The organism is Comamonas sp. MYb396, from assembly GCF_037479555.1.
In the GTDB taxonomy this organism is placed as follows: domain Bacteria; phylum Pseudomonadota; class Gammaproteobacteria; order Burkholderiales; family Burkholderiaceae_C; genus Comamonas.
The window spans coordinates 353,573-410,839 of record NZ_JBBGYU010000001.1 but is presented as its reverse complement, the minus strand read 5'-3'; the positions used below and the strand labels follow the sequence as shown (position 1 = coordinate 410,839).

General features: G+C 65.2%; 47 protein-coding genes (2 of these 47 only partly in view). 10 read left to right on the top strand and 37 right to left on the bottom strand.

The features are described from left to right. Positions 1-195, top strand: partial view of a LysR family transcriptional regulator gene (locus WH265_RS01970; protein WP_339557161.1) — the 3' end only. The gene continues 696 nt to the left of window position 1, outside the view; the window shows 195 of its 891 coding nt (coding positions 697-891); its start codon lies beyond the left edge, outside the window; the stop codon is at positions 193-195. Positions 196-348: 153 nt separating this feature from the next. On the opposite strand, the gene fusA is transcribed toward WH265_RS01970, so the two are convergent. After that, a complete protein-coding gene (fusA, locus tag WH265_RS01965) occupies positions 349-2,460 on the bottom strand; it encodes an elongation factor G (protein ID WP_021027231.1) in 2,112 nt (703 codons plus the stop codon). Positions 2,461-2,747: 287 nt separating this feature from the next. On the opposite strand from fusA, the gene WH265_RS01960 reads away from it, so the two are divergent. Continuing rightward, entirely contained in the window at positions 2,748-3,092 is a 345-nt protein-coding gene (locus WH265_RS01960; protein WP_133858464.1) for an ArsR/SmtB family transcription factor, read from the top strand. 61 nt (positions 3,093-3,153) lie between these two features. Further along, positions 3,154-3,855, top strand: a complete 702-nt coding sequence (gene queC / locus WH265_RS01955) for a 7-cyano-7-deazaguanine synthase QueC (RefSeq protein WP_339536457.1) — start codon at positions 3,154-3,156, stop codon at positions 3,853-3,855. 15 nt (positions 3,856-3,870) lie between these two features. Here the strand turns inward: queC and WH265_RS01950 are convergent, their stop codons facing one another. From WH265_RS01950 to WH265_RS01850, 21 genes are all read right to left on the bottom strand, one after another. After that, on the bottom strand, positions 3,871-5,139 hold the full coding sequence (locus tag WH265_RS01950; RefSeq protein WP_339557160.1) for a glycosyltransferase: 1,269 nt from the start codon (positions 5,137-5,139) through the stop codon (positions 3,871-3,873). Between the two features lie 26 nt (positions 5,140-5,165). Then, complete coding sequence (locus WH265_RS01945; protein ID WP_339557159.1) at positions 5,166-6,596, bottom strand: sigma-54 dependent transcriptional regulator; 1,431 nt, start codon at positions 6,594-6,596, stop codon at positions 5,166-5,168. Between the two features lie 45 nt (positions 6,597-6,641). Beyond that, the gene (locus tag WH265_RS01940; RefSeq protein WP_339557158.1) at positions 6,642-8,480 is read right to left on the bottom strand and encodes a TadE/TadG family type IV pilus assembly protein; all 1,839 of its coding nucleotides are present in this window, start codon (positions 8,478-8,480) and stop codon (positions 6,642-6,644) included. A 14-nt stretch (positions 8,481-8,494) separates the two neighbouring features. Then, entirely contained in the window at positions 8,495-8,998 is a 504-nt protein-coding gene (locus WH265_RS01935) for a TadE/TadG family type IV pilus assembly protein (RefSeq protein WP_339557157.1), read from the bottom strand. Beyond that, the gene (locus WH265_RS01930; RefSeq protein WP_339557156.1) at positions 8,995-9,546 is read right to left on the bottom strand and encodes a TadE/TadG family type IV pilus assembly protein; all 552 of its coding nucleotides are present in this window, start codon (positions 9,544-9,546) and stop codon (positions 8,995-8,997) included. The genes WH265_RS01935 and WH265_RS01930 overlap by 4 nt, the downstream gene beginning before the upstream one ends. A 24-nt stretch (positions 9,547-9,570) precedes the next feature. Then, positions 9,571-10,029, bottom strand: a complete 459-nt coding sequence (locus tag WH265_RS01925) for a DUF3613 domain-containing protein (RefSeq protein WP_339557155.1) — start codon at positions 10,027-10,029, stop codon at positions 9,571-9,573. A gap of 24 nt (positions 10,030-10,053) precedes the next feature. Beyond that, entirely contained in the window at positions 10,054-11,052 is a 999-nt protein-coding gene (locus WH265_RS01920) for a tetratricopeptide repeat protein (RefSeq protein WP_339557154.1), read from the bottom strand. Between the two features lie 2 nt (positions 11,053-11,054). After that, positions 11,055-12,044 (bottom strand): type II secretion system F family protein, encoded by a 990-nt coding sequence (locus tag WH265_RS01915; protein ID WP_116924058.1) that lies wholly within the window; start codon positions 12,042-12,044, stop codon positions 11,055-11,057. An 89-nt stretch (positions 12,045-12,133) separates the two neighbouring features. After that, positions 12,134-13,114, bottom strand: coding sequence for a type II secretion system F family protein (locus WH265_RS01910; RefSeq protein WP_339557153.1), 981 nt, complete (start codon positions 13,112-13,114; stop codon positions 12,134-12,136). After that, entirely contained in the window at positions 13,111-14,436 is a 1,326-nt protein-coding gene (locus tag WH265_RS01905; RefSeq protein ID WP_339518568.1) for a CpaF family protein, read from the bottom strand. The genes WH265_RS01910 and WH265_RS01905 overlap by 4 nt, the downstream gene beginning before the upstream one ends. 8 nt (positions 14,437-14,444) lie before the next feature. Next, positions 14,445-15,896 (bottom strand): AAA family ATPase, encoded by a 1,452-nt coding sequence (locus WH265_RS01900; RefSeq protein ID WP_339557152.1) that lies wholly within the window; start codon positions 15,894-15,896, stop codon positions 14,445-14,447. A 4-nt stretch (positions 15,897-15,900) separates the two neighbouring features. Beyond that, on the bottom strand, positions 15,901-17,298 hold the full coding sequence (locus WH265_RS01895) for a type II and III secretion system protein family protein (RefSeq protein WP_339557151.1): 1,398 nt from the start codon (positions 17,296-17,298) through the stop codon (positions 15,901-15,903). A gap of 99 nt (positions 17,299-17,397) precedes the next feature. Beyond that, the gene (cpaB, locus tag WH265_RS01890; protein ID WP_339557150.1) at positions 17,398-18,435 is read right to left on the bottom strand and encodes a Flp pilus assembly protein CpaB; all 1,038 of its coding nucleotides are present in this window, start codon (positions 18,433-18,435) and stop codon (positions 17,398-17,400) included. A gap of 125 nt (positions 18,436-18,560) precedes the next feature. Then, positions 18,561-19,115, bottom strand: a complete 555-nt coding sequence (locus tag WH265_RS01885; protein ID WP_339557149.1) for an A24 family peptidase — start codon at positions 19,113-19,115, stop codon at positions 18,561-18,563. A 10-nt stretch (positions 19,116-19,125) separates the two neighbouring features. Next, on the bottom strand, positions 19,126-19,311 hold the full coding sequence (locus tag WH265_RS01880) for a Flp family type IVb pilin (protein WP_339557148.1): 186 nt from the start codon (positions 19,309-19,311) through the stop codon (positions 19,126-19,128). Positions 19,312-19,392: 81 nt separating this feature from the next. Continuing rightward, positions 19,393-21,306 carry a TolC family protein gene (locus WH265_RS01875; protein ID WP_339557147.1) on the bottom strand — a complete coding sequence of 638 codons (1,914 nt, stop codon included), beginning with the start codon at positions 21,304-21,306 and terminating at the stop codon, positions 19,393-19,395. A 3-nt stretch (positions 21,307-21,309) separates the two neighbouring features. Further along, complete coding sequence (locus WH265_RS01870) at positions 21,310-22,638, bottom strand: HlyD family type I secretion periplasmic adaptor subunit (protein WP_339557146.1); 1,329 nt, start codon at positions 22,636-22,638, stop codon at positions 21,310-21,312. Continuing rightward, positions 22,635-24,512, bottom strand: a complete 1,878-nt coding sequence (locus tag WH265_RS01865; RefSeq protein ID WP_339557145.1) for a peptidase domain-containing ABC transporter — start codon at positions 24,510-24,512, stop codon at positions 22,635-22,637. The genes WH265_RS01870 and WH265_RS01865 overlap by 4 nt, the downstream gene beginning before the upstream one ends. A 299-nt stretch (positions 24,513-24,811) precedes the next feature. After that, entirely contained in the window at positions 24,812-26,347 is a 1,536-nt protein-coding gene (locus WH265_RS01860) for a hypothetical protein (RefSeq protein WP_339557144.1), read from the bottom strand. A gap of 78 nt (positions 26,348-26,425) precedes the next feature. Beyond that, entirely contained in the window at positions 26,426-26,944 is a 519-nt protein-coding gene (locus tag WH265_RS01855) for an OmpA family protein (protein ID WP_021028371.1), read from the bottom strand. Positions 26,945-27,047: 103 nt separating this feature from the next. Beyond that, entirely contained in the window at positions 27,048-32,468 is a 5,421-nt protein-coding gene (locus WH265_RS01850) for a hypothetical protein (RefSeq protein ID WP_339557143.1), read from the bottom strand. Positions 32,469-33,020: 552 nt separating this feature from the next. Here WH265_RS01850 and WH265_RS01845 point away from each other — a divergent pair. Then, positions 33,021-34,151, top strand: coding sequence for a L,D-transpeptidase Cds6 family protein (locus tag WH265_RS01845; RefSeq protein WP_339557142.1), 1,131 nt, complete (start codon positions 33,021-33,023; stop codon positions 34,149-34,151). A 111-nt stretch (positions 34,152-34,262) separates the two neighbouring features. On the opposite strand, the gene WH265_RS01840 is transcribed toward WH265_RS01845, so the two are convergent. Next, positions 34,263-35,729, bottom strand: coding sequence for a hypothetical protein (locus WH265_RS01840; RefSeq protein ID WP_339518546.1), 1,467 nt, complete (start codon positions 35,727-35,729; stop codon positions 34,263-34,265). A 404-nt stretch (positions 35,730-36,133) separates the two neighbouring features. Here WH265_RS01840 and WH265_RS01835 point away from each other — a divergent pair, with 404 nt between their 5' ends. Both WH265_RS01835 and WH265_RS01830 read left to right on the top strand, forming a co-directional pair. Beyond that, positions 36,134-37,510, top strand: coding sequence for a L,D-transpeptidase Cds6 family protein (locus WH265_RS01835; RefSeq protein WP_339557141.1), 1,377 nt, complete (start codon positions 36,134-36,136; stop codon positions 37,508-37,510). Positions 37,511-37,579: 69 nt separating this feature from the next. Next, positions 37,580-38,914 (top strand): L,D-transpeptidase family protein, encoded by a 1,335-nt coding sequence (locus WH265_RS01830; protein ID WP_339557140.1) that lies wholly within the window; start codon positions 37,580-37,582, stop codon positions 38,912-38,914. Positions 38,915-39,012: 98 nt separating this feature from the next. On the opposite strand, the gene cydX is transcribed toward WH265_RS01830, so the two are convergent. From cydX to WH265_RS01785, 9 genes are all read right to left on the bottom strand, one after another. Further along, a complete protein-coding gene (gene cydX / locus WH265_RS01825; RefSeq protein ID WP_021025677.1) occupies positions 39,013-39,147 on the bottom strand; it encodes a cytochrome bd-I oxidase subunit CydX in 135 nt (44 codons plus the stop codon). Between the two features lie 29 nt (positions 39,148-39,176). Further along, complete coding sequence (gene cydB / locus WH265_RS01820; RefSeq protein ID WP_021025678.1) at positions 39,177-40,331, bottom strand: cytochrome d ubiquinol oxidase subunit II; 1,155 nt, start codon at positions 40,329-40,331, stop codon at positions 39,177-39,179. Between the two features lie 4 nt (positions 40,332-40,335). Further along, a complete protein-coding gene (locus WH265_RS01815) occupies positions 40,336-41,937 on the bottom strand; it encodes a cytochrome ubiquinol oxidase subunit I (protein ID WP_312989266.1) in 1,602 nt (533 codons plus the stop codon). Positions 41,938-42,031: 94 nt separating this feature from the next. After that, positions 42,032-43,753: an amino acid ABC transporter ATP-binding/permease protein gene (locus WH265_RS01810; RefSeq protein WP_339557139.1), complete on the bottom strand. Its 1,722-nt coding sequence runs from the start codon at positions 43,751-43,753 to the stop codon at positions 42,032-42,034. Beyond that, positions 43,750-45,480: a thiol reductant ABC exporter subunit CydD gene (cydD, locus tag WH265_RS01805; protein ID WP_339557138.1), complete on the bottom strand. Its 1,731-nt coding sequence runs from the start codon at positions 45,478-45,480 to the stop codon at positions 43,750-43,752. The genes WH265_RS01810 and cydD overlap by 4 nt, the downstream gene beginning before the upstream one ends. 472 nt (positions 45,481-45,952) lie before the next feature. Continuing rightward, entirely contained in the window at positions 45,953-46,420 is a 468-nt protein-coding gene (locus tag WH265_RS01800) for a DUF3592 domain-containing protein (RefSeq protein WP_339557137.1), read from the bottom strand. Positions 46,421-46,457: 37 nt separating this feature from the next. Beyond that, complete coding sequence (locus WH265_RS01795; RefSeq protein WP_339557136.1) at positions 46,458-47,855, bottom strand: TAXI family TRAP transporter solute-binding subunit; 1,398 nt, start codon at positions 47,853-47,855, stop codon at positions 46,458-46,460. A gap of 42 nt (positions 47,856-47,897) precedes the next feature. After that, entirely contained in the window at positions 47,898-48,920 is a 1,023-nt protein-coding gene (locus WH265_RS01790; RefSeq protein WP_339557135.1) for a P1 family peptidase, read from the bottom strand. 114 nt (positions 48,921-49,034) lie between these two features. Further along, positions 49,035-49,340, bottom strand: a complete 306-nt coding sequence (locus WH265_RS01785) for a hypothetical protein (protein ID WP_133858436.1) — start codon at positions 49,338-49,340, stop codon at positions 49,035-49,037. On the opposite strand from WH265_RS01785, the gene WH265_RS01780 reads away from it, so the two are divergent. Continuing rightward, positions 49,339-49,539, top strand: coding sequence for a hypothetical protein (locus WH265_RS01780; RefSeq protein ID WP_148293081.1), 201 nt, complete (start codon positions 49,339-49,341; stop codon positions 49,537-49,539). The two genes, WH265_RS01785 and WH265_RS01780, sit on opposite strands and share 2 nt — an antisense overlap. On the opposite strand, the gene WH265_RS01775 is transcribed toward WH265_RS01780, so the two are convergent. From WH265_RS01775 to kdgT, 3 genes are all read right to left on the bottom strand, one after another. Then, positions 49,529-50,374, bottom strand: coding sequence for an ureidoglycolate lyase (locus WH265_RS01775; RefSeq protein ID WP_339557134.1), 846 nt, complete (start codon positions 50,372-50,374; stop codon positions 49,529-49,531). The two genes, WH265_RS01780 and WH265_RS01775, sit on opposite strands and share 11 nt — an antisense overlap. 97 nt (positions 50,375-50,471) lie before the next feature. After that, positions 50,472-51,233, bottom strand: coding sequence for an SDR family oxidoreductase (locus WH265_RS01770; protein ID WP_339557133.1), 762 nt, complete (start codon positions 51,231-51,233; stop codon positions 50,472-50,474). Between the two features lie 75 nt (positions 51,234-51,308). After that, complete coding sequence (gene kdgT / locus WH265_RS01765) at positions 51,309-52,340, bottom strand: 2-keto-3-deoxygluconate transporter (RefSeq protein ID WP_116924035.1); 1,032 nt, start codon at positions 52,338-52,340, stop codon at positions 51,309-51,311. A 256-nt stretch (positions 52,341-52,596) separates the two neighbouring features. Here kdgT and kduD point away from each other — a divergent pair, with 256 nt between their 5' ends. Both kduD and kdgR read left to right on the top strand, forming a co-directional pair. After that, complete coding sequence (kduD, locus tag WH265_RS01760; protein ID WP_339557132.1) at positions 52,597-53,424, top strand: 2-dehydro-3-deoxy-D-gluconate 5-dehydrogenase KduD; 828 nt, start codon at positions 52,597-52,599, stop codon at positions 53,422-53,424. Positions 53,425-53,465: 41 nt separating this feature from the next. Then, complete coding sequence (gene kdgR, locus WH265_RS01755) at positions 53,466-54,317, top strand: DNA-binding transcriptional regulator KdgR (protein WP_339557131.1); 852 nt, start codon at positions 53,466-53,468, stop codon at positions 54,315-54,317. A gap of 65 nt (positions 54,318-54,382) precedes the next feature. On the opposite strand, the gene WH265_RS01750 is transcribed toward kdgR, so the two are convergent. Then, positions 54,383-55,057 carry a phytanoyl-CoA dioxygenase family protein gene (locus WH265_RS01750; RefSeq protein ID WP_339557130.1) on the bottom strand — a complete coding sequence of 225 codons (675 nt, stop codon included), beginning with the start codon at positions 55,055-55,057 and terminating at the stop codon, positions 54,383-54,385. A 274-nt stretch (positions 55,058-55,331) separates the two neighbouring features. Between WH265_RS01750 and WH265_RS01745 the strand changes: the two genes are divergently transcribed. Then, a complete protein-coding gene (locus tag WH265_RS01745; protein ID WP_339557129.1) occupies positions 55,332-56,555 on the top strand; it encodes an MFS transporter in 1,224 nt (407 codons plus the stop codon). Positions 56,556-56,625: 70 nt separating this feature from the next. On the opposite strand, the gene WH265_RS01740 is transcribed toward WH265_RS01745, so the two are convergent. Further along, positions 56,626-57,267, bottom strand: the 3' end of a protein-coding gene (locus WH265_RS01740; protein WP_339557128.1) for a TonB-dependent receptor domain-containing protein. 1,494 nt of this gene lie beyond the right edge of the window; the window shows 642 of its 2,136 coding nt (coding positions 1,495-2,136); its start codon lies off the right edge, out of view; the stop codon is at positions 56,626-56,628.

The window sequence follows — 57,267 nt, the reverse complement described above, 5'->3', positions numbered from 1 at the left end:
GGCTTGGGGATGGTGCAGGTGCCGCGCTACCGCATTGCGCAGGCGCTGCAAGAGGGCGAACTGCTGGAGGTTCTGCCTGATGTACCCCCGCCGTCGATGCCGGTGTCGGTGCTGCACCCCTACAGCCGCCAGCCTTCGGCACGGCTGCGGGTGTTTATCGATTGGCTCGCAGAGCGCTTTGTAGATGTGAATTAGTGGCTCATTGGGTGGAGCCGAAAGGTAAGGCAGCCCAGCCATTGGGCCGGGCACTTGCACGAGCGGATGCGGACAGCGGACAAAAAAACAGGCCCACAGCCTGGAGGGCGGTGGGCCTGGGTTCAGCCAGCAGTGGCTGGCATCTGCGGTCGCTTAGCGGTTGGAGCGGGTTGCAATGCCGGCCACCACATGGGCAGGCGCTTCGGTGTAGCGCTTGAACTCCATCGTGTAGGTGGCGCGGCCCTGCGTCATCGAGCGCAGCTGCGTCGCATAGCCAAACATCTCGGACAAGGGGACCTCGGCCTTGATGCTCTTGCCGCCACCGGCGATGTCGTCCATGCCCTGCACCATGCCCCGGCGCGATGACAGGTCGCCCATCACCGTGCCGGCATAGTCCTCGGGCGTTTCAACCTCGACGGCCATCATCGGCTCCAGGATGACCGGGTTGGCCTTCTTCATGCCTTCCTTGAAGCCGAAGATGGCCGCCATCTTGAAGGCCTGCTCGGACGAGTCCACATCGTGGTACGAACCAAAAGTGAGGCGCACGCGCACATCCACCACCGGGTAGCCGGCCAGAACGCCGCTCGCCAGCGCCTCGCGCACACCTTTCTCCACGGCCGGGATGTACTCGCGTGGCACCACGCCGCCCTTGATCTCGTCAACAAACGCAAAGCCTTCGCCGGACGCCATCGGCTCCAGCGTGAAGACCACATGGCCATACTGGCCCTTGCCGCCCGACTGGCGCACAAACTTGCCGTCCACATCCTTGACCGTGTTGCGGATGGTCTCGCGGTAGGCCACCTGGGGCTTGCCCACATTGGCCTCCACATTGAACTCCCGCTTCATGCGGTCCACGATGATCTCCAGATGCAGCTCGCCCATGCCGGCGATGATGGTCTGGCCCGATTCCTCATCGGTGCGCACGCGGAACGACGGATCCTCGGCGGCCAGGCGCGACAGCGCAATGCCCATCTTTTCCTGGTCGGCCTTGGTCTTGGGCTCGATCGCTTGCGCAATGACGGGCTCAGGAAAGGACATGCGCTCCAGGATGATGGGCGCGCTCGGGTCGCTCAAGGTCTCACCGGTGGTCACCTCCTTGAGGCCCACGCAGGCGGCAATGTCGCCGGCGCGGATCTCGTCGATTTCCTGGCGCTCATTGGCATGCATCTGCACGATGCGGCCAATGCGCTCCTTGCGGCCCCGGATCGGGTTGTAGACCAGGTCGCCCTTGCTGAGCACGCCCGAGTAGACACGCACAAAGGTCAGTTGGCCCACAAAGGGATCGGTCATCAGCTTGAAGGCGAGGGCAGAGAACTTCTCGCTGTCGTCCGCGCGGCGCGTGAGCACCGTGCTGTCGTTCTCGTCTTCGCTGTGGCCAGTCACCGCAGGCACATCCAGCGGCGAAGGCATGAGCTCGACCACGGCGTCCAGCAAACGCTGCACACCCTTGTTCTTGAAGGCCGAGCCGCACAGCATGGGCTGGATCTCGGTGGCAATCGTGCGCAGGCGCAAGCCGGCAATGATGTCGGCCTCGGGCAGGTCACCATCGCTCAGGTACTTGTCGGTCAGCGCTTCGCTCGCTTCGGCAGCCGCTTCCACCATCTTGGTGCGCCACTCCTGCGCCGTGGCCTGCAGCTCGGCGGGAATCTCCCGGTACTCGAACTGCATGCCCTGCGAGGCCTCGTCCCAGATGATGGCCTTCATCTTGATCAGGTCGATCACGCCAGAGAACTCGGCCTCGGCGCCAATCGGAATCACGATGGGCACGGGGTTGGCTTTCAAGCGATCCACCATCATCTGGCGCACGCGGAAGAAGTCCGCACCGATGCGGTCCATCTTGTTGACAAAGGCCAGGCGTGGCACCTTGTACTTGTTGGCCTGGCGCCAGACGGTTTCGGACTGCGGCTGCACGCCGCCCACCGAGTCATAGACCATGACGGCGCCGTCGAGCACACGCATGGAGCGCTCGACCTCGATCGTGAAGTCCACGTGACCGGGGGTGTCGATGATGTTGATGCGGTGGGCCGCAAAGTTGCGTTCCATGCCCGACCAGAAGGCCGTTGTTGCGGCCGAGGTGATCGTGATGCCGCGCTCTTGCTCCTGGGCCATCCAGTCCATCGTGGCGGCGCCATCATGCACCTCGCCCAGCTTGTGGCTCACCCCGGTATAGAACAGGATGCGCTCGGTCGTCGTGGTTTTTCCGGCATCGATGTGCGCAGAGATGCCGATGTTGCGATAGCGTTCTATGGGGGTATGGCGGGCCATGTTGACCTCCTTGGGTCGGTTTTTTCAGCTGGATTCAGCTGCTTGTTACAGCCCTGCGCGCTCCCACTTTGCGACATCCGGCGCCTTCAAGACAGCACCGGCACAGGGCCAGAAAAGAGTGATGGTAATAGTACGAAGACAATCGTACTGTCGTCATGGGTATTGCCCGATTGGGGACAATACTGGCTATCGTGCTGCCAATGCTGCAGACCCAGGCAGAATGGCGCCCTTTGGCAATGACCCGGCTGTTGCAGCCGATGCGCGCCCCTTTGGCGCATGGACCCCGGATGATTCCTCACCACCCTGAAGCTGCGCAGATCCATTTGGAAAATGTGCTCACCGCCCTGGGCAACCCCACGCGCCTGGCGGTAGTGCGTGTGCTGGCCGATGGCCAGGAGCGCAGCTGCACGGCGCTTTTGCGCGACCAGACCAAGTCGACGATGACGCACCACTGGCGCGTGCTGCGCAGCAGCGGCGTGATCTGGCAGCGCCCTGCCGGGCGCGAGAACCTGCTGTCGCTGCGGCGCGAGGACCTCGATGCCCGCTTTCCCGGCCTGCTCGACGCGATACTCTCGGCCACGCGCAGCGATGCGCTGACCGATGCCAGCACGGCCTGGGGTGAGCGCAGCTAGGCCAGCGGTCATTGCCTATATAGGCCTGGTTTTTGATTTTTGATGGATGGAGAAGCGCAGCATGCAAGACGCCAAGGCGCTGGTACTTTTTTCGGGTGGACAGGATTCCACCGTCTGCCTGGCTTGGGCTTTGAGCCGCTATGCCCAGGTCGAAACGATTGGCTTTGACTACGGCCAGAACCACCGGGTGGAGCTGGAATGCCGCAGCACCGTGCTGGCTCACTTGCGCGCGCAGTTTCCGCAGTGGGCGGCAAAGCTGGGGGAGGACCATCTGCTGAACATCGATGTGCTCGGCCAGATCAGCGATACGGCGCTGACCCGTGATGCCGCACTGGCCTACCAGGCCGATGGCCTGCCCAATACCTTTGTGCCAGCGCGCAACCTGGTGTTCTTGACCCTCGCCTCTGCGGTGGCTTACCGCCGCCAGTGCACGGTGCTGGTGGGCGGCATGTGCGAGACCGATTTCTCCGGCTATCCCGACTGCCGCGACAACACGATGAAGGCCATGCAGGTGGCGCTGAGCCTGGGCCTGGGCCGGCAGCTGGTGGTGGAGACCCCCCTGATGTGGATCGACAAGGCTGCGACCTGGCAGCTGGCGCAGGACCTGGGCGGCGACGCCTTGACCGCGCTGGTGCAGGAAGACACCCACACCTGCTACCAGGGCGACCGCAGCGAGCGCCATGACTGGGGCTATGGCTGCGGCGAATGCCCGGCCTGTGCGTTGCGCGCGCAGGGCTTCGCGCGTTGGAAGCAAGCGGCCTAAACAACAGCGCTGGTATCAGCGCGGCGCCACCAGCTGCGCCTTGCGGTTGGCCATTGCCCGCTCAAACAGCGCCATAAAGCGGGGCGCCACCTTGGCGATATGGTAGGCCTTGCCGGTCTCCAGCGCAGCCTGGGCATAGCGCTGGCGCCGGGCCGGGTCCTTGCGCAGCTGCCGTATCGCCTCGATCCAGTCGTCGTCGTTGTCGGGCAGCAAAAGGCCGTTGACGTTGTGGGCAATCAGCTCGGGCGCAAAGCCCCAGTTGGAGCCAATCACGCAGCCCCCGCGCGCCAGGATCTCCATCAGCCCCCAGTTGGCCACGCCATAGCGCAGCGGGTAGAGGAAGAGATCGACCTCGGCCAGCAGCGCCGAGAACTGGTCATAGGGCAGGTGGCCGGGGAACTCGATCACATCGGCGGCGGGGTAGACCTTGAGCAGGTGGTCGCGAAAGCTTTCCACCTTGCCGCCATAGCGCCGCTCCACCCACTGCTGCTCATAGCCGTAGGTGGAGGCCTTGGCATCACCGATGGCGATAAAGCGGGTGTTGTGGCCATCGCCTTCGCGCACCATGCGGTCCACCAGCCGGATATAGGTCTCAAAACCCTTGGCGCTCGAGAGATCGCGCGCCGAGAACGCGATGGTGAAAGGCTTTTGGGTATCGTCCGCTGCATCGCCGGTAGCACCAAAATCCCGCAGCGGCGGCTGGATATCAAAGCCCTCGAACTGCACCGCAATCCGGTCCTGCAGCAGCGGCGGGAACATCGAGCGCGCATAGGCGCTGGGCACGATGGTCAGGTCGCTGCACAGCACCTGGTGGAAGCTCAGCATCTCGGTGTTGCGGTCACCCAGGCGCTGGGCCTGGTCCGGCGGGTAGGCGGCATCCCAGCCATGGGCCAGGTAGCTGGGGAACTCGATATAGCTGATGATGGCGGCTTGCAGCTCGCCATAGAGCCAGTTGGGCGCGCCCCAGAGCGAATGGGCCACCACCACATCGATCTTGCGGCCCTGGGCGGCTTCAAAGTCTTCCAGCGCCTTGAGCACGCCCCGGCAGATGCGGGCCGAGCGCTCGACCTTGTCCGAGTAGTAGTAGCTCTGGGGGCCGACGATCAGGCCATCGGGCTGGAAGGACAGCAGGTGGTCGCAGTGCTTTTCATGGTTGGCCTTGTGGCCGGGCGTGGTCATGAACCAGGCATCTGCGATGCCCTGGGCACGCAGGTGGCTGCACAGCAGGCTGTACTGGCTCGGGTAGACCGCGCCTACAAAAACGATCAGGGGTTTGTCTGTCATGGTCGGCAAGGGCTCGGCGTCAAGGGTCACAGGGGCAGGTGGTCATTGGGCTGCGCGGCGGCCGGTGCCAGGGGCACGAGTGGCTCGCCGTCCGAGATCTGGTATTTGCGCATCTTCTCCCACAGCACCTTGCGGCTGATGCCCATCTGCTGGGCGGTGTTCTGGCGTTTCCAGCTGTTGGCATGCAGCGCTTCGATGATGCGGTTGCGCTCTTCCTGGTCCCAGTTGCCGCGCTCGGCCAGCAGCGGTCCGGCCGCATGGGATTCCAGCGGAAAGGTCGCCGCCGACAGGCTCTGGGCCTGCACCAGCAGGCGATCGGTGGCGCCGCCGGCATGCCAGTCCTGGGTCTGGCGGGCGGCCACGCCAATGCGCTCTGCCAGGTTGCGCAGCTCGCGCACATTGCCGGGGAAGTACATCTGCGCAATCGCGTCGAGAATGAACATCGGCGGCCCGCCCAGGCGCTCCATCATCTCCTCGCCCACCACCTTGCGCAGGATGCTGTTGAAGATGGCCAGCTTGTCGGCCTCGCCCCGCTCTTCGAGGCTCGGCATCTGCAGCTCGATCACCGCCAGGCGAAAGAACAGATCGGCGCGGAAGCGCCCGGCATGCACCAGCTCGCGCAGCGATTTGTTGGTGGCCGCCACCAGGCGGAAATCCAACGCCACCGGCGATGTGGCGCCCAGCCGGGTGACCGTGCGCTCTTCGAGCACGCGCAGCAGCTTGACCTGCTGGTAGAGCGGCAGATCGGCGATCTCGTCGAGAAACAGGGTGCCGCCGTTGGCCTGCTCGAAAAAGCCCTTGTGCGCCGTCACCGCACCGGTGAACGAGCCTTTGGCATGGCCAAAGAACAGCGATTCAAAGAGGCCGTCGGGGATCGCGCCGCAGTTGACCACGACAAAGGGCCCCTGGCCGTAGTGCGTGTTGCGTTCATGCAGGCGTTCGGCCACGCGTTCCTTGCCGGTGCCCGTCTCGCCAAAGATCAGCACGCTGTGCTCGCAGTCGGCAAAGGTGTCCACATCGCGCAGCAGGGCCAGCATGCACTCGGCCTCGGCGATGATGTCGTCGCCCCGCGGCTGCTTGTGCTTGGTACTTTGCAGGCGCCGCACAATGCGCACCAGCATCGCGCGCAGCTCTGCGCCGGTAAAGTCAAAGGGCAGCACATGGGAGTACTCGGTGGCATAGGTGCCCGGCCCTTCACCACGCGGCTTGGCGCTGACCCACAGCACCGGCATGCCGCCAAAATTGCCCTCGATCCCCTGGCGCGTAAAGCGCGCACCTTCCAGCACCGACACACTCACCACGGCAATGGCGTTGCCCCCCTGCGCCACCACGGGCGACAGGTTCAGGCCATCGGCGCGCACCACGTCCACATCCAAGTTGACCATGCAGCGCTCCACGCGCTCTGCAATGTCCGCTTGGCCTTCCCAGACGTAGATGACCAAATCGTTCTGATTCACGTTCTATTCCCTCGGTTCTTCATGTCGCTGCGCTCACTCCTGTCTTCATTGCACGATCTGGGCGGTATCGCACTGGATTTTGAGTACTTCAACGGTTGCGCGTCCCAGTTCAATACCTAGTCCCTGCAGCAGCAGGTCCAGCGCGCTTCCAATGGTGTTGAGCAACGGTGCTAGCAAGGCCGTGACCACAGTGACGATCACATTGAGTAGGGCATTAAGTCCTCCCAAAAGCCCACCGACCAAGCCTCCAAGCAGGCCTCCCAGAACGCCGTAGTACTCTGCATTTTTCGCATCACCTACCAGCGCTGGCACTTGCTTGAGCAGGTTGGCGACTGTCGTGCCTAGCTGTAGATTGTTGGGACTACTCTTGACGTCTTTTTCATTGACGTGAATCCCGACTAGACACTCATCCAGCTTGGTGTTGTTGTAGGGGCAAGCCTGGGCATTGTGCCGATCCGGAACGCCCTCCAGCAGCGAGGTGGACAGCTTGCCTTGCACCCGCAGGCCTCCCAACAGGTTGAGCAGATTCAGATCGACCAGCTCAGTCTTTTGGCAGACACCGTTGGCATCCAGCTCGCCAATGCAGACATCGCCGACAGCAGAGCGCACTGAGATGTTGGCGGTGCGTTCGTTCTGGTCAGGGGTGCACTGAATGGCTTCCAAGGTGCCGGTGCTGCGAACCAGATCGACCTGGATGGGAATGTGGACGCGGATGCCCAGCAGCCCGCCCAACAATGCACTCAGCAAGCTGGGGGTGCTGACATTCTTTTGTTCGCCAATATCAATAGACAGGCGCACCTGCGCACTTCGCGCTTTCGTCTTCCCAGTTGCTGCGCCAATCGCGTAACTAGGAGGCTCCACGACAGTCATTTTGGCACCCAAGACACCTGGCAGCCCAAGACCTAGGACGACGCTATTGGTTCCATTGGCCAGCAGCAACTGCGTGCGCACCAGGTCGCTCAGCTCCACTGCTACATCTAAGCTGGCACCGATAGGCGAGGCATTGCCACCAGCGGAGATCAGTGCCAGCAAGCCCTTGTCGCCACCCAGCGGTACCTTGACATTGGCGAGCTGAAAGGCCGACAGGTAGGCGCGCAGGTCGATCAGTGCGGCAATATCGACCCCCGCATTGAGCAGGCTGCTCCCACCGGCATTGATCGCTGCATCAATGAGGTCGAGCACCGAAGCGTTGACATTGGCCAGGTCATTGGGCGTGAGCAAGGACAAGTCACTGACACCAACGGGCAAACCTATCAGCTTCAACAGACCTGCCGGCGTGATCTTGGCGTTGGCAATGCCATCCTTGTCGAGGATGGTCAGGCGCTCAATGTCGAGGCCCACCGCCGCAGTGATACGACCAAGCAAGCCGTTCTTGTTAAAACGCATCAGTTGAGAGCCAATAGAAAAGGCGGCTAGCGGCTCACTGTCCTTAGCGGAGATAGCGGAGGCGGTTATAACGCGTGAACCTAAAAATGGGAGCAACTGCAACACCTCGCCTCGTAGTTGCACACGCATTGCATTAAGCAGAGATCCACCACCGGAGGGAACAAAACGCATCGCGTCGCCCTTGCTTCCGTCCCAGTGTCCGCACTCAGGCTCGGGTTCATCGAGGTTGATGGACATACGCAACTGACCTGATACGCTTCGTCTGCCTGCTAACTTACCGTCGTTGCAGGTTCCATCGATTCCATACGTAATCGCATTAACCGCTTCGATCGCAGCAATATCTGCCATGCGCTGCAGATCGCGCTTGGCATAGTACATATAGCCAATCTGCACAACACCCAGCAGCGTAACAATCACGGCGGCTAGCAGCGCAAACTGCACAAGCACAGAACCACGCTCGGATCGGCGGAAAGGCGCTTGGGGGAGATGGGGGGACATGATGACAATCCTCCTCACAACATGGATGCAAAGTGCACCACGGTTTTTTCGTACAGCTGGCTGGGCTCGGCGATCCATGGGTTCAGCGTGCCGAACATAGGTGCTAGCCGATAGCGCAGCTCAAAGCTAGCGCTCCCTATGCCACTGCTGGGGCATGCACCTTGCCACTGGATGGCAGTGACGGTGAGCTGGTTTGCGACGGTACCAGGGATGTCACTGCGTTCCAGGCTGGCGCGCACCGATTGCTCTACCCGCAGCTGGATGGTGGAACGGTTGGCTATGGCCTGTAGTGGGTGGCAAGGGTCGCCCACCCCTGCGGCCAGCACACTGAGAATGGCCCGCCCACCATCGCCAGCAGCCCGGGTCAGCGATTGCTGGGCCTGGAAAGCGCGCCAGTACACCGTCAGGCCTAGCAGCATGATGATCATGAAAACGGCAATCAGCGCAAACTCGATGGCAGCTACGCCGCTTTGCCGTCGAGTGCTTCCAATCTGTAAATTCAGGGCGGGGCGTTTCACAGCATCCTCCTATCGACCAACACACTGGCCTGGGCCTGGAGGCTGGTGGGCAGTACGAGGCCCAAACCGGGAATGGCAGGGGCAATGGCACCCTGGCCATAGTTTGCAATGCGGTAGCTGACGAGTACCAAGCAAGGGGTGTCGATATTGCAATCCAGCCCCGGGTTGAAAGCGGTGTTTTGGTTGCAGCTGCTGTCGTTCAGGCGGCAGAGGGTAAAGCTGATATCGCCCTCGGCAGGTCGGAGCGCTGGCGGCAGCCAGTTCAGTGCGTTGGCAGTGGTGCGGCGCGCCTGCAGGCTGCGATGTACCCAGGTGGGCGGGCTGGCCCCAACGATGGTGGAGCTGGGGTAGCGCAGCGCAGCACGGGCGCCTTCTTCGACCGCGTACTGCATCGACTGGCGCACCAGAAAGGTCAGCCCATAACAGACGATGCCGTAGAGCAGCAAGAAAAAAACCGGAAAGATGATCGCCCACTCCAGCGCATACACCCCGCGCTGCTGGCGCGAACGCCTGAAGCGGTACATGGAGGGGGGGAGGTGCGGGCGCATGCTGGGCTCCTGGGCGGCTAGGCTTTACTTCTTCACATCCAGGCCGGTATCAAAGCGCTCGGGGATCTTGGTCTCAAAGCTCTTCAAATAGCGCTGGTAGCTGCGGCTGGCCTGCTCGCCATCGATGGGGCGGGGATGCACGCCGGGCGACGCCACCTGCATAGCCAGCAGACGCTCGGTAGCGCGGCCCACGACCAAGACCCGTTTGCGCCTGGCTTCCGGATCTTGCAACACGGGCTTGCCGTTGCTGGTCTGCAGCGGCATGTAGGGCTGGGGCACGGCCGGGGCACTGACGGCAGGAGGGGCGATGGCAGGTTGCTCGCGCACCGCATCGGCAGTGGCGGGTGCTTGAACCTCGACCGCAGCCACGGTACGGCTGGCATCGGGCTGCACCTGGGCCTGGGCCGAGGCCGGCAGGCAAACAGAGGAGGCTAGGCCGAGCAGTACAAAGCGCCAGTGGGGGAGAGTGCGAGAGGGGGACATGGTGGACTCCTGGTTCTGGGGCGACTAGGGCGCGATCGGGCGGGCAGGGGCGGTCACGGGGCCGTCGCTGCGCAAGGCCGTGGGTACGGCGGGGGATGGATTGGCGGCTTCTGCGTCGGTTGGCAGGGCAGCCGGGGCAGCGGCTGGCGCGGCTGTCGGTGCGGTCAGCGGGCTGGCGGCAAGCGCTGGGCTGTCCAGCGCGGGGGCTGCCGCAACCGGTGCGGGCGTTGGCAACTCGCCGCCGTTGCGCCGGCGCATGGCGGTCTGCACCGTCTGCAACTGGGCTTGCAGAGTCTGCATCGAATTCGCATCAATCAGTGGGGGCACATTCTTAGCGGCGGGCTGGCTAAGCCGCTGCAGCAGTTGCGAGGCCTGGGCCTTCTGGTCGCTCGCCATCAGGTAGAGGGCCAAGTTGAGCTGCACCCGCGCATTGCCGGGGGCCAACTGCGCCGCTTGCAGCACTGGCAGATGGGCGGCCTCCGTCTGTCCATCCAGCATATGGGCGTAGGCCAGGTCGCTCAGCACATCGGCATCGATGGGGTTGATCTGGCGTGCCATCTCCAGCTGCGCAATGGCGTTGGGGTACTGGGCCTGGCTGGCATACAGCAGGCCCAGGCCGCGCCGCGCACGGGCCACGGTGCTGCTGTCGGGGTCTGCCAGCAGGGCCTGGTAGCCTTGCTCAGCCAATGGGCCCTGGCCGGTATTGCGCAGTGCATCGGCGCGCATCAGCCGGATCTGCGGCTGGCTGCCGTACTGGCGCTCAAAGGCCTGCGTGTGCGCCAGCGACGCATACCACTGGTTGGCCTGCTGCATCTGGCGAATCAGGTTCAGATAGGTTTGCTGCGGGTCGATCTGGGTCAGCTGCGCGGCCTTTTCCATTTGCTGCTGGGCTTGCGCTGCCGTGCTTTGCTCGGCGGCGCCATAGCCTTGCGGGCCCTTGGAGGCGCAGCCGGTCAGCAGCGCAACGGCCAAGGCCAGCAGCGGCATCGAACCTGTTCGGGTGTTGCTGAGGTGATGGCGCATAGTTATTTCCCTCCTATCGCCGACAGTGAGCGGATTACCGCGGTAAAGCCAGGCCCTGCCGTAATCACGATCAAGGCGGGCAGCAAGGTCAGCACCATCACGCCGGTCATCTTGACCGTGATCGTGCCGATCTTTTCCTTGAAATTGGCCTGGCGCTTTTCACGCAGGCGCAGGCTGAACTCGCGCAGTGGTTCTTGCACGGCGCCGCCATGCCGGTCCACCTGCACCAGCAGATTGACCACGGCACTCATGTCGTCGTCCGCGCCCAGCATCGCCAGGCGCTGCAGCGACTGCTCACGGGTGCGGCCCGAGCTGTAGAGCCGGTTGGCCAGGCCCAGCTCGGCGCTCAGCACGCGCAGCACACTGCCAAACTCAGAGGCCAGAATATGCAGGCTCTGGTCAATGCTCAGGCCCACGCCCTGCAGCAGGCGCAGCAGGTCAACAAACAGGGGTAGTTCTTCGACGACTTGCTTGCGGCGTGTCGTTGCCTTGGAGCGCAAAATCCACTTGGGCAGCATCAGGCCCAGACTGAAAGCTACAAAGCCTTGGAACACGGCGGTGGTGCCCTGTGGCTCGAAAATCAGCAGCGCCAACACAGGCAGGGCCAGGCACAGCAAGATGCGGCTGGTGACAAATGTGAAGGCGCCACGTGCCATCTCGATGCCTGCCTGCTCCATGAGCTTGCGGTCCTCGTCCGCAAACAAGGCCTTGGCCAGGCCCGTGTCCAACCAGGCAGGCGGCTTGAGACGATCGATCATCTGCTGGGCCGCTTCTTGCTCGCTTTGCGATGCGGAGCTTGGCAGCGCTTGCAGCCCGGGTATGGGGAAGGGCTGAATCACTGCAGCTGTCGCTTCGCGCTGCCGCAGCAGCTGCGCGACGCGCAACTCGGTGCGTTCGCTGCGGTGCTGGCGCAGCAGCAGCCTGCCTGCGAGCATCAGCAGCCCCAGCGCAGCCAGCACCAGGCTGGCAATCCACAGTTGATCGCTGGTCATCGGCAATCCTCCGTGCAGCAAACAGGCTCTGGAGGAGGCGAATAACGGCGGTCGTTCAGGAATGTGGGTCGAGACATCAGTCGGACTCCCTATTTCAGGCGTGCCAGCCGGTACAGCAGAAAGGAGCCAAACACTTCCAGGCCTGCTGCGATAAAGATCATTTTTTGGCCGGTACCGTCTTGCCACAGCCGCAGGAAGTAGCCCTGGTTCAGCAGCATGATCAAGCTGCCCACGATGATGGGCAGCAAGGCCAGGATCCAAGCTGAAAGACGCACCTCGGTCGAGAGGGAATGGAGCTCGCGCTCGGCCGACTGGCGGTCACGGATATAGGCGGACACACGTTCGAGCACCTGGTCCACCCGGCCGCCGTAGCGCGTGCTCATGCGGAAGACGGCAGCGAGCAGCCCGAACTCGGCCAGCTTCCAGGTGCGCTCCAACTGGGTCATCGCCTGGCCCAGGTCGGGTGAGACGCTGAGCGAGGCATTGACATGCTGCAGGGCACTGCCCAGCGGCTCGGGCACATTGCCGCTGGCAAACTGGAAGGCGGCATGGGGCGAGTTGCCGATGGAGATCAGGCGCACCATATTGTCCAGAAAGCCCGGCAGCAGCGAGAGCATCTTGGCGCGGCGCTTGCTCACCCGGTGCCAAATGCCAAACCAGGTCAGCAGCGCATAGACGGCCAGCACCATCAGACCCAGCAAAGCACCTGCTTGCAGTGCCACCAGACACGCGAGTAACAGCCCGAGCCCGGCGATCATGACCAGGCCGCGCGGGCTGATGCCCCAGGCGCCATAGCCCAGATGGTCATACAGCCATTGCCGCGCCGAGGCCGAGGGCGTGAGTGCAGCAGGCAAGGCTGCAGAAGCTCTGGGGTCGGCTGCCATGCCGGGCATCGGTGCGGCGGCAGAAGGGGCCAGCAGATCGCGCTGGATATCGCGGCTGCGCTGCATATGGCCGGCAATCGATTGCCGGGCCTGCTGCTGGCGCGCACGGGAGAACAGCCACAGCGCCAGGGCCAGCAGCGCGCAGGCGAGGGCGGCGATGACCAGGACGGCGGGGTGGAGGTTCATCGTGGTCCTCCGCTGCTGCCTGCCTGCTGCTGGCCCCGCCACCAGGCCAGCAATTTGGGCGAATGCGGCGAGATGCCCATGGAGACCCACTGGTCCTGTTCCTGGCCGTCGGGGCCGGTCTGGGCCTCGTAGCGGTAGAGCTCCTGGGTGGAGATCATGTTGTCCGTCATGCCAGTCACCTCGGTCAGTGACAGCAGGCGCCGGCGGCCGTTGGAGAGGCGGCCGATCTGCACGATAAAGTCCACCGCATTGGCAATCTGGCGGCGCAGGCTCACTTCGCTGCCCTGAAAGCCGGCAAAGCCGGCCAGCATCTCGGCGCGGTAGAGGCATTCGCGCGGCGAGCTGGCATGGATGGTGCCCATGGAGCCATCGTGGCCGGTGTTCATCGCCTGGAGCAGCTCCAGCACTTCGCCGCTGCGCACTTCGCCCACGATGATGCGGTCGGGCCGCATGCGCAGGCTGTTGACCAGCAGGTCGCGGATGCTCACATGGCCCGAGCCATCGAAGCTGCCCGGGCGGCTCTCCAGCCGCACGACATGGCTGTGGTTCAGGGCGAGCTCGGCGGTGTCCTCGATGGTCACAATGCGCTCGTTGCTCGGGATAAAGCTGGCCAGGGCGTTGAGCAAGGAGGTCTTGCCCGAGCTGGTGCCGCCGCTCACCAGGATGTTGCAGCGTGCCTTGACGGCCATCTCCAGAATGCGGCAGATGTCTTCGCTGAAGCTGCCCAGCTCGACCAGGTCTTTGGGTGTGAGCGGGTCCTTGCGGAACTTGCGGATCGAGACCGTGGGGCCGTCGATGGCCAGCGGGCCGATGATCACATTGATACGGCCGCCATCGGGCAGGCGGGCATCGACCATGGGGCTGGATTCGTCCAGGCGCCGCCCCAGCGGCGCCAGAATGCGCCGCACGATGCGTAGCACATGCTCGTCGTCCTTGAAGTGCGAGGCCTCGCGCTCGAGCATGCCGCCGCGCGAGACATAGATGTCGCGGTAGCCATTGATGAGGATGTCCTCGACGCGCGCATCTTCCAGGAGCGGCTGCAGCGGGCCCAGGCCGGTGAGCTCACGGCTGAGCGCCTCGGCCACCTGGCGGGCCTCTTGCTCATTGACCGGTACCGCATGCAGTCGGATAAAACTGTCGAGCTCGAGCTTCACAAACTGCGCAATCGCCGCCTGGGACCAGCGGCCAAACTCCGCCCCCAGCTCCTCGATGCGGCTGAGCAGGTGCTCATAGGCATGGTTCTTGAGATCGGCAAGCAGCTGGGCATGCTGCAGGTTCTCGCTGGCAGCGGCGGCGGAGGTGGTGTAGTCCGTGGTCGTCATGGTGGTTTTCAGTGTCCGCGCAGGCGCTGGAGAAGGTGTTGCAAGGGCCCGGCCGCGCCGCTGCGGTGGCCCACACGCTGTGGATGGTGCGCGGCCAGCAGCTGGTCGGCGAGCTGGCCGACCGCCTTCACATAGGGCTCGCTGCGGCGCTGCGCCTGCAGCAGCAGGCCCCGGTTGACCTCCTGCATCAGTGGCCGGCGGCGCTCGGGAATGCTGCCAAGCAAGGGCAGTTGCAGCTGCGCCGCCATGTGGCTGGCCGCCAGCTCCAGCCGGCTGTCATGGCGGTTCACGATCAGCTCGATGCGCTCGGGCGCAATGCCGATGGCCTGCAGTTGCTGCAGGAGCTCGGCAGTCCAGACCACGCTGGCCACGCTCTGGTCGCAGACCAGCCAGATCTGGCTGGCCTGGGGCAGCACCTCGGCCATCACCGGCAGGGGCGTGTCGGCGCCCAGGTCCAGCACCAGGTGCTCAAAATACTGGCCCAGGCGCTGGACCAGCGCGTCGATCTCTCCGGCCGCTGGCAGCGCAGCATGGCGCGGCATGGTCAGCAGCCGCAGGCCGCTGGGGTGGCGCGACAGCGCGCTGGCCGCCATGCGCTTGTCCAGGCGCCGTTGCTGGCTGAGCGCATCGGCCAGGCTGAACTCGCCCGGGGTGTTGAGGTAGATGGCGCAATCTCCGCCCGAGGCGCCCATGTCCAGCAGCAAGGCATGCAAGCTCTGCGCATCGGCTGTGTGGCTGGCAGGCACAGCAGCCTTGCCGCTGCGCGCAGGGCTCAGGCCCTCTTGCAGATGCCAGGCCAGGTGCGATGCCAGCAGGCTGCAACCCAGGCCGGCACGCGCCGAGAGCAGCGCGGTGATGGGCGCGGCATCAGCACGGCGCTGGTCTAAGGCCGCCGGGCGGGCCAGCAATTGGCTCACCACGCGCTGGGCCGGGTCCAGCGGTGCATCCAGATCCAGGAAATCCTGCACGCCGGCGCGCAATGCTGCCAGCAGGCATGGGGCGTCTTGTGCATGGCCAATCGCCAGGCGCGGGATATGCGGAAAGGCCTGCTGCAGCTGGGCCACCAGCGCCGTGGCGGCATCGACATTGGCGCTGTCAAACTGCACCAGCACCGCCTGGGGCTGCAGCTGCTGCACTTGCTCGGCCACCGTATACAGGCTGGGGGCGACATGGGGCTGGGCACCGCCCAGCAGCCGCTGCATCCAGACCAGCGCCAGCGCGCCTTGCGGCGCGGGCGCCTGCACCAGCAGCAGTGGCACGGTGGCTGGGCTGTCGCCTGCGGGGTTGGCGGTGGCAGGCACGGGGGTCAGTGAGGGCGGCACGGCGCGCAGGGCCGGGCGCTCGCTGGCATCTGCCGGCGCAGGCCGGACCTGCCCGGGCCTGGGGGTGAGCAGGTCGGCCAGCGAGGGGCTCTCGGGCGCGGAGCCTGCACTGTGGGGGGCGAGCGAGTCCTTGTTCATGGCATCAGTACGAAAAGCCGGGCAGGGGCGAGTCGGCATAGGGCGCGCCTACCGCATACGGCGCCCAGACGCGGCCCGCATTGGGCAGCTCCTGCTGCGCGCCGGGCAGCAGTGCCTCCAGGTTGGTGCCCGCCGGCAGCGGCTGCACCAGGCGGGGCGTGACGATGATCACCAGCTCGGTCTCTTCCTGCGAATAGTTCAGGTTCTTGAAGAAGGTGCCCAGGATGGGCAGGTCACCGAGCAAGGGCACCTTGTTGACATTGGACAGGGTCGAGCGGCTGACCAGGCCGCCAATGACAAAGCTCTCGCCATCGGCCAGCTCGACAAAGGTGTCGGCACGCCGGGTGCGCAGCGCGGGCACCGAGATGTCATTGATCGTCACGCCCTGGGTGTAGTCCAGGTCGCTCGCTTCGGGCGCCACCTTGAGCGCGATGCGTTCGTTGGACAGAATGGTCGGCGTCAGCTGCAGCTTGACGCCAAACTCCTTGTACTGGATGGAAATGCTGTTGCTGCCGCCACTGGGCACGGGGATCGGGATTTCGCCGCCGGCCAGAAAGCTTGCGGTCTGGCCGCTGTGGGCCACCAGGGTGGGCTTGGCCAGCACGCGCGCCAGGCCATTGCCCTCCAAAAAACCCAGCTGCGCGGTAATGCCCCGGCCGCTGAAGGCCCGGCCAAAGCCAAGCACCAGGTTCATCGCGCTGGCAATGGCTGAGGTGCCCCCGTCGGTACCGCTGCCGTTGCCACTGCTGCCACTCGACGAGCCACTGCTGCTGCCATTGCTGCCCGGGGTGTAGACCCCAAACTGGAAGCCATGGTCATTGGCGCCGCCGCTGTTGAGCTGTACGCCGGCGCGCCGCATGGCCGACTTTTTGAACTCCACGACCTGCACATCGACCTGCACGGTATTGCTGCGCACATCCACCTGGGCGCGGTCGGTCAACGGCGTGCCTTTGGGCGCAGTGGCCGCCAGCTCTGCCGAGGCGCGCGCGTGCTCGGGGAGGGACTGCAGGCGCCGCTCCAGCAAGAGGCGCGGGCCGCTGACCACAACGCTCCAGGTCTGCGGTTCGCCCTGGCTGGGCCAGACCATCAAGGTGGTGCTGCCAGCGGCCTTGGGGGTCAGCAGCAGCTCGGCCGGGCGGGCGGGGCGCGGGGCGGCAGCCTTGCCAGCGGCGGGTTTGCCCGTTTGGGGCAATTCGCCCAGCACCTGCACATCCAGCACGGCCGGGTCGCCAATGGCGATGCGTGCAATGGCGATGCCAGGTTTGAACAGCTGCTGCTGGCCTTGCACCAGCGCCAAGGGTTGCGCGCTCAGGGCAGCGGGGGCCAGAGGCTGGGCCTGCACGGCCAAGGCGCTGGCCAGCAGCGGCAGCCAGGCGGCGGATGCGAGTGCGGTGGTTCTCATAGTCGGTTCCCTCGTCTGTCTCGTTCTGGTTCCGGGCCTTGCGGGCCCGTGTGCGCCTGTGGTGGCGCGGTCAACAGGGGCTGACAACCCCGGCTGCCATCAATAACGTACGGTCTGCACGCTGGCGCCTTGGTAGACCTCCAGCGTGCGTGCTGGCGCCAGGGGCGCGGCCGGCGCTGGCGCCTTGGCCTGCGTGACGGTGGCAGGGCGGCGCACCGGCTTGCTGTCGGCGCCCGTTGCCAGGTCCTTGAAGCGCAGGCCGGCAAAGGAGCGGTCCATGTCCTGCAGCTCCTCGCCCTTGGCCAGCTTGCCTGCTACCGGCTGCAGCACCGTGGGCAGCGTCGCGAACAGCGCTGGATCGGGCACGCGGCTGTCATCGGGGTGGCGCAATGCCAGGCTCAACTGGCCATATTTCTCGGCCAGGGTCAAGCGCTCCACATCCTGCAAAGGCACGGCCAGCACGGCGGTGGCAGCACTGCGCGCCGCTTGGGTATCTTGGGTATTTCGCCTGGCCGCATTGGCGCTGCTGCCGGACTTGGCCGCCTCTTGCTCTTCCTGCTGGCGCTGGGCCTGGGTGAGTGGCGGGTTCTCGACACTGGCTGCGCCATAGGCCAGCACCCGGGTGCGCGCCAGAAGCAGCCGGGTCTGGCTGTCCACCTCGGCCGCGTCGGTCTTGCCGTCCAGCGTAAAGAACACATCGACAAAATCGCCGGGGCGCACATGGTGGCCGGCGGCCATGGCCTCGCGGATACCGACCGACACCGCGCGTTGCCCGGGCTCGACCTGCAAGGCCAAGCCGCTGATCAGCTGCTGCTCAAAGAGCGGTGCATCGGCCACCAACGCCATCGTGGTCGTGCGGCCCAGCAGTGCATCGGTGTTGGAGAAGCTGGAGGCCACGGCGACTGGCAGCTGGGCGATCTTGAGGTCGTCTGCCACCAGGCGCTGGCCTGCCGCAATGGACTTGGCTGCGACCACGACGGCATGGGTGGGCGCTGGCTTGCCGGCATCACCGCTGCTGGCATCTGCTATTGGCGTAGTGGGCCGGTTGGCTGATTGGCGGCCCAGCAGCAAGGCGCCCAGGCCCAGGGCCAAGGCAAGGACCAGCAGCAGGCCGGCCAGTATCTTGGTGAGGTTCATGGTCGAGGGCTCCTAGAAGTTGAAAGCGGCATATGCTTTGCTGTCGCGGCAGCGCGTGCGGCCCAGGGGGCGACAGCAAAACACATGGGCGGTGGAGGTGGAAAGAGGTGCATGCCAGCAGTCCTTCAACCCTGGAAAGGCACGGAGTTGCGCATCATCAGCACGATCGCCACCAGGGCCATATAGCCGGCATAGGGAATGCTGCGCTGGGGACCACGGGGGCGGTCGTTGGCGGGCGCATCTGCACCGGCTGCCAGTACGGGTTGCAGCATGGGCAGCCTGGCCAGCAGAAGCGCGCCTTGGGGACTGCGCAGCAGGACGCGGCATCCCAATACGACCATGCTGTGCAGACCGGCAAGCAGGCTTGCACCCAGCCAGATGGCCAGCAGATAGGGGGACAGTCCAAACCACAGCCCAGCCACCGCCGCAAACTTGACATCCCCGGCGCCCATCCAGCGGATGGCGTACAGCGGCAGCAGGGCGACAAAGGCCACCGCCATACCTGCCAGGCCTTGCCAGGCCATCAAGTCGAACGGTTGTGCACCTCCGAACAGTGCTGCCAAGCCTGTGGCCAGGCCCAGCAGCACCATCCAGTTGCGCACCTTTCGGCTGCGCAGGTCCATGACTGCTATGGCGACGAGCCACAGCAGCAGGATCCAGGTGAAGGCAGTGGTAGCCACGTTGATGGGTTTAGGGGGCTGCTGTGCCAGCGGTGGTTAATGCCGTGCTGATCTTCGCGAAAACCACTGCCAGTTTGTCACCGATCTGTGTCAGCGAAAGAAGCAGGCCGACGGCAATCAGCCCCGCAATCAACCCATACTCAATGGCGGTCGCGCCTTCTTCATCGTTCCAGAAGTTCTTGATGATGTTGGTCATGATGCTCTCCATTTACATAGCCCAGCTGAAAAACAGTGGCAGGCGTGGGCAAGCGCCTGTCGCTGTGGAAACCCGTACCTCTTACCAGCGCAGAGCGCGCGGCGCACCAGGGCCTTGCGGCTGGCTGAGCAGCTGCGTGTCCCATCGGTGGTCCAGGCGCAGCGGCAGGTGCTGCGCAGTCAAAACAGGGGCAGAGGTATACGTTGTTCCAGGCCGGGCGGGGGCTGCGCGGCTGCCAGCCAGTGGCGCGGGGCCAGGGCCGGTAAAGGGGCGCTGCGCAGCGGCAGGCGCGGGGGCATTCGCAGAGCGCTGGGCAAAGAGCTGGTCCAGCCAGTGCTCGGGCAAGTCGCGGGGCAGCAACTGGCCGGTGGTGCGGGTCAGGCGCAATTCATTGATGCGCTGGTCATACATGGCGTCGGCGGCGTCCAGCATCAGGCGCTGTACGTCGAGCTGGGCATCGAGCACCTGCGAGAGGTTGCCCCGGCCCACTTCCAACAGGCGCCGGTAGCCTTCAAAGGCGGCACTGGCTTCGCGCACGGCATCGCGCAGCTGGGCCTCGCGGGCGCGGCCTGCCTGCCAGCGGCCCCAGGCGGACGACGCAGCCTCATGCACCTGGCGGCGCACGGCCTCTTGCTGGGCTTGCTGGGCCTGCAGCTCGCTGATGGCCTTGAGGATGCGGTCGCGCAGCTCAAAGCCATTGCCAAAGTTCCAGTTCAGCTCCACACCGTAGCGCGTGCCTTCGGTGTAGAGCACGCTCTTGGGATCGCGCGTGTGCGAGACCACTGCAGCCACCGTGGGCCAGCGCTGGGCCTTGCTGCGCTCGACCTCGGCCTGGGCGCGCTCGATCAGGTGGCCGATCTCGCGCAGCTCGGCGCTTTGGTCCTCGGCGGCCAGCAGCGCCGCTTGCTCATTGGTCGGCACCCAGAAGCTGGGCACCTGGGGCTCGGGCAGCCAGGACAGGCTGGGGATGTAGTTGAAGAACCGGGTAAAGCGGGCCTGCGCATCGATGCGCTGGGCCTCCAGCGCATTTTGCTGGGCCAGTGCGCTGGCGCGGCGCGATGCGGCCTGGCGCAGGTCATTGCGGCCGACGGCGCCCAGTTCGGCGCGGCGCTCTTCGACCCGGGCGAGCTGGCCGATGATCTCGGCCGACTCGGCAGCAATGCGGGCCTTGGTCTGGAAGCGGTGCAGCTCGAGCAAGGCCGACAGCGCATCGAGCAGCACATTCTGGCGCGTGGTGTAGAGGGCGCTGCCTTGCGCTGCTTCCATGGCCTGGGCCGACTCGATGCCGGCGCTGATGGCGCCGCCATCGAGCAGATTCATGCGCACCTCGGCGTTCACCGCCGTGTACGAGCTGCGCCGCCCGCCCTGGGGCAGGGCCGCATTGCCGGCCGAGGTGCCCAGTTTGAAGCTGGGCCAGCGCGCGCCCTCAGCCGTGTGGGTGTCGTAGCCGGCTGATTCGACAGCAGCACGTGCCTTGCGCACATCGGGGTGGTCGCTCAGCATCGTGTAGAGCGCTGTAAGCAGCTGCTGCTGGGACGCGTTGCCCGCGAGTGTGCCGGGCATCAGCTTGGGTGCCAGCTGCAAGGCGGCGGCAGGTGCGGTGCTGGCGGGAATGACGGGGGCGGCCGGCGTGGGAGCAGCCATTTCTGCGCTCGCGGTGGGCGCGTTGCTGCTGGCAAGCGCAGGCGCGCTATCGCGGCTTTCTGGCGCAGCTTCGGCCATCTGCACGCGCAGCGGCATCTCCAGCACCGGCGTGGCATCGGCCTGGCTGGCCTCCTGCGCCGGCACGGTGCCATCGGAGAAGCCCTGCGCCTGCAGATCGCTGCTCGCCCAGGCCATGGTGAGCGCGCAGACAATCCCCCAGACCGAGGCGCCCTGCGGCTCGGCGCGCCCGGGGCAAGCCAGGCGCGGCTGGGCCGCCAGGTAGCGCGCTGGCAGGCTGGCCGCCTGGCCAAGCGGCATGCTGCTAAGGGGTGCGGGGGCAAAGAGGCGCATCGCTCAAGGCTCCCGGAAAGCTTCGCTCTGGATATGCAGCACGGGGCGCAGCAAATACCAGATAAAGGGTTCACGGCCCAGCAGCAGATCGAGCTCGGCCTGCATGCCGGTGGTGATGCGGTTGTCCTTGCGGCCGACCCAGGGCTGGGCCAGGCTGGCCTGGATGCGGAAATACGAGGGCGCATCGGGCACGTTCGGGTCGTGGTCGGCGTCGGCCGAGACCAGGGTGACCTTGCCGGGCACAAAGCCATAGCGCAGGTAGTCATAGGCGCTGACCTTGGCCTTGGTTTCCTGGCCTGCGCGCACATAGCCCCGGTCGGCCGGGTTCAGGCGGGCTTCGACGATGACCTCATCCTTGTCGGGCACGACTTCCAAGATCGCCTCGCCAGGCTTGACCACCCAGCCGGCGCCCGAGCTGCGCAGCCCTTTGACGACGCCATCGGTCGGGGCCAGCACCACCGTGCGGCTGCGCTGGTTGCGGGCGCGGGACAGGTCTTCGCTCAGGCTGAGCAGCTCGCGCTCGGTCTGGGCCAGCTCTTCAGAAGCACGGCGGCGGAACGCGCCCTGGGTCTCCAGAATCTTGGCCTGGGCCTGCTCGACCTTGGCGCGGTTGCTGACCAGGCTTTGCACGGCGGCGGCCAGATCGGTGCGCACCAGGGTCAGGGCACGTTGCTTGTCCAGCACTTCGAGCTGGCCAATCAGCTGCTCGGCCGCCAGTTGCTGGGCAATGCCGGCCTCTTGCTCGTGCAAGGCCAGGCTGCTGCGCAGGCCGTCGATACGGGCCTGGCTTTGGGCCACATCGCCCCGGGCCTGCAGCAGCATGGCCTGGCTGGACGCGAGACTGCCCTGGTATTCCAGCGCCCGTGAGGAGAAGGCGCCCAGCTCGGCGCGCACAATCTTGTTCTCGAGCTCGCGCGGGAAATCCGTTGCCTTGAGCGCCAGGCCCTGGCTCTCGGCCGTGAGGCGCGTGCGGCTGGCCTGCGCGGTGGCGCTGCGGGCCGTCAACTGCTCCAGGTTCAGGCTGCTGCCGCCCAGGTCAATTTCGAGCAGCGGCTCGCCCTTGTGGACTTCCTGGCCTTCCTTGACATGCACGGTGGTGACGATGCCGCCTTCCAGATGCTGCACGGTCTGCACGCGGTCGGAGGGAATCACCTGGCCGCTGGCGACCACGACATTCTCGACCGGGTAGAACAGGCCCACCAGCACCAGCACGCCCAGGGCCGCCAGCACGATGCGGCGCTGGTTGCGGCCGGGCTGGGGCGTGCCGGGTACCGGTGGCCGCTCCAGGTTTTGCAGCACCTGGGGTAGGTGGTGAAGGGAGCGGGCCGTCATGATGCCAACTCCTGGGCCTGCGCCGGGCCGGATGCGGCCGATGGCTTGGCGGCAGCCGCGCTGCTGCGCGAGGCAGGCGCTTCGTTGGCGGCAGCCGCTGGCTTGCTGCTGACGCCAAAGAGCAGCGGCAGCATGTGCTCTGGCTGGCCCTGGTCCACCTGGCCGTCACCACGCACATGGTAGATGTGCTGGGCGAGCGATGCGACGCGCAGCGAATGGGTGACGATGATGACCGTGTGCTTGGTCGCAATCTGGCGCAGGGTTTGCAGCAGCGCGGTTTCGCTCTCGAAATCCAGGTCGTTGCTGGGCTCGTCCAAGATCAGCACCGAGGGGTTGCGCAAGAACAGCTGGGCCAGGCCAAGCTTGCGCAGCTCGCCGGCCGACAGGCCCGCGCCGCCTTCGCCCAGGATGGTCTGGTAGCCCTGGGGCAGGCGGCTGATAAAGCTGTGCGCGCCCGACAGCTGGCAGGCTGCCAGAATCTGGCCGTCATCGGCATCGGGGCTGACCATGCGCAAGATATCGACAATCGGGCCGCTGAACCAGTAGGTTTGCTGCGCCAGGCAGCCCACCCAGCGGCCCAGGTCATTGCGCGGGAACTGCGCCATGTCGTACTCGTCGATCGAGATCGTGCCTTGCGTGGGCTGGTACAGGCCGGCGAGCAGCTTGGCCAGGGTGGATTTGCCCGCGCCATTGCGGCCCAGGATCGCATGGATGCCGCCGGGGCCGATCTGCAGCGACACCTGGTCCAGTGCCAAGTGGCCTGAGGGGTACTGGAAGCTGGCCTGCTCCAAGCGAAACACGCCGCGCGGGCGGGGCAGCGCAATGCGCTGGCTCTCAGGCTCCAGCGGCTCTTCCAGTGCTTCTTGCAGGCGGGCTGTGGCTTCGTTGGCGCGGGCGAGCGAGCGCCAGTTGCTGGCCAGCTGGGCAATCGGGCCCAGGGCCTTGCCCGACAGCAGATTCACCGCCATCAGGCTGCCGATGCTCATCCACTGCGCATTGATGGCCAGCGCGCCCACGGTGATGACGGCGACCGAGAACAAGGTCAGCAGCACATGGCTGGTTTCCTTGGCGTTTTCCATCTCGCCGTTTTTGTCAAAGCTCTCGGCCAGCCAGCGGTCATAGCCCGATTGCCAGGCCTGCTGGGCCGCTGCGTCATAGCCCAGCACCTTGAGGGTGCCGCGCGCATTGCAGATCTCGGCCGTGCCCCGGTCGAGCTGGCGCGCCTGCTCGACTTCTTCGACCCGGCCACTGCGCACCTCATCGGCCCACCACCAGGCCAGCACGCCCAGCACGACCATGGCCACCACGATCACCGGCAGCACGGGCCAGGCGATGATGCCGATCACGATCAGCGCGAGCAGGGCCATTGGCAGATCCAGCACCGAGGAGGCCACGCCGCCCGAGATGCAAGAGCGCATCGAGCCGACATCGCGAAACAGCTGCAACCACTGCGTGGCCGAGCGCTGCTCCAGGGTGAGCAGCGGGTGCGCCAGCATGGAGCGCATCAGGCTTTGTGAGACTTCGCGGTCGATCGTGGCGCCCGCTTCCCGCAGCGCACGGGCGCGCTTGCGGCGCAGGTACAGCTCGAGCGCCAGCATGCACAGCACGCCGGCCACCATGGCGGTGAGCGTGGCGGTGCCGCCGCGCGAGATGACACGGTTATAGACCTGCAGCAGGAAGATCGAGGGCAGCAGCCCCAGCAGGCTGATGGGCAGTGACAGCCAGACGGCCTGGTGCAAATGGCCTTTGGCATGGGCGAACGACGTCGCCATAGCAGCAGCGAACGGGCTGGCCGTCGCCGCTTCGGCCTCCTGGGCCTGCGCCGTGGCTTCGGTGCGTGACACCAAGGCGCGGGGTAGCAGGTACTCGATCATGTTGGTCTCTCCCAATTCCTCTCAGCGATCCACTGTTGCGCTGCACAAATACACTATTTATTTATTGGTTTTTCTTATTAACTCGGAAACTCGACTGCGGTTTAGTCCGCCATTTCTTGTAATTTACTTTGATTTTTATCAAACATAGCGCGGATCGGTGATGGTAAGAAATTGTATTTTTTTATGACAAATGTCTCCCGCCCAGATACTAAATATAGGGGTTGTATAAATATTGGCGGAGCGGGAGTCTTAAAGCTTTTTTCTATGTAAATGTTCAACAAATTGAGGGTATTTGCTAATCAATAATTAATTAATTGCGGAACAGCAATATGGTGAATCCACTGGTAAATACGCCAGCTGTTGGCCTGTAAAGGGTCTGCACCCATAAATGGCTCAATAAAAGCGGCTTGCTCTCGCGCATCGGGCGCCATAAACATGGCCGCTTCGGGGTGGAGGTATTGCGGCAGCTGGGCTTGCAAGGTTTTGCGCAGCGCAGCCAGCCAGCTGCAGCTTTGCAGGTGGCTGCGGGCCTTGGCCAAGCCCGGTTGCAGGGCCAGCTCGGCCACCGCCACCACAGACCAATCGGGCTGCGCCGAGGAGGCGCCCCCATGGGCCAGCAGGTGCCACTGCAGCCAGTGCCGGGTCAGCGCTTCGAGCGCTGCCATCTCAGGCGTGGCCATGCTGGTGGTACTGGCGCTGTTGCCTAGGGCGGCGCCGGGTGGGGGGGCTGGCGCATCGCTGGGCGCTGCGACCGCAGTGGATGCGCAGCCCAGCGCACTCATGCAATCGGCATAGGCGGCCAGCGCCACCAGGCGCCAGGCAGGCGCCAATGCGGCCGGTTTGGGCGTGGGCAGTGGCGGCTGCAACTCGCTGTGCGCGGTCTGGCCCTTGCCGGGGGCCAGGCGCTGGGCCAGTTCGGCCATGACTGGCAGCACGGCGTCCAGCGGCTCGCTGCGCTGGCTTTGTGCATAGCGGGCCAGTACCAGCAGGCACAACGCGTGGTGCAAGCGCTGCGTCCCTTCTGCCTGGTGGATCTGGATCTGCTGGCACAGCTGCAGCGCAGCACGGCCCAGCAGTTGGGACAGGCCGCGCTGCTGGGGGGGCGCCTGGCCAGTCTGTGGCTGGCAGTGCTGCTGCACCAGCAGCAGTGCATAGATGCGCGCGCAAAAGGCCTCCAGGCGCTCGTTGCTCCAGGGGCTGTTTGCCGGCTCGGGCACGGCCAGCGCCTGCAGCATCGCGATGCTGGCCTCGCTCTGGGGCAAGGCGGCGCCGCTGGCCTGCAACGGGGGCAGGTCAGCGCGCGGCAGCTGCGTCAAATAACCTTCGCTGTTGACAAACAGGCCTTGCAGATGCAGCAGCCAGTACGCACGGGGCAGGCGTTCCGGCTGCTCGCCCATGCCGGGCAGCCATGCGCTCGGTGCCGGGGCCGTGCTGGACCAACGCTGGGGCGGCACCAGTTGCACCTGCTCCAGGCTCTCGTCGGCCAGCGCCCAGGCTGAAACCGCCGGGCGCGGGCTGGCGGATGCGGCACCGCCTTGCAGCGCACTGATATGCGAGGGCCAGTCAATGCGCAGCTCCAGGCAGTCGAGGCTGCGGCTCCAGGCCCATTGCCGCACCTGGGTGGTGCCGGCGCGCCAGGCCGCCTCCAGCGTGGCGCGGCGCACATAGAAGGTCGCTACAGGCTCTCCTGGTGTTGCCACGCTCAGCAGCAAGATGCAGTCGCCAAACGGCTCGGGCAGGGGGCTGGTGCGGGTTTTCAAATAGTCCAGGCCCAGGCCCAGTTGCTGGACCAGGCTGGGCTGTTTGCTCCAGCGGTGGGGTGCTTGGTGCGCCAACACATGTCCTCCAGGGGCTGAGACAAGGGAAGCGGCATGGCGATGCAGGGCGCCATGCCTTGCCAGGGCATGGGGCACTCAGCGGTATTCGAACTCGACCCGGCGGTTGCGCTGGTGGGCCTCTTCGCTGCTGCCGGTATCGGCCAGGCGTTCCTTGCCATAGCTCACGGCCTCGACACGGGCGGGATCCACCCCCAGGGTCTGCAAGCTGCTGCGCACCGACTCGGCCCGTTTTTGGCCCAGCGCCAGGTTGTATTCGATGCCGCCGCGCGCATCGGTGTGGCCCTGCAAGGTCAGCGACTGGCCAGGGTGGCTGCGCATCCAGCGTGCATGGCTCTCCAGCACGGGGCGGTCAGCCGGACGCACGGTGTAGGAGTCAAAGTCGAAATACACGGTATGGGCCGTATCGGCCGGCCCCTTGTTGCCCGGCTGTGCGGTGGCCACGACCGGCGCCACGCCCGATTGGGCGGGCTCGGCCGCAGGTTTGGACAGCGCGTAATGGTGCTCCTCACGTTTGGAGGTGGTGGAGCTGCTGCCGCAGGCCGCAAGGCCCAGGGCCAGAGCGGCGGCGACAGAAAGAGGGAGAAGTTTGAACATGGCAATCCTTGATGGGGCCCCGCGCTTGCCTGGAAACCAGGCAAGCGCTGCAGACCCATGGGGATGGAAGCGGGTCACTGATCCGCGCAGGGCGCGCTGAGCATCAGGCCAGTTGGTGGTGCAGCAGGTCTTGCGGCAGCACGCTGTGTGCATCGCCGCTGGCCACACTGCTGATGGCAGTAGCCACCGGCTGCAGCGCGCTGCCGGCCGTGCTGGCCACGAAGTGCGGCGCTGCCGTGCCGCCCAGCAAGCCACCCAACCCGCCGCTGCCGCCCAGCAGACCCCCTACGAGGCCGTGCTCACCGGTGATGCCCGAGAGCAGACCGGTGCTGCCGCCGAGCAGGCCGCCGACTATGCCGCTGTCACCCAGCAAGCCGCTGACCAGGCCCGTGTTGCCGGTCAGGCCGCCCAGCAGCCCCCCCGTTGCGCCGCTGCTGCCCAGCACGCTGCCCAGTACGCCCTGGTCACCGAGCAGGCCGTCCACCACACCGCCCAGGCCCGCTGCTGCGCCGCCCGAGGTGGTGCCACCCAGCCCGGCCAGGACATCGTGTACGGCCGATACCACCGGCTCCAGTGCCTGGCCCGTCTCCTGCGTCAGGCCATTGACCGCCGAGGTCACAACGCCCAAGGGGCCGCTGCTGGTGCTGGTCAGGTTGTCGATCACACTGGTCACCGGTGCCAGTACGCCGCTTTGCGGATCCAGCAAGGTATCGACCACCGCGTTGACCGGCGCTGCGACGGTGCCGCCGACCAGGTCACCGACCAGGTTCTGCGCCGTGGTCACAACACCGCTGCCATCGGCGCCACCGGAGCCATTGCCCAGCAGCCCGCCCAGCAAGCCGCCGTCACCGGTCAGGCCACCGAGCAGTCCACCTTCGCCGGTGATGCCGCCCAACAAGCCGCCATTGCCGCCGACGACGCCACCCAGCAGGCCACCGTCACCGGTCAAACCGCCAAGCAGTCCAGCTTCGCCGGTGATGCCGCCCAACAAGCCGCCATTGCCGCCGACGACGCCACCCAGCAGACCACCGTCACCAGTCAGACCGCCGAGCAGTCCACCTTCGCCGGTGAGACCGCCCAACAGGCCGCCATTGCCGCCAACAACACCACCCAGCAGGCCACCGTCACCGGTCAGGCCACCGAGCAGGCCGCCTTCTCCCGTCAATCCGCCCAGCAAGCCGCCGACCGCACCACCGGAGGTGCCGCCGCTCAGGCCCGCAATAACATCGTGTACGGCAGAGACGACCGGCTCCAGCGCCTGGCCAGGCACTTGGGTGAGCCCATTGGCCACCGAGGTCACGACACCCAAGGGGCCGCTGCCGCTCTGGGTCAGGCTCTCGACAATGCTGGTCACTGGCGCCAATACGCCGCTTTGTGGATCCAGCAGGGTATCGACCACCGCATTGACCGGCGCTGCGACGGTGCCGCCGACCAGGTCACCCACCAGGTTCTGTGCCGTAGTGACTACACCGCTGCCATCGGCCCCGCCGGAGCCGGAGCCCAGCAATCCGCCGAGCAGGCCGCCGTCACCGGTCAGCCCACCCAGCAAGCCGCCATTGCCGCCGACCACGCCACCGAGCAGGCCGCCTTCGCCGGTGAGGCCGCCCAACAGGCCGCCATTGCCACCGACAACGCCGCCAAGCAAACCGCCTTCACCAGTCAGACCGCCGAGCAGTCCGCCTTCGCCGGTGAGGCCACCCAACAGGCCGCCATTGCCGCCGACCACGCCGCCCAGCAGACCGCCTTCACCGGTCAGACCGCCGAGCAGACCGCCTTCGCCGGTGAGGCCACCCAACAGGCCACCATTGCCGCCGACAACACCACCCAGCAGACCGCCATCACCGGTCAGGCCACCCAACAGGCCTCCTTCACCAGTAAGGCCGCCGAGCAAGCCGCCGACTGCGCCACCGGATGCGCCGCCGCTCAGAACTGCGACAACATCGTGCACGGCAGAGACGACCGGCTCCAGCGCCTGGCCAGGCACCTGGGTCAGGCCATTGGCCACCGAGGTGACAGCGCCGAGCGGGCCGCTGCCGGTATGGGTGAGGCTTTCCACCACGCTGGTCACAGGGGCCAACGCGCCGCTTTGTGGATTGAGGAGGGTATCGACCACGGCATTGACCGGTGCTGCAGCCGTGCCGCCGACCAGGTCGCTCACCAGGTTCTGTGCCGTCGTCACTGCGCCGCTGCCATCGGTGCCGCCAGAGCCGGAGCCCAGCAGCCCGCCGAGCAGACCGCCTTCGCCGGTGAGGCCACCCAGCAGGCCGCCATTGCCGCCAACAACGCCGCCGAGCAGACCGCCTTCGCCCGTCAGGCCGCCAAGCAGACCACCGTCGCCGGTCAAGCCGCCCAGCAGACCGCCTTCACCGGTGAGGCCTCCCAGCAGGCCGCCATTGCCGCCCACAAGGCCTCCCAGCACGCCGCCGACCACGGTACCAATCAGGCCGCCGCCCAGTCCGCCGCCGGCACCACCGTCGCCGATGCTGCCCAGGCCGGCAATCAGCTCGTTCAAGGTACCGATGACGGGTTGCAGCCCTTGGCCTTCCACCTGGGTGAGGCCGCTGACCAACTGGGTCAATACGCCCAGCGGGCCGCCTTCGACCGAGGTCAGGCCTTCGAGCACCGAAGTTACCGTGGCCAGGGTGCCCGTGCCGGGGTTGAGCAAGCTGTCGAGCAGCTGGCCCACTGGCTCGGCGACCGTGCCGCCGAGCAGGCCATCGACCACATCCTGCGCCGTGGTCACCAGGCCGCCATCGGTCGCGCCGCCACCAGGGACCAGGCCGCCCAGCACATCGCCGACGATGCTGCCGATCAAACCGCCGCCCAAGCCACCGCCCAGGCCGCCTTCACCGATGCTGCCCAGGCCGGCAATCAGCTCGTTCAAGGTGCCGATGACGGGCTGAAGGCCTTGGCCTTCGACCTGGGTCAGACCACTGACCAGCTCGGTCAGCACGCCCAGCGGGCCGCCTTCGACCGAGGTCAGGCCTTCGAGCACGGTGGTCACCGTGGCCAAGGTGCCCGTGCCGGGGTTAAGCAGACTATCGAGCAGCTGGCCGACCGGTTCGGCCACGGTGCCGCCCAGCAGGCCATCGACGACATCCTGCACGGTGGTGACCAGGCCGCCATCGGTGGCTCCGCCACCGGGCACCAGACCGCCCAGCACGCCATCGACGATGCTGCCGATGATGCCGCCGCCCAGGCCGCCTTCGCCTACATTGCCCAAGCCGGCAATCAGCTCGTTCAAGGTGCCGATGACGGGCTGCAGCGCCTGGCCTTCGACCTGGGTAAGGCCACTGACCAGCTCGGTCAGCACACCCAGCGGGCCGCCGTCTACCGAGGTCAGGCCTTCGAGCACCGAGGTGACGGTGGCGAGGGTGCCGCTGCCGGGGTTAAGCAGGCTGTCGAGCAGCTGGCCGACTGGCTCGGCCACGGTACCGCCCAGCAGGCCATCGACCACCTCTTGGACCGTCGTCACCAGACCGCCGTCGGTCGCGCCACCGCCAGGCACCAGACCGCCGAGGATGCTGTCGACGATGGAGCCGATCAGGCCGCCACCGATACCGCCTTCACCAATGCTGCCCAAGCCGGCAATCAACTCGTTCAAGGTACCGATCAGCGGTTGCAATGCCTGGCCGTCCACTTGGGTGAGGCCATTGACCAACTCGGTCAAAACACCCAGCGGGCCGCCTTCCACACTGGTCAGGCCTTCGAGCAAACCGGTCACGGTTGCAAGCGTGCCATCGCTGGGGTGCAGCAGGCTGTCGATCAGCTGGCCCACCGGCTCTGCCACGGTGCCGCCCAGCAAACCGTCCACCACTTCTTGCACCGTGGTCACGATGCCGGGGCCGTCCGTACCGCCGGGAGGCGTGCCGGAGCCGCCGCCCAGCAAGCCGCCCAGCAGACCACCAACGCCCGCAAGCAGCTCACCCAGCGGACTGCTCTCACCGAGCAGGCCGCCCAGCACCTGGTTCACCAGACCGGGAATGCCTTCGGTGGATGTGGGATCGCCCAGACCTGCGATCAGCTGGTTGAGCGTGGCCACCAGCGGCTCCAGCCCTTGGTCCTGGATATTGACCAGGCCATCGACCAGCTCGGTCAGCACACCCAGAGGACCACCATTGGTGTTCGTCAACTGCTCCAGCACGCTGGTTACCACCGCGAGGGTTCCCGTCGAGGGGTTGATCAACGAATTGACCAGATCCGTGACGGGCGCCACCAAGGTGCCTCCGCCCAGTGCCCCCAGTACGTCCTCGACCGAGGTGATCAGCCCATGGCCGTCCGTCGGATCGGTGGGGTTGGTTGGATCCGTAGGGTTGGTCGGGTTGGTTGGATTCGTCGGATCCGTGGGGTTGGTTGGATTGGTCGGGTTGGTGGGGTCCGTTGGGTTAGTCGGATTGGTAGGGTTGGTCGGGTCCGTGGGGTTCGTAGGGTTGGTTGGATTGGTGGGATCCGTAGGGTTGGTCGGGTTCGTCGGATTGGTGGGATCCGTGGGGTTGGTTGGGTTGGTCGGGTTCGTAGGATTCGTCGGATTGGTAGGGTCCGTCGGATTTGTTGGGTTGGTGGGGTTGGTCGGATTGGTGGGATCCGTGGGATTGGTTGGATTGGTCGGGTTCGTAGGATCCGTCGGGTTGGTCGGGTTGGTGGGGTTCGTAGGGTTGGTTGGATTCGTTGGATCCGTAGGATTGGTTGGATTGGTCGGGTTCGTAGGATCCGTCGGATTGGTCGGATTCGTTGGGTTAGTCGGGTTCGTTGGATTGGTGGGGTTGGTCGGGTTCGTAGGATTTGTGGGGTTCGTTGGATTGGTAGGGTTGGTCGGATCCGTGGGATTGGTCGGATTCGTTGGGTTGGTTGGATCGGTGGGGTTGGTCGGATCCGTAGGACTGGTGGGGTCCGTCGGATTGGTAGGGTTGGTGGGATTGGTCGGATCCGTGGGGTTGGTAGGGTTCGTTGGATTGGTGGGGTTGATGGGCGGCGTGCGGTCGTCGTCGTCATCGCCGCTGTCCAGCGCCGCAGCGATCAGCGCGCCGCCACCAATGCCGACCAGGCCGGCGAGCAGAAAATCGCCCAAGGTGGAGCCACCGGCTTCGGCCGTTTCCTGGGTCACCACCAGGCCCAAGGCGTCGGTGTCGTCACCGGCAGGGGCTACATCGACCTTGCCCGAGGCGAGGTCCAGCGCCATCGCGCCTGTGCCGTCGGCGCCTGCCTGGTAGCCCAGCGTGGCCTCGGTGCCACCTGCAAATGTGCCCACCAGCTTCTGGCCACCGGCACCGCTGAACTGCGCCTGCGCGCTCCCATCGGCTGGCACGATGATCTTGTCGCCCACTTGCAAGGCCGTGCCTGCGGGGGCCGCCATCGTCTGGCCCTCACGCACGATCTGCACGCCGGCGCTGGCCTGGGACAGCGTGGCAGGGGTGCCTTTGGCCGATGCGGCCATCGCTGCGCCACTGCCGGTTTGGGATGCCATGCCGTGGGTGGCCAGTGCAGCAGCTGCGGTATTCGAGGGGAGGGCGGTGGAGGTGGTCATTTTCTCTGTCCTGTAGAAAATTGAAATATCAAACGCAAGGGCTCCGACTTGCCTCGCGAGGCTTATCTGGGCGGAGACTGTGCAACTTGCGTGCCATGGATTTGTTTTTTATCTGCGTTCATTTGGTATTTCATAAGTCATTGAAATTTATGAATAAATATATTTGCTTGCGGATGGATTGCAGTTTAAAAACTATGGTTTGATCTGGCGTTTAAGCAATGTCCAATGTTGTTCCCTCAGGCGTTACGTAACGTTCTGTGGTTATGGCGGAGCATTTCTGTAAATATTTGCTGCTTGGCGTATAAATAGGATTTAAATCATGATCCTGTGGTATCCATAAAAATTTACATAATGAATCGGGTGGCGGGCTCGCATACTATTTCTGCTGTCTCTTGCCGCATTCGTGTTTCTCCTGGTCACTGCGGCGCCGGCTTAAAGAAGCTGTTCAAAGAAATTCGTTGTATTTCCCCTGTTTCCATGACTTTTAAAAAGCCATCTATGCGCATCGCGTCTCGTCATTTCTCTCCCCCTCTCTGGTTAAGGCAGGCACGGTTGCCAAAGTTGGTGGCTGCGCTGTGCTCAGGCGGTGCGGCCGTATTGCTGGCACTGCCCGCCCATGCCGCACGCGAAGTGGATGCGGTGGCCCAGCTGCTGGAGCAGGGCCAGACCGAGCAGGCAGCAGCGCAGGCCGACCAGTTTTTGCAGCTGAACCCCCAGGACGCCGAGATGCGCTTTTTGCGCGGCGTGATCGCCACCGAGCAAAAGCAGCAGACCCAAGCCATCCAGATCTTTTCGGCGCTGGCACGCGACTACCCGGCCATGCCCGAGCCCTACAACAACCTGGCCGTGCTGTATGCCGCCCAGGGCCAGGACCGCAAGGCCGTCGATGCGCTGGAGCAGGCCATCCGTGCCCAGCCCGGCTATGCCACCGCCTATGAAAACCTGGGTGATCTGTATGCGCGCATGGCCAGCCAGTCCTATGGCAAGGCCTTGGAGTTGGACAGCGCCCGCCAGGGCATTGCGCCCAAGCAGGCGCTGATCGCGCAGATTGCGCCTGGCAGGCATGGGGCTGCGGTGCCAGTGACAGCGGTGGCAGCAGCCGCGCCGCCCGCCCCGGGCTTGACCCCGGTGCAAGCTGCGGCTGCGGTACCTGCACCCGCACCTGCACCCGAGCCTGTGATGGCAGAGCGCATCTCCTCGGCAACCCCGCTGCAGCTGGCCGCTGCAGAGGCGGCACGGTCATCGGCCAAGTCATCGGACAGGCCCGCAGCCAGTGCCGCCGCCAAAGCAAGCCCGGCGCCGGACGCCGCACCTGCCGCGACGGACTTGCAGACGCTGGATGGCTCCCCTGCCGCGGTGGAGGCCGCCGTGCAGGCCTGGGCCCAGGCCTGGGCCCAGCAAGACATGGATGCCTACCTGGCCGCCTATAGCCCCGCCTTCAAACCCGCCGATGGCAGCAGCCTGGCGGCGTGGAAGCAGTCACGCCGCCAGCGCATTGCGGGCAAGTCTGAGATCAGCGTGGCGCTCAGCGATGTGCAGGTGGCCGTTGACGGCCCACGCGCCACGGCCCGCTTTGTGCAGGCCTATGCGGCAGGCGCGCTCAAGAGCAACTCCCGCAAGACCTTGGTGCTGCAGCCCGAGCAAGGGCAGTGGCGCATTGTGCGTGAGACCGTGGGGCGCTGACACCCCGTTTGAACAGAACAAGGCGCCTGCCCTTTTGGAGCAGGCGCCTTGGTTTTGAGGGTGCAAAGGGCCGTTACGCCAGGCGCTGCGGCTGCCGGGTACCTATAGCGCTTATGAGCGTGCCTGCGACAGGTTGGCGAAGCTCACCGCCGCGCTGATGGTGATCAGCAGCTGGCTGGCCACGCGGCAGTCGGTAACGGGCGCCTGCAGCGCGCCGCTGCTCCAGCGCTGGCGGCTGGCCTGCGTATGGGGCAGCTTGGGCCAGACCATGCGCTGGTAGCAGGTCTTGAACAGCGACTGCATGCCTGAGAAAAACTGGCTGCGCTGGGCATGGCTGGCAAACAGTGGTTTGCCGTGCTGCAAAGAGCATTCCATCAGCGCGGCCGACACCCAGGGCTCGGGGTGCAGCTTGCTGTGTTCCTCGTCCTGCGCCAGGGCCTGCAGCTGCTGCCAGGCGGCATGCAGCCATGGGCTGTCGCCGTCTGCAGCGGGGCTGCCAGTGGCAGCTTGCAGGTCCGAGGGCTGCTGCCCACTCTTTTGCAGGCTTTGCAAGGCCAGCTGGGCCCAGGGGGCGGTGGCACCTGCGCCGCGAGCGGCCTTGCCATGGAGCTGCTGCGACAGCAGGCCGATCAGGTCGCGCAGCGCGGTGGCGCAGCCGGCGCCCGGGTAGAGGTGGACATACTGCACCAGCACGATCAGGCTCATGGCCTTGAGCAGGTCGCTGCCGCATTCATGCAGGCTCCAGCGCTGCATCTGCTCGGCCTGGTAGGCAATGGCGCGGTGTATGGTCATCGACGCGCTTGGCGTCGGTGCGCTTTGGCGCTGGGTGAGCAGCAAGGCGTAGGTGATGCCCAGGTGGTCGACCAAGGTGCTGGCTTCGGGCCAACTGCCGTCTTCGCTTTGGCTGCGGGCCAGCAGCTCCTGCGTGGCCTGGTAGATGGCCGAGGCCGCGCTGCCGTGGCTGCCCCGGGGTGCCGAGGGATCGGGGCGGGGCAGGGTGCGCATCTCTCCGAGCGGGCTGATGTGCAGGCCTTCGAGCAGCAGTTGCCAGCGGCCCTGCGTGCTGGCGGGCACCGGATCGCTCAGCAGCTGCAGGCGGGCGAGCGAGCGAGTCATGCGGTGGCTGAGCAGCGCGAGCATCTCGGCGCGCTCCTGCGCGCTGTCGGCCAGGCTCCAGGACTGGCGCAGGTCGGACAGCGCATCCTGCGGGTCATCCCCGGGCAGCGGCAGCACGGCGGTCGCCCAGTCGATGCGCAGCTCCACGCCCGTCGCATTGAAGGCCCAGGCCCATTGGCGCATGCGCGCAGCGCCCTCCGTCCAGGCATCGGCAACGCTGGGCTGCTGGATGCTGAAGCTGGTGATGGGCAGGTTCTGCGCGGTGATGGTGAAGAACATCAGGCAGCCGTCATAGGGCTGGGGCAGATCCACCGCCTGCTGCGCCACAAAGCGGGCAGCCAGGCTCAGCTGGTGGGCCAGGCCGGGTGCGCAATGCACCTCCATGCACAGATGGCGCTCCTGCGCTTCGTCGAACAGCGTCTCGCAGACCTCTGGGCTGAGCAAGGGGGCGTTGTGGGTCATGTGCAGGTCTCCGGTCTGGGGGCTGGCCTCAAGGGCAAATGCCCAGGCCTTGTCTTTAGGAGTGCAACTCCTGTGCCAGCCTGTGAACCCGTTTTGGTTACATCTGTGAAATTTAAAAGTTTGTTGTTTTAAATGATTATTTTTATTTTCTGTGGCCCAAGGGTGCGGCGCAGGAGGCAGTTTTTCGGCCACTTGTTACGGAGGTGTTACGTAACGTTCGTGCTTTGTGCGGGGAGCGTTCCACCGCCCGGCAGCCGGCCCCTGGCGCAGGCAGGGTCTGTATAATCGGCCGGTTTTTGGCGCGCGCCAGGCGGGGCTTTTTCTGCCAACGGATGTGTGTACAGATACGCAAGATTTCTGGCTGTTTTCTGCGGCTTTGGTCCACTGCAACGAGAAAATCCCCCATGCAAAGTGCTTTCCCAGCGCGCTCTACCCTGCGATCCCTGGTGCCCGTCCTTTTTCGCCAGCGCTGGGCGGCGGTCTGCGTAGGTGTGCTGATGGGGGGCGCAGCGCTGCAGGCGCAAGCCGCGCCCACGTCGCCTGCATCGCCTGCCGTGGCAGAGGTGAGCCAGTTGCTGCAGCAGGGCAAGGCAGCGCAGGCGGCCAAAGAGGCCGATGCCTATCTGCGCAAGCAGCCCGGCGATGTGGAAATGCGCTTTTTGCGCGGCGTGATCGCGACCGAGCAAAAGCAGCACGCGCAGGCGATCAAGATCTTCCAGGAGCTGACCCGCGATTACCCCGGCATGCCCGAGCCCTACAACAACCTGGCCGTGCTGTATGCCGCCGATGGCCAGGACCGCAAGGCCGCGCAGGCGCTGGAGCAATCAATGCGCACCAACCCCAGTTACACGACGGCGCATGAGAACCTGGGCGACCTCTACGCCCGCATGGCCAGCGATGCCTATGCCAAGGCCTTGCAGCTGGAAGGCGCGCCCAAGCAACAGGGCCCCCAACTGGCGCTGATCACGCAGATTGTTCCGGCCTCGCTCGCCAACGGCAAGAACGCGCTGGTGCAGGCCCGTGCCGATGTGCCGCCCAAACCGGTGGCGCCACCGCCGCCAGCACCTGTGCCTGCGCCGGTGCCAGCGCCCGCACCAGCACCAGCCCCGGTTGCCGCGCCCAAACCGCCTGCGCCTAGCCCTGCACCGGCTGTTGTAGCCCAAGCGGCATCCACGCCGGCGCCGGCTCCCGCCAAGGCGGCCGCGGCGCCCGCTCCAACGCCAGCACCTGCACCCACGCCGGCCCCGGCCCCCAAGGCGGCTCCGGCACCTGCGCCTACGCCAGCAGCCGCTCCGGCGCCTGTACCTGCTGAGCATGCCAAGGCTGTGGCAGCCAAGGCTGTGGCAGCCAATGCTGTGGCAGCCAATGCTGTGGCAGCCGCCCCAGCCGCCAAACCAGCAGCACCTGTGGCCGAGACCAAGCCCAAGCCGGCGCGCGACACCGCCAAGCTGGATGTGGAGCGCGCCGTCAACACCTGGGCCACGGCCTGGGAGAAAAAGGACATGCCCGGCTACCTGGCCGCCTACAGCGACCATTTCAGCCCAGCCGGTGGCGGCAGCCTCAGCGCCTGGAAGGAAGAGCGGCGCCAACGCATTGTCGGCAAGCAGGCGATTGTGGTGAATGTGCGCAATCTGCAGGTCAGCGTCGAGGGCGAGCAGGCAACGGCCAAGTTCCGCCAGTACTATGCGGCCGGCGCGCTCAAGACCACCACCCGCAAGACCTTGGTGATGCGCCTGGAAAAAGGCCATTGGCGCATCCTGCGCGAGACCACGGGCGGCTGATCGCTCCGCGCTGCACAGGCTATGATCGGCGCTGGTCCGCACAGAAGTCAGTTGAAGGAATCACAGGCTATGCCTTTTTGCAAGCAGTTTTGGCGCTCGGGCGTTGGTGCAGCCGTGGTGGCAGCCGCAGGTGCAGCGCTGGCCGCTGGCTCCCCGGCCACGCCGCGCGCTGCTGCCCAGGCAAAGACGGCCGCTGCCGCCAAGCCCCGCCAGCCCGATGCCGAAGAGCGCCTGGTGCAGATCATTGCGCTGGTGCAAAACCAGCAGCTGGACCAGGCCCTCAAGGCCGCCGCCAGTCTGACGGCCGATGTGCCGCATTTTCAGGCCGCGCAGCTGGTGTATGCCGATCTGCTGCGTTTTCGCTCGGGCCAGCCCGGCGCATTGACGCCCGCTGCGGTGGCCCAGCGCGCCATGGTGCTGCCCGTTAAACATATACCCCTGCCGCAGGCCGACGCAGCTGCGCCGCCCACGCCCGCGGCCAACGCCCAGGGCGCGCAGAGCCTCGAGCAGCTCCAGGGCCTGCAGGACGAGATCCGCCGCCGCATGCAGGGTGCCCAATCGCTGCCGGCCGCCGGCCAGGTGCCTGCGGAGTTTCTGTCGCTGTCACCATCGGTGCGCCAGGTTATCGCCATTGATGCCAGCCAGTCGCGCCTCTACCTGCTGCGCCATGACCAAGGCCAGCTGCAGCTGGTCGACAGCTTCTATGTCTCCGTCGGCAAGCTGGGGGTGGGCAAGCTCGAAGAGGGCGACCAGCGCACCCCCGAGGGCATCTACTTTATTGGCCGCCAGATTGCCGGCCAGCGCCTGCCAGAGTTCTATGGCAAGGGTGCTCTGACCCTGAACTACCCCAATGACTGGGACAAGGCCATGGGCCGCTCGGGCAGTGGCATCTGGCTGCATGGCGCGCCGCCGGACCAGTTCGCCCGCCTGCCCCAGGCCAGCGATGGCTGCGTGGTGCTGGCCAACCCCGATCTGATTGCGCTGATGCGCACGGTGGACAAGCTGACGCCGGTGCTGATCCGCGAGAAGCTGCAGTGGGTGGCGCCAAGCGATGCCTCGCACCGCCAGAACACCGACGCTTTCACGGCCGTGCTGCAGCAGTGGCACCAGGCCTGGATGCAGGACGACCCCCAGGGGGCCTTGCAGCTGGCCACGCCGCAATGGACGGCCTCGCCCGAAGGCCAGGCCTGGCAGACACGCATGGCCGCGCTGTTCAAGGGCCGCAGTGTGGAGCTGCAGGACATCTCCACCTATGGCTGGAAAGACGACAAGGGCGAGATTCGCGTAGCCAACCTGAAACTCAAGAGCCGCGAACAGGCCCAGCCCTTGTCGCTGCGCCAGTACTGGCGCAAGGTGGGCAAGGACTGGCGGCTGTTCTCTGAAGATTTGCAAAACCAGGGCTGATCGCTCTTAGCCCATAGCAAAAGGCCCAAACCAAGGTTTGGGCCTTTGTGCGTTGAGAGCCTTGGCGCTGTGCCAGGCTCAGGGGCTTGTGCCGCAGCTCAGTGCTGCGAGTCCGGGTCGTCCAGCAGCTGCTGGCGCAGCTTCTGGTCTTCGGTCATCTCAAACCACATGGCGTTGAGCACCGCAAAGGCGGCGGCCAGCGGCAGGCCGAGAATCCAGGAGAAATACCACATAGTCGAATCCTTTCTGTGTGCAGCGGCGCTCAGTAAGCGTGGCCGTTGCCGTCGTTGATGTCCTTGGCATTGACCTTGCCCCAGAGGACCGAGTAGACCCAGCTGGTGTAGGCCAGGATCAGCGGCATGAAGATGAGGGTGCAGACCAGCATGATGAACAAGGTCATGTGGCTGGACGACGAATCCCAGACCGTGAGGCTAAAGCGCGGATCGACGGACGAGGGCAGGATCATCGGGAACATCGAAGCGCCCACGGTCAGGATGATGCCGGCAATGCCCAGGCCGCTGGTGATCATCGCCAGGCCATCCTTGCGGGCACGGATCAGCACCGCTGCGATCAGGCAGCCGAGCACGCCGAGGATCGGCGCAGCCATCGTCCAGGGGTGCTGCTGGTAGTTCTGCATCCAGGCGCCGGGCGCGTGGGCGGCGGTCTTGAACAGCGGGTTCGACGGGCCGGTGGTGTTCAGCGCCGAGGTGATGCTGTAGCCGTCAACAAACTTCCACAGCACGATGCCGGCGAGCACGAACAGCACGGCAGTCACAACCGCCGAGATGCTGCCCACGGTGCGGGCACGGGCGGCAATGGCGCCTTCGGTCTTGATGCACAGCCAGGCCGCGCCATGCATCAGCAGCATGGTGACGGAGATGAGGCCAGCGAGGATCGCGAAGGGGTTGAGCAGGCCAAAGAAGCTGCCGTCATAGTGGATGTAGAGCTCGGGCGTCAGGCGGAAAGGCACGCCTTGGAGCACATTGCCCATGGCCACGCCGCAGATCAGCGCTGGGATAAAGCTGCCGGCAAACAGCGCCCAGTCCCAGCGGCTGCGCCAGGCGGGGGACTCGTTCTTGCTGCGGTACTTGAAGGCGACCGGGCGCAGGATCAGACCGATCAGGATCACGAACATGGCCAGGTAAAAGCCCGAGAAGGACACCGCATAGAGCTGCGGCCAGGCGGCAAAGATGGCGCCACCGCCCAGCACCAGCCAGACCTGGTTGCCTTCCCAGGTGGGGCCTACGGCGTTGATGATGACGCGGCGCTCCAGGTCGTTCTTGCCCAGGAAGGGCAGCAGCATGCCGGTGCCCAGGTCAAAGCCATCCATCACGGCAAAGCCGATCAGCAGCACGCCCAGCAGGACCCACCAGATGACACGCAGGGTGTCGTAGTTCAAAAGTGTATGCAAGATCATGGTGTTACTTTCCCGAATAGGTGGGTTGCGCCGTGGCGATCGAGGCATAGCTCAGCGGCTGCGGGTCGCGCTGCTCGGGCTCGAGCTCGGGGCCCTTTTGGATGGCCTTGAGCATCAGCTTCATCTCGATGATCAGCAGCACCGTGTACAGCGCCACAAAGCCCAGGATCGTGATCAGCAAGGTGGTGACGCCCAGGTTGGACGCGGCCACAGCGGTGGGCAGCACGCCTTCGATAATCCAGGGCTGGCGGCCAAACTCGGCGACGAACCAGCCGCACTCGATCGCAACCCAGGGCAGCGGGATGGACCAGACGGCTACCCACAGCAGCCAGCGGCGGTTTTCCAGCTGGTGGCGCGAGGCGAGGTAGAAGAAGACAGCCGTCAGCACGATGAAGAACATGCCCAGCGCGACCATGATGCGGAAGGTCCAGAACAGCGGAGCCACCTGGGGAACCGTATCCCAAGCCGCCTTGGCGATCTGCGCATCGGTCGCCTGGCGCGGGTCATCGACATAGCGCTTGAGCAGCAAGGCATAGCCTAGCGACTTGCCATTGGCCTCGAACTGCTCCTTGAGCTCGGGCGAGATCGTGGTCGTTGAGCCGGCATCGCGGATTTTTTCCAGCGCGTCATAGGCCTTGATACCGTCGCGGATCAGCACCTCGGCGTGCTTGACCAGGTCGTTGATGCCCTGCAGCTCGGTATCGAGCGAGCGCGTGCCGATCAGGCCCATCGCCCATGGGATATGGATCGCGTAATGGGTCTCGCGCGCTTCCTGGTCGGGGAAGCCGATGGCGGTGAAGGCGGCCGGCGCAGGCTCGGTCTCCCACATGGCTTCGATCGCGGCGAGCTTCATCTTCTGGTGTTCGCCCGACAGGTAGCCGGACTCGTCACCCAGCACCACCACCGACAGCGAACCGGCCAGGCCAAAGGCGGCAGCCACGGTCATCGAACGCTTGGCCAAGGCCACATGGCGGCCCTTGAGCAGGTACCAGGCCGACACGCCCAGCACAAAGATGGCCGCGCAGACATAACCGGCAGAGACGGTGTGCACAAACTTGGCCTGCGCCACCGGGTTGGTGAGCACGGCGGCGAAGTCATTGACCTCCATGCGCATGGTCTGCGGGTTGAATACGGCACCCACGGGGTTCTGCATCCAGCCGTTGGCGATCAGAATCCACAGCGCCGACAGGTTGGTGCCCAGGGCCGTGAGCCAGGTGACGATCAAGTGCTTGACCGGCGAGAGCTTGTCCCAGCCGAAGAAGAACAGACCGACAAAGGTCGCCTCCAGGAAGAAGGCCATCAGCCCTTCGATGGCCAGCGGGGCGCCAAAGATATCGCCCACATAGTGGCTGTAGTAGCTCCAGTTCATGCCGAACTGGAACTCCATCACCAAGCCGGTGGCCACGCCGATGGCGAAGTTGATGCCAAAGAGCACACCCCAGAACTTGGTCATCTGGCGCCAGATGACGCGCCGCGTCATCACATAGACCGTCTCCATGATGGCGATCAGCATGGACAGCCCCAGGGTCAGAGGTACGAAGAGAAAGTGGTACAGGGCTGTGAGTGCAAACTGCAATCTTGATAGCCCGACGATGTCGAGATCCATGAACTGGTCCTTCCGTGTTGTAAGTGCTCGATCTGGTAGAAAAACTACGTGGGTTCCAAACTGACAAATCCGTGGCTTGCGCAGGCTGCGGGGGCTAGCCAGGCCGCAATCGCTGCAGCAGTGCTTCAAACTCCGCCGTGCCCTTGCGCGCTTGCGCCATGCCTTCTTGCAAGGGGGCGATCCAGACAATGCGGTCGGCGTGGCGCGCCTCGCGCTGCAAATGGCTGGCCATCACGATGGCGCCCTGGCCGCTGGCGGCCCGCTTTGCATGCCATTGCGCAATCGCGTGCATCACCTGGGCGGCGGTCTGGCGGTCCAGGCCTTCGGTGGGTTCGTCCAGCAAGCTCAAGGCTGCTGGGTGCAGCAGCAGGCGGGCCAGCGCCAGGCGGCGTGATTCACCCCCCGACAGGCCCGTGCCCTGGCTGCCCAGGGGCGTGTTCAGTTGCCCCGGCAGAGCGTCGATGACATCAGCCAGGCCTGCCGTTTGCAGTGCGGCCCACAGCTGGGCATCGCTGGCGTCAGGCCGGCCCAGGCGCAGGTTGGCGGCCACGCTGGCCTGGAACAGCTCCGTGCGCTGGGGCAGGCTGGCGCATGGCTTGCGCAGCACCTGGCCGGCACTGGGCGCCAGGTCGCCGGCGATCAGCGCCATCAAACTGGATTTGCCCGCGCCGCTGGGCCCTGCCAGCACCAGCCATTCGCCATCGGCCACTTGCAGATCGATCTGCTGCAGCAAGGCGCGGGCGCTGCCGGGGTGTTGCAGGCCCACGGCCTGCATGTCGACGGCCAGACCGGCTGTCGGTGCGCGGTCTTCTGTGGCGGCGGCAGGGGCCGGGGTATCGAGCAGCGGGGCAATGCGGCGCGCAGCGAGCAAGGTGCGGCCCGCTTCCATCGCGCCACGGCGGATGTGGACGAGGGGCTCCAGCGCCGCGAGCAGCAGCAAGGTGGCCAGCGCGGCAATGGGCGCGCCAATCTCGCCCTTCTGCGCCAGCCAGGCCGCGCAAAGCAGCGCAGCAGCGGTGGCGCAGTGGCCCAGCATCGCCATCGCAACGGCCACCTGCGATTCCAGCCGGTTGAGGCGGATATCGGCAGCCCACTGCTGGCGCTCTGCCGCAGCAATGCGGGCCATCTGGCGCTGCAGGCTGCCGGCCATCACCAGCTCGGTCTGCGCGCCCACCGCATCAATCACCTGGGCCCGCAGATGCTCGCCGGCAAAACTGCGGCGCAGCGCGGTCATAAAGCCCTGGCGCACACACCAGGCCACGCAGGCCAGGCCACCGGCCAGCACCATGGCGCCCACCAGCAGACCGCTTTGCCAGTTCAAAAAGACCGTCAGCGCCAACGCGGTGACGCAGGCGCTGACCAGCAGCGAGACGGCGGGGGTGAGCAGGCGCAGGTAGACGGCATCCAGCGCATCGATATCGGCGGTGAGGCGGTGCAGCAGGCGGGCAGGGCGCTGGCGCAGCGCCAATGCGGTATCGGCGGCAGCCAAGCGCGAGAACAGCTGCACCCGCAGGGCGGCCAGTACGCGCAAGGTGGCGTCATGCGTGACGACCCGCTCGCTGTAGCGCGCGCCGGTGCGCAGCATCGAGAAAAAGCGCACACCCGCGCCGGGCGCAAACACATCAAACACCACGGCCGTGGCGGTAGACAGACCCGCCACATAGGCAGCGGTGAGGAACCAGCCCGACAGGCCCAGCAGCGCCATGCCGGCGCACACGGTGATTGCAGCGAGCACACTGCCCAGCAGCATGCGCCGGCGGTAGGGCGATTGCGCAAACAGCTGGACGATGGGGCGCAGCGCGTTCCAGGCCTTCATGCGATGCTCCTCATGGCGGCGGGCAGGCCAGCGGCAATGGGTGCTTGGCTGCCATCGAGCGACAGCACCCGGTCCATGCAGGCGGCCAGCAGCGGATCATGGGTGGCCACCACCAAGGTCGCGCCGCGCGCTGCCAAGGCCAGCAGGCCCTGGCGTACAAACTGGGCGGTCTCGGCATCGAGGTGGGCCGTGGGCTCATCGGCCAGCACCAGGCGGCAGCCGGGCGTGGCGGCTGCGCGTGCCAGGGTCAGGCGCAAGGCCTCGCCACCCGACAGGCCCAGGCCCCCATCGCCCACCACGGCATTGCCGCGCAAGGCCAGCACGGGGCCCAGGGCCGCGCTCTGTACCGCTCGCTGCAGTGCGGCCTCGTCGATATCGCGGCCCAGGCGAATGTTGTCCACCAGGCTGGCGGCCAGCACATGGGGCTTTTGCGCGACCCAGGCCATGCCGCTGCGCAGGCCGGCGGCGTGGGCTGCATCCATGGGCCGTCCATCGATGTGTATGCTGCCTGCGCTGGGGGCTGCCAGGCCCGCGATCAGCGCCATCACGGTGGATTTGCCGCTGCCGCTTTCGCCCCACAGCGCGACGCGCTCGCCAGCCGCAATCTCGGCGCTGAAGGACTTGACCACCAGCGGGCTGTCGGCACTGTATTGAAAGCTGAGATCGTTGATCGTCAGCGCGGCAGCTGCTGCCGTGTTGGCGCTGGCAACGCGGGCTTGGTCGCTATCGCTACCACCCACCAGCTGCGGGCCAGGCTGCTGCAGCGCTTGCAGTGCCTGCTCGGCCGCCACACCGGCGGCCTTGTCATGCCACACGGCCGAGAGTTCGCGCAGTGGCTCAAAAAATGCCGGGGCCAGCAGCAGCACAAACATGGCTTGTGCCAGCCCTAAGGTGCCGCCCCAGCTGCCAAACGGGATCTGGCCCAGCAGATGAAAACCGACATACACAGCGACCAGTGCCACGCCCAGCGCGGAGAACAGCTCCAGCACCGCAGAGGACAGAAAGGCAATCTTGAGCACGGCCATGGTGTTGGCGCGCAGCTGCTCTGCGGCATTAGCCAGCTGTTGCGCCACCTGCCCGACGGCACCCAGCCCGCGAATACTGGCCAGGCCCTGCAGGCGATCGAGCAAAAACTGGTTCAGGTTGCCGACATCCTGCAAATGTTTTTTGCTGGCCGCCTCGGCCCGCCAGCCCACCAGCGCCATAAAGATCGGAATCAAGGGCGCAGCCACCAGCAGCACCAGGCCCGCCACCCAGGATAGGCAGAACACACAAACCAGGATGACCAGCGGCACCACCATGACCTTGGTGCGCGCCGTGGTGTAGCGGGCCCAGTAGGGCGTGATGTGGTCGGCCTGCTCGTTGAGCACACTGGCCGCCAGCCCGGCCGATGGGCGATGTGGGTGCAGGGGCGAGTGCAGCGCCAATGCCTGCAGCGCCTGCAGCCGCAGCTGCTGCGTATGGGCGCGCGCTGCGGCAAAAGCCCGGCGCAGGCCATAGCCATCGACCAGGGCCCGCAGCAAACCCAGCGCCAGGAACAGGACGCAAGCCTTGGCCAATGTCGACCAGGCCGCTTGCTGGTGAATCGCCTCAATCCCCCAGGCAATCACTGCCGCCTGCGGCAACCACAGCAAGGCTGCCAGCACCTGCCACCACGCGCCCTTCGCAGAGGGGCGCGTTGCCACAGCAGGGCTGCTGGCGGAGGAGGTGGCGCAGGTGGATGGCATGGGGTAAGTTTTTAGTTTTCAGAAATTCTTGAAACTATTGTATATCCAAGATACTCATTAATTCAATTTATCGAATACCTGATACGAACTACCTTCGACGAAGGTGTGGCCCTTGTCTGTCAGCGCAAATGCGCAGATTGCTACTAAATTCAGAGCACTCAAGGCCCTAAAAAACTAGATTAAGCAGAAATTGCTGCAGTCCAAAGAGCCTTCAGTCCTGGCTGCCGCACGGTGTTTCGGGCCCGCTTTGCCAAGAGCTTGAGCCGATTGTGTTGCCTAGAGTGTGAACAGAGCTTGCTGTAAGTCAAGAACAGCGCGGGTTCTCCCTAGGTGGTGAACCGAGGCGGGAGAGGGCGTTGTTTTGGGGGCTACTCAAGGGGCAGGCTCTGAGCCTGGAGTAGCAGCTCCTAGCAAGAGCGAAGGAGGCCGGTGAATTCGAGCGGATATTGAAGCGTCGGTGCGCGCTTATCTGTCAGGCTGCAGGCTGACCGATTACAAATAGTAAAAACCACAGTACCCACACCCAAAGGCCGGCAAGTCCAAAAGACAAAGAGAGAATTCGGAATACCCAAACCGATAGCCTGAAGGGTGCTCGCGAGGCGAGTTCCATTTCCTGCGGATCCAGGGGGTTGTAGAGAATGTCAACCGTTGCGCCAATCTTGGCAGGGCGCTGCCTGCTGCCCAGGCGCGTGGTGCATTGAATCGATTGACCATTGGGAAGGGTGAAAGCGATTTCAGGATAACAGTTCATCCGGAACTTGGGTCTGGCAATGCGACTGTGTGAACGCCATTGCAGACCGATGACCGTGCCGGTAGCTGGGCGCGCCGTGGCTAGAAAGCGCTGAACATCCTGTGTCACTGCGCGGCCCACGCGCCATAGAAGCCATGCAAACGCAAGTGCGGCCAAGGAGCCAAGCAGCATTACCAGGGATATCAGCATCACCAAGTTCCCGGCTTCATCTAGTTGCCGCACCGCATCATTCAGCCTGAATCCCGGCGTCAGTCCCTGCTCCCTGCTGCTCCAACTTCTGCAGCACCCAATGAATATGGCTACGCAGCGCATACAACTCATCCGCATACGACAGCGGCACGGTGATCTTCTCCACCTTGCGGCTCAGCGCCAGCAGCTCAGCCTGGATGCTGGCCCGGTCGGGCTCGGGTTGCTCCATCTCATGCTCGATGGCGCGAAGCTGGCCGTACCATTTGAAGACGCGTGAGCGCACACGGAATTGGTAGAGGGGCGGTACGACCCGCGATAGCGGCAGCATAAAGGCCAGCAGGACACCCAGCACCAGCCACATGCGCTCGACCAGGTTGGCGAGCCAGAAGGGCAGGTAGCGCTGCAGCAAGGGGGCGGGTTCGTTGATGGCGCGCACGCCTTCGGGGGCGACGGCCAGTTCGCTGCTGCGGGTGTTGGGAAAGTCACGCGCCCGGTTGAACCAGCCCGCCTGGCTGTGGATACCCTGCGAGGCTTGGGCGAAGAGTTGCTTGATGGCAGGGTGGGTGTCATCGCGGGCCAGCAGCGAGGTGGTGGAGGCCAGCAGGTGCACGTTTTGCGGCGGCACATTGGCGGCGAGGTCGACAATGCCGCGCGGCAAGGTGACAGGGCTCAGGAACCTGAACTTGCGGCCGTAGGCCTCGTTCTGCGGAAAATCCATCAGCTGCACGCCGGGTGTTTTCAGCAGCATTTGCACCATCGGCGATTCAGGCGCCGACACCAGCACCAGCGCATCGATCTTGCCGGCCAGAAACTCGACGGTTGCGGGCGTCTCGGCCAGGTGTGACACGCGCAGCTGGGCCAGATTCAGGCGGTTGGCCTCCAGCAATTGGTTGAACAGATTGGGCACGCCGCTACCGGCGGTGCCGACATTGACACGCCACCCCGCCAGTTGCGTCAGATTGCTGAGGTGGGCGCGCTTGGTCAGGTGCTGCGCAGCATCGCTGCGGTAGAACAGCCAGACGGGCTCGACAAACAGCGCGCCCAGCGAGGTGAGGCTGTCCAGGTCGTCCTCGGTCAGCTCGGCAGTGCCGCCTTGCACAAAGGCCAGATCGACCTTGCCCTCGCGCAGTAGCTGCAGGTTGTCGAAGGAGCCTTCGCTGCCGACCAGTTCCACGCGGATCTTGTTCCTGGCCAGGGGGGTGCGGTACTGCTCGCCAAAGCTGGCGTAGGCGCTTTGGGCCGGGCCGGTGGCCAGCTTGACCTGCGAGGGCGGGTTGGGCTTGAGCCACCAGTAGGCCCCGATGATCAAGGCCACGGCAAGGATCACCAGCGGGCCGCCGGAGACCAGCGCATCGCGGATATTGAGCACCAGGGTGATCAGGGTTTGGCGCAGCCCGTAGGCTTTTTGGCGCATGGACGTGGAGCGGTCACCCATGGTGTGTGGCGGGCTGCCGGCGCAGCGCTGTTGGAATGGCGCCTACTGTAAATCAGCCGCGCTGGGCAGGTGCAAGGCCTTGTGGTTTTCTCCGGCTTCGATTTGTAAACGATTGGCATGCAGCACCGCCTGCAGGGTGGCCTGGGCCACCGCTTCGGCGGCCATCGTGGCCAGCACCATCATGCCCAGGCTGCGCCCGGCGGCGCCAGTACCCAGGCAGAACAAGGTGTCGCCGTCGGACATGGTGTGCACCGGGTTGATGGCGCGCGCCAGGCCGTCGTGGCCCACAGTCGCCAGGCGGCTGGCCTGGGCCTTGGTGATGGTCGCGTCGGTGGCGATCACACCAATAGTGGTGTTGGTGCCCGCCAGCAGGGGCTGGGGCGGCTCGCCGCGCAGCAGCGCGCGGCGCGTGTCGATGAGGCCCAGGCCATCGCGGGTGCGCGCGCCGGCCACCACCTGAGCGGTGTCCGGGTGCAGCACATCGCCCAGTGCATTGCAGGCAATGATGGCGCCCACGGTGACGCCATCGACAGTGACGGAGGCCGTGCCGATGCCGCCTTTCATCGCCCGTTGGATGCCAAAGATCTTGCCTACGGCCGCTCCGGCCCCCGCGCCCACATTGCCTTGCGCGGGCATGGCGCTGCTGGCGGCCTGGCAGGCGGCATAGCCGGCCTGGGCATCAGGGCGGATGCGCATATCGCCCACCAGCACATCAAACAGCACGGCGGCAGGCACCAGCGGAATGCGGCCCACAGAGATATCGAGGCCTACGCCTTGCTCTTCCAGCCAGCGCATGGCGCCGCTGGCCGCATCCAGGCCCCAGGCGCTACCACCCGCCAGCATGATGCCGTGCACGCGCTCGACCAGGTTGGTGGGGTGGAGCAAGTCGGTTTCGCGCGTGCCGGGTGCGGCACCGCGCACATCGACACCGCCCACCGCCCCGGCTTTGGCCAGGATGGCCGTGCAGCCGGTGGGGCGGCGCGTGTCTGTGAAGTGGCCCACTTCGATGCCTTGCACCAAGGTGATGGAGCCGGCCGGAGCCATGGGGAGGGGGGAGGAGGACATGGCCCGATTGTGGGCCAACTGGGCTTGCAGCTGCAGCGGCCAATACAGTGGGCTGTCAAACAGGTGTCTGGCAGCCCGCAAACATGGATGAGCAAGAGTGCGAGCGCGCGCCGATCAGGGGCGGATGACGATCTGCGGGCTGATGACAATCGCATCGGGGGTGCGGGGCGCCACCAGCACCGGGGCGGCGTAGGCGGGCTGCGGGGCGTAGTAGGCGGCCGGGCGGTCATGGCAGCGGCGCTTTTCCTTGTATTCGCCATTGCGCTTCCACTTGCGCTCCACCTTGCAGTTGCCGTCCCAGAACTGCTCCTTGTGTTCCTTGCGGTGGTGGTGGCGGTGGCCGCCACCGTGGGCCCAGCTGGCATCGGCCAGGCAGGACAGTGCCAGCGCAGTGAGCAAAGGGGTCAACAAACGGTTCATGGCAGGGGTTGGAGTTGTGGTGGATGCTGGCAGCTTAGCGGAAAATCCTGTATCAAAAGATGAGCAATGGTTGCTTTGTACATCAGCTGTTGCGGCTGTTTTGATGGTTGAAATCTATGGCGATGGCAGCTACGATTTTTCCACCTGTAAGCACCCGTTGCCGCGCTGGCGCCGGGTGCTACGTGTCATCAGGCGTTGACGGTGGTTTGCTGCTGCTCACCCAGGCCTTCAATACCCAGGCGCATCGTTTGGCCGGCCTTTAGGTAGACAGGATTGGGCTTGATGCCCAGGCCCACGCCGGGAGGCGTGCCGGTCGAGATGATGTCGCCCGGCTGCAGGCTCATGCACTGGCTGACATAGGCGACGATCTGCGCGACCGTGAAGATCATCGTCTTGGTGTTGCCGTTCTGAAAACGCTTGCCATCCACATCCAGCCACATCGACAGGTTTTGTGGGTCCGGCACTTCATCGCGCGTCACCAGCCAGGGGCCAATGGGGCCAAAGGTGTCAAAGCCCTTGCCCTTGTCCCAGGTACCGCCGCGTTCTATCTGCCATTCGCGCTCGGACACATCATTGACCACGCAGTAGCCGGCCACATGCTCCAGCGCCTGCGCTTCGGTGATGTACTTGGCGGCCCTGCCGATGACCACGCCCAGCTCGACTTCCCAGTCGGTCTTGGTAGATCCACGGGGAATTTCAACCGCATCGTTGGGGCCGCAGATGGCGCTGGTCCATTTGTTGAAGATCACCGGCTCGGTGGGGATGGCGGCGCCCGATTCGGCGGCGTGGTCGGCGTAATTGAGGCCGATGCAGATGAACTTGCCCACCCGCGCCACGCAAGGGCCGATGCGGGGCTGGCCGGGCACCGCTGGCAGGGTGCTGGGGTCGATCGCGCGCAGGCGGGCCAGCGCGGCATCGCCCAGGTGCGCGCCTTCGATATCGCCGAGCACGCCGGAGAGGTCGCGCAGGGTATTGCTGCTGTCGAGAAGGCCGGGCTTTTCCTGGCCCACCGGGCCGTAACGCAGTAATTTCATGTCATCTCCAATGGATCAAATTGCATGCAGGCGCCAGTCTAGGTGCCTGCAGCTAGGGATGCTGTCGCGCAGCGGTAAAAGTGGGGGCTAGCGGGCTTTAGTTGGACCAGCCGCCATCAATCACATGGGCCTGGCCGGTGGTAAAGGCCGCCTCGTCCGAGGCCAGATAGGCCACCAGCGCGGCAATCTCCTCAGGCTTGCCGACGCGGCCCATCGGCTGGCGGGCCACAAAGGCGGCGCGCACGGCGTCCACCGAGAGGCTATCGTGCGCTGCCTGGGTGGCGATGCGCTGGCCAAGCGATGGCGAATCGACGGTGCCCGGGCAGATGACATTGCAGCGCACGCCCCGGGTGCAGTAATCGGCAGCGATGGACTTGGTCATGCCGATGACGGCTGCCTTCGACGCACTGTAGGCAAAGCGGTTGGGCACGCCCTTGATGCTGGAGGCGGCCGAGGACATATTGATGATGCTGCCCCGGCCGCGCTGCAGCATGCCCGGCAAAAAGGCGCGGATGCTGCGGTACATGGCTTTGACATTGAGGTCAAAGGCAAAGTCCCAGTCCTCTTCGCTGCATTCGAGCACGCTGCCGGCATGCACAAAGCCCGCGCAGTTAAAGAGGATGTCGATGGGGCCGAGCACTTCGGCCAGTGTCTGGATCTGGGCGCTGTCGCGCACATCGAGCTGGCGCGCATCGAGGCCCGAGCCTGCCAGCGGGCCGATATGCAAGTCGGTGGCAATCACACGGGCGCCGTCGGCTGCCAGGCGCTCGGCGCTGGCGCGGCCAATGCCTTGCGCCGCTGCGGTCACCAGGGCCACCTTGCCTGCCAGGCGGCCGGTGGAGACGGAAGAATGGGTCATGGAGTCAGTCCTGTGAAAGATGCCAGGGCGCGCTATGGACCAGCGCGCCAGGCGAGGGGGTAAAGCTGAGTGCGCTTAGAAGTGCCCGTCCTGGGCCAGCTTAGGCGGGCTGCCAGCGGCGCTGGTTGGCGGGGTGGGCGCTGCCACCGATGCCTGCGGGCGGCGGCCATACTTGCGCGCCCACATGGCGGTGAGGATCGGAACCAGGATGGCGGTCAGCAGGCAGGCGGTGGCGGTAATGGCGGTGGCCGAATCGGCCATGGACTTGAGCTCGGGCACCATGGTGCCGATGATTTGCGGGTTGGCAACAGCTGCACCAGCGGTGGACGAGGCGGCCAGCCCCGCAGTGCCATTGCCGCCGCCGATGTACTTATCCGCCAGGATCAGCGGGATGCCGGTGACGATGATGACGGCCACGCCGACAAAGACGCCGGTAAAGCCGCTCTTGGCGATGACGCCCAGGTCAATCGAGCAGCCCAGCGCAAAGCCGAAGAACGGAATCAGCGGATGCACGCAGCGGCCAAAGAACTCGCGCAGGTTCGCATCCAGGTTGCCCAGCGCAAAGCCGATCAGAAACGGCAGCACCGCGCCGGCAAACAAGCGCGGCTCAAACACCGCCACGCCGGTGGCGCCCAGGATCAGCATGCTGACCAGCGGGCCCGACTCGATGGAGGTGAGCACAAAAGCGCCTGCCTCCTCTTGCGTGCCGTATTGCTGCATCAGCGCGGCATACAGCCCCCCATTGGTCATGTCCATCGCGGTGACCAGCGCGAGCACCGACAGGCCGGTGAACAGCCCTGTCTGAATGCCGCCGGCCGGCAAGAAGCGCGTGGCTACCATCGCCACCACCCAGGCGACCAGGATCTTGGTCAGCACCAGGGTGCCGGATTTTTTAAGCACCACGCCGGTGGCCTTGAGATTGATCGTTGCCCCCATGCAAAAGAACCAGACCGCGAGGATCGGCACGGTGCCGGTCATCAGCCCGTTGGTGAACGAGCCAAAGTACTTGCCGGCATCTGCTGCAAAGGTGTGCACGCAGGCGCCCAGCAGCAGGGGGATCAGCATGAGCCCGCCGGGCACACGCTCAATGGTTTTCTGGATTTCCATGTCTCGCTCCTCACACTTTGGTGGTGAATTTGTTATCGCTTGTAGAGGTGTTGTCCGATGACTAACGGATCAACCGGGACAGTGTTCCATAAATTCAAATTCAAAAAATAGCTGGTAAACCCTTTGTCTTTTGCCATTCATAAAAATTTACGGAACAGTGTTCTGAAAAATTAAGAATGTGTTCCAATGGTTGCCATATCTCCCGGTCAGCCCGCGTTTCGGCTGGCCGCTTTTGTACCCCTTGCATTCACCAGCCATGTCCGATTCATCCCTTGCCCCAGCGCCTGTCGCAGCCCCCGCCAGCCCCCGCCACCCTTTTGATCTGCAGGGGCGGGTAGCGCTGGTGACCGGCTGCAATACCGGCATTGGCGCGGGCATTGCGGTGGCGCTGGCGCAGGCGGGGGCCGATATCGTCGGACTCAACCGCAGCGATGCCCGCCAGACGGCAGCGCAGGTGCAGGCGCTGGGGCGCAGATTTGTGCCGATACAGGCAGATCTGTCTGACACGGCGGCCATAGGCGATGTGCTGGCCCAGGTGCTGGCGGCCTGCGGGCAGGTCGATATCCTGGTGAACAATGCCGGCATCATTCGCCGAGCGGATGCCTTGGACTTCAGCGAAGAGGACTGGGATGCGGTGATGAACACCAACCTCAAAAGCCTGTTCTTTCTATCGCAGGCTGTGGCGCGCCATATGCTGGACTGTGCCGCGCAGCAAGGTGCGCAGTGGCGTGGCGGCAAGATCATCCATATCGCATCGCTGCTGTCGTTCCAGGGAGGGGTGCGTGTGCCGTCATACACCGCAGCCAAGAGCGGCGTGCTGGGTTTGACCCGGCTGATGGCCAATGAATGGGCCGGCAAGGGCATCAATGTGAATGCGATCGCGCCCGGCTATATCGAGACCAACAACACCGAGGCGTTGCGCCAGGATGCAGGCCGCGCCGGTGAGATCCTGCAGCGCATCCCCGCGGGCCGCTGGGGGCAGCCTGCGGACCTGGGTGGCGCGGCGGTATTTTTGGCCTCCAGCGCGGCCGACTATGTGCATGGCCATACCCTGGCCGTCGATGGCGGCTGGCTGGCCCGATAATCGAGGCCATCCACCACAGCCCAACACAGAAGGACGGACCGATGAGCGAGAGCCCCGCAGCCATGGACAAGACCGACACCGTCGCCGCGGTGGAGAAAGCCTTTGCCATTCTGGAATGCCTGGGCAACCAGCGCGATGTCAGCGTGACCGCGCTGGCCCAGCAGCTGGCGCTGTCCAAGTCCTCTGTGCACCGGCTGCTGCAAACCTTGAAGGCGCTGGGCTATGTGGCGCAGGATGGCGAGTCCGAGCTGTACCGTGCCACCTTGCGGCTGTTTGAGCTGGGCGGCAAGGCGCTGGAGAACACCGACCTGGTGCGCGAGGCCGATGAGGACATGCGGCGCCTGGGTGCGCTGACCCGCGAGACCATCCACCTGGGCGCGCTCGATGAGGACGCGATCATCTACATCCACAAGATCGAATCGGATTTTGGGCTGCGCATGCAATCGCGCATTGGCCGGCGCAAGCCCTTGCACAGCACCGCCATTGGCAAGGTGTTGCTGGCCTTTATGCCGGCCGAGCAGGCGCGGGAGTTGCTGTCGTCGCAGCCGCTCAAGCTGTTCACGCCCCGCACCTTGAGCTCCGTCGATGCCGTGATGGACATCCTGCCCCGTGTGCGTGCGCAGGAGGTGGCCGAAGACGACGAGGAGGCCGAACCCGGCCTACGCTGCATTGCGGTGCCCGTGTTTGACCGCTTTGGCCATGTGATTGCCGCGCTGTCGGTGTCCTTTCCGGTCATGCGCTGCGGCGCCGATACGCCGCACTACTACCGCACACTGCTGAAAACCGCCAGTGCGGCGATCTCGCAAAAGATGGGCTGGCATGCGCCGCACATTGCCAAAGATGCGAAAGACGCAGAAGGCGAGCCGATCAGCACAGGAGACGCGCCGGTTTAACGCGGCTGGCGCTGCTTGGGTTCAGCCGGGTACCAAGCGGGTACCAAGCGGGTATCAAGCTGGCATCAGACAGATGCCAGCACAAAATCGCCGGGCGCATAGCGTGCGCTGGTATCCATGCGTACCTGGCGCAGCGCAGCCGTTTGCTGGTACGCGTCGTACAGCCCCTCGGCGGCATAGTTGATCAACAGGCTGCGGCGGTGCGCGCCGCTGGGGTTGAGGCTGGCGGCATGCAGCAAGTCGACATCGAACACCAGAATATCGCCGGCCTGGCCAGAGATCTGAATCGCCTGCGATTCGTCATGCTCGCCGCGCGCCGCTTCTTCGGCGTTGGGGCGGTGGCTGGCCGGAATCAAGCGGGTAGCGCCATTGTCCGGCCCAAAGTCATCCAAAAACGCCAGCGCGCCCACGGTATCGCCCGGGCGCTGGTTGGACAGATCGCGGTGCAGGCGCTGGTAGCCGCCGCCTCCAATGGGCTCGCGCCCTTCCACTTGCGACAGAAAAAAGCGCTCGCCAATCAGCACGCCCGCTGCGGCCAATAGCTGCGGCAGCTGGCACACGGCGAGTATCTGGGGGTTGTCATCGACCAGTGCATGGCGCCAATCCCAGCCCCGGGGCACGGGCCAGTGGCTGGTGATACCCGCATCAAAAACCTCGCGCAAACCCGGCAGCCAGTCGGCCGGAATGGCCTGGCGCAGCAGCAGATAGCCGTCGTGCTGGAGCTGTTCACGGAGGCCCATGGTTTGCCTTTCAAGCTGCGGTTGGGGTGAGGGCGGATGAGGTGCAGCGGGCAGTATAGCCAGCGGCGGTAGGGAGACCGGCGTAGATCAGCAGCCTGCATGGCCGTGGTAGCTGCTGACGGATGCTAGATTGCGGACATTTCTGTCCGATATGTTCTGCATCTCGGCCTGATTGTCTTGCTGCGGCAATCGCTGCACCATGGCGGCTGTTGTTTTTCACCCGCCAGCGGCCTATAGGCCTGCTCGGGTTTGTACAGGACCTTCGCTTAGTGCCATGGCAGATTCTTCTTCGCTTTCTTCCCACCCATCCCCCCATCTTGAACCCAGCTGCCCACCCCGGAGCGGCGGCCTGCCGCTCGCATCACTGCTGGCACTGGCGCTGGCGGGCTTTGTCACCATCCTGACGGAGGCCTTGCCTGCCGGTTTGCTGCCGCAGATCAGTGCCGGGCTGGGGGTGTCGCAGGCGATGGCGGGGCAACTGGTCAGCCTGTATGCGATCGGCTCCTTGGTGGCGGCGATACCGCTGACGGCGGCCACCCAGCGCATGCGCCGCAAGCCCTTGCTACTGGCGGCCTTGGCCGGTTTTGTGCTGGCCAACAGCATCACGACGGTGTCGGGCAGCTATGCGCTCACCTTGCTGGCGCGCTTTGTGGCGGGCGTGGCGGCAGGCCTGCTTTGGGCCTTGCTGGCCGGCTATGCCACGCGCATGGTGCCGCCGCACCAAAGCGGGCGCGCCATCGCGATTGCGATGCTGGGCGCGCCGCTGGCGCTGTCGCTGGGCCTGCCGCTGGGCACCTGGATGGGCCAGCACCTGGGCTGGCGCCTGTGCTTTGCCAGCATGAGCGTGCTGGCGCTGCTGCTGATGGCCTGGGTGCAACTGCGCCTTCCCGATTTTGCCGGCCAGCCCGCTGGCCAGGCTTTTGGTTTGGGCCAGGTCTTCCGCCTGCCTGGTGTGCGGCCGGTGCTGCTGGTGGTGCTGGCCTATGTGCTGGCGCACAACCTGCTCTACACCTATATCGCGCCCCTGCTGGCGCCTGCCGATCTGGGCGCGCAGATCGACCGGGTGCTGCTGGTGTTTGGGCTGATGTCGGTGCTCAGTATCTGGATCACCGGCCTGCTGATTGACCGCCATCTGCGCGCGCTGAGTTTGGCGAGCACGGGGCTGTTTCTGTTGGGCGCTGTGCTGCTGGCGCTGGCGACGGAGCTACCCGCTGCCGTTTACCTGGCCGTGGCCGTCTGGGGCCTGGGCTTTGGTGGGCTGCCGCCGCTGCTGCAAACGGCCTTGGCCAAGAACGCAGGGCCGGCAGCCGATGTGGCGCAGTCGATGCTGGTGACCTCTTGGAACCTGGCCATTGCCGGGGGCGGCATGGCCGGTGGCGTATTGCTGGCCCAGTGGGGTGTGGCGGCCTTCTCGCCAGCGGTGCTGCTGCTGATGCTGCTGAGCCTGGCGGTGGTGTTGCTGGCCAAGCGCCATGGCTTTGCAGCGGCCCAGCTCTGACAGAGCAGGCGTAGAAAAAGGCGCTGAGACAGGACTCTCAGCGCCTTTGCCTTTAGGGCGTTAAATCAGCTTAGAAGCTGGCCGTCAGTGTCGCAAAGAAACGGCGGCCGGGCAGGTAGAAATTGTTGCCCACATCGCGGTTGCCGCTGGCATTGCGGTCAAACAGGTTCTTCACGCCGGCGTTGATGCGCAGCGCCTGGTTGATGCGGTAGTTGGCAGCCAGGTCGTACAGCACATAGCTGTTCTGGATGCGCTGCTCGCCAAAGTTGGAATTGTCGGCCAGGCGCTGGGCCAGGCCCATTTGCTTGCCCACCAGCTCGGCGCCCAGGCTCAGGCCCAGGGCAGTGTTGACCTGCCAGTCCAGCACCGAGGAGCCGCTCCATTTGGAGACGGTGGTCAGCGCCACGCCGGTGGTCTTGTTCTCGGCCTTGAGCATATGGGTCAGGCTGTTGTTCCAGCTGATGCTGCGGCTCAAAGGCACGCGCAGATTGGCTTCCAGCCCGCGCGTGATGGCCGCGTCGATGTTCACATACTGGGCCCAGTAGTTGGTTCCGCCCGGCAAGTAGCCAATGCCTTGCGAATCGATCTTGTCCTTGAAATCGGTGTTGAAGAAGGTCAGGCCCGCTTGCCAGCCTTCATGCTCCCAGGCGGCGCCCAGCTCCCAGTTCTGCGAGGTCTCGGGCTTGAGGTCGGAGTTGCCCCGGATGCTGCA

What these genes read in the sequence shown, in the direction of transcription:
- fusA (WP_021027231.1), bottom strand. Translation starts at nt 2,460, where the DNA reads ATGGCCCGCCATACCCCCATAGAACGCTATCGCAACATCGGCATCTCT.
- WH265_RS01960 (WP_133858464.1), top strand. Translation starts at nt 2,748, where the DNA reads ATGATTCCTCACCACCCTGAAGCTGCGCAGATCCATTTGGAAAATGTG.
- queC (WP_339536457.1), top strand. Translation starts at nt 3,154, where the DNA reads ATGCAAGACGCCAAGGCGCTGGTACTTTTTTCGGGTGGACAGGATTCC.
- WH265_RS01950 (WP_339557160.1), bottom strand. Translation starts at nt 5,139, where the DNA reads ATGACAGACAAACCCCTGATCGTTTTTGTAGGCGCGGTCTACCCGAGC.
- WH265_RS01940 (WP_339557158.1), bottom strand. Translation starts at nt 8,480, where the DNA reads ATGTCCCCCCATCTCCCCCAAGCGCCTTTCCGCCGATCCGAGCGTGGT.
- WH265_RS01930 (WP_339557156.1), bottom strand. Translation starts at nt 9,546, where the DNA reads ATGCGCCCGCACCTCCCCCCCTCCATGTACCGCTTCAGGCGTTCGCGC.
- WH265_RS01925 (WP_339557155.1), bottom strand. Translation starts at nt 10,029, where the DNA reads ATGTCCCCCTCTCGCACTCTCCCCCACTGGCGCTTTGTACTGCTCGGC.
- WH265_RS01920 (WP_339557154.1), bottom strand. Translation starts at nt 11,052, where the DNA reads ATGCGCCATCACCTCAGCAACACCCGAACAGGTTCGATGCCGCTGCTG.
- WH265_RS01915 (WP_116924058.1), bottom strand. Translation starts at nt 12,044, where the DNA reads ATGACCAGCGATCAACTGTGGATTGCCAGCCTGGTGCTGGCTGCGCTG.
- WH265_RS01910 (WP_339557153.1), bottom strand. Translation starts at nt 13,114, where the DNA reads ATGAACCTCCACCCCGCCGTCCTGGTCATCGCCGCCCTCGCCTGCGCG.
- WH265_RS01905 (WP_339518568.1), bottom strand. Translation starts at nt 14,436, where the DNA reads ATGACGACCACGGACTACACCACCTCCGCCGCCGCTGCCAGCGAGAAC.
- WH265_RS01900 (WP_339557152.1), bottom strand. Translation starts at nt 15,896, where the DNA reads ATGAACAAGGACTCGCTCGCCCCCCACAGTGCAGGCTCCGCGCCCGAG.
- WH265_RS01895 (WP_339557151.1), bottom strand. Translation starts at nt 17,298, where the DNA reads ATGAGAACCACCGCACTCGCATCCGCCGCCTGGCTGCCGCTGCTGGCC.
- cpaB (WP_339557150.1), bottom strand. Translation starts at nt 18,435, where the DNA reads ATGAACCTCACCAAGATACTGGCCGGCCTGCTGCTGGTCCTTGCCTTG.
- WH265_RS01880 (WP_339557148.1), bottom strand. Translation starts at nt 19,311, where the DNA reads ATGACCAACATCATCAAGAACTTCTGGAACGATGAAGAAGGCGCGACC.
- WH265_RS01875 (WP_339557147.1), bottom strand. Translation starts at nt 21,306, where the DNA reads ATGCGCCTCTTTGCCCCCGCACCCCTTAGCAGCATGCCGCTTGGCCAG.
- WH265_RS01870 (WP_339557146.1), bottom strand. Translation starts at nt 22,638, where the DNA reads ATGACGGCCCGCTCCCTTCACCACCTACCCCAGGTGCTGCAAAACCTG.
- WH265_RS01865 (WP_339557145.1), bottom strand. Translation starts at nt 24,512, where the DNA reads ATGATCGAGTACCTGCTACCCCGCGCCTTGGTGTCACGCACCGAAGCC.
- WH265_RS01855 (WP_021028371.1), bottom strand. Translation starts at nt 26,944, where the DNA reads ATGTTCAAACTTCTCCCTCTTTCTGTCGCCGCCGCTCTGGCCCTGGGC.
- WH265_RS01850 (WP_339557143.1), bottom strand. Translation starts at nt 32,468, where the DNA reads ATGACCACCTCCACCGCCCTCCCCTCGAATACCGCAGCTGCTGCACTG.
- WH265_RS01840 (WP_339518546.1), bottom strand. Translation starts at nt 35,729, where the DNA reads ATGACCCACAACGCCCCCTTGCTCAGCCCAGAGGTCTGCGAGACGCTG.
- WH265_RS01835 (WP_339557141.1), top strand. Translation starts at nt 36,134, where the DNA reads ATGCAAAGTGCTTTCCCAGCGCGCTCTACCCTGCGATCCCTGGTGCCC.
- WH265_RS01830 (WP_339557140.1), top strand. Translation starts at nt 37,580, where the DNA reads ATGCCTTTTTGCAAGCAGTTTTGGCGCTCGGGCGTTGGTGCAGCCGTG.
- cydX (WP_021025677.1), bottom strand. Translation starts at nt 39,147, where the DNA reads ATGTGGTATTTCTCCTGGATTCTCGGCCTGCCGCTGGCCGCCGCCTTT.
- cydB (WP_021025678.1), bottom strand. Translation starts at nt 40,331, where the DNA reads ATGATCTTGCATACACTTTTGAACTACGACACCCTGCGTGTCATCTGG.
- WH265_RS01815 (WP_312989266.1), bottom strand. Translation starts at nt 41,937, where the DNA reads ATGGATCTCGACATCGTCGGGCTATCAAGATTGCAGTTTGCACTCACA.
- WH265_RS01810 (WP_339557139.1), bottom strand. Translation starts at nt 43,753, where the DNA reads ATGAAGGCCTGGAACGCGCTGCGCCCCATCGTCCAGCTGTTTGCGCAA.
- cydD (WP_339557138.1), bottom strand. Translation starts at nt 45,480, where the DNA reads ATGCCATCCACCTGCGCCACCTCCTCCGCCAGCAGCCCTGCTGTGGCA.
- WH265_RS01800 (WP_339557137.1), bottom strand. Translation starts at nt 46,420, where the DNA reads ATGCTGATATCCCTGGTAATGCTGCTTGGCTCCTTGGCCGCACTTGCG.
- WH265_RS01795 (WP_339557136.1), bottom strand. Translation starts at nt 47,855, where the DNA reads ATGGGTGACCGCTCCACGTCCATGCGCCAAAAAGCCTACGGGCTGCGC.
- WH265_RS01790 (WP_339557135.1), bottom strand. Translation starts at nt 48,920, where the DNA reads ATGTCCTCCTCCCCCCTCCCCATGGCTCCGGCCGGCTCCATCACCTTG.
- WH265_RS01780 (WP_148293081.1), top strand. Translation starts at nt 49,339, where the DNA reads ATGGCAGGGGTTGGAGTTGTGGTGGATGCTGGCAGCTTAGCGGAAAAT.
- WH265_RS01785 (WP_133858436.1), bottom strand. Translation starts at nt 49,340, where the DNA reads ATGAACCGTTTGTTGACCCCTTTGCTCACTGCGCTGGCACTGTCCTGC.
- WH265_RS01775 (WP_339557134.1), bottom strand. Translation starts at nt 50,374, where the DNA reads ATGAAATTACTGCGTTACGGCCCGGTGGGCCAGGAAAAGCCCGGCCTT.
- WH265_RS01770 (WP_339557133.1), bottom strand. Translation starts at nt 51,233, where the DNA reads ATGACCCATTCTTCCGTCTCCACCGGCCGCCTGGCAGGCAAGGTGGCC.
- kdgT (WP_116924035.1), bottom strand. Translation starts at nt 52,340, where the DNA reads ATGGAAATCCAGAAAACCATTGAGCGTGTGCCCGGCGGGCTCATGCTG.
- kduD (WP_339557132.1), top strand. Translation starts at nt 52,597, where the DNA reads ATGTCCGATTCATCCCTTGCCCCAGCGCCTGTCGCAGCCCCCGCCAGC.
- kdgR (WP_339557131.1), top strand. Translation starts at nt 53,466, where the DNA reads ATGAGCGAGAGCCCCGCAGCCATGGACAAGACCGACACCGTCGCCGCG.
- WH265_RS01750 (WP_339557130.1), bottom strand. Translation starts at nt 55,057, where the DNA reads ATGGGCCTCCGTGAACAGCTCCAGCACGACGGCTATCTGCTGCTGCGC.
- WH265_RS01745 (WP_339557129.1), top strand. Translation starts at nt 55,332, where the DNA reads ATGGCAGATTCTTCTTCGCTTTCTTCCCACCCATCCCCCCATCTTGAA.